The sequence below is a fragment of the Alteribacter populi genome (assembly GCF_002352765.1).
GTDB lineage: Bacteria > Bacillota > Bacilli > Bacillales > Salisediminibacteriaceae > Alteribacter > Alteribacter populi.
Genome location: NZ_KZ293963.1, coordinates 1,766,492 through 1,824,162 on the forward strand (window position 1 = coordinate 1,766,492; position 57,671 = coordinate 1,824,162).

The 57,671-nt window shown below is 40.2% G+C and carries 50 protein-coding genes (2 of these 50 running past the window's edge); 19 read left to right on the top strand and 31 right to left on the bottom strand.

The features are described from left to right. The 5 genes from CDZ94_RS08595 to CDZ94_RS21285 all read left to right on the top strand — a co-directional run. Window positions 1–1,490: the 3' portion of a transglycosylase domain-containing protein gene (locus CDZ94_RS08595; RefSeq protein WP_096436154.1), read on the top strand. 1,483 nt of this gene lie to the left of the window's left edge; the window shows 1,490 of its 2,973 coding nt (coding positions 1,484–2,973); its start codon lies off the left edge, out of view; the stop codon is at window positions 1,488–1,490. Between the two features lie 210 nt (window positions 1,491–1,700). Further along, complete coding sequence (locus CDZ94_RS08600; protein ID WP_096436156.1) at window positions 1,701–2,333, top strand: GNAT family N-acetyltransferase; 633 nt, start codon at window positions 1,701–1,703, stop codon at window positions 2,331–2,333. A 31-nt stretch (window positions 2,334–2,364) separates the two neighbouring features. Then, window positions 2,365–3,006, top strand: coding sequence for an acetoin utilization AcuB family protein (locus tag CDZ94_RS08605; RefSeq protein ID WP_096436158.1), 642 nt, complete (start codon window positions 2,365–2,367; stop codon window positions 3,004–3,006). Next, complete coding sequence (locus tag CDZ94_RS08610; protein ID WP_096436160.1) at window positions 3,003–4,184, top strand: acetoin utilization protein AcuC; 1,182 nt, start codon at window positions 3,003–3,005, stop codon at window positions 4,182–4,184. The genes CDZ94_RS08605 and CDZ94_RS08610 overlap by 4 nt, the downstream gene beginning before the upstream one ends. A 316-nt stretch (window positions 4,185–4,500) precedes the next feature. Then, complete coding sequence (locus tag CDZ94_RS21285) at window positions 4,501–4,668, top strand: hypothetical protein (protein ID WP_157812130.1); 168 nt, start codon at window positions 4,501–4,503, stop codon at window positions 4,666–4,668. A 91-nt stretch (window positions 4,669–4,759) separates the two neighbouring features. On the opposite strand, the gene CDZ94_RS08615 is transcribed toward CDZ94_RS21285, so the two are convergent. From CDZ94_RS08615 to CDZ94_RS08655, 8 genes are all read right to left on the bottom strand, one after another. Continuing rightward, entirely contained in the window at window positions 4,760–5,458 is a 699-nt protein-coding gene (locus CDZ94_RS08615) for a 5'-methylthioadenosine/adenosylhomocysteine nucleosidase (protein ID WP_096436162.1), read from the bottom strand. A 139-nt stretch (window positions 5,459–5,597) separates the two neighbouring features. Beyond that, complete coding sequence (motS, locus tag CDZ94_RS08620) at window positions 5,598–6,368, bottom strand: flagellar motor protein MotS (protein ID WP_096436164.1); 771 nt, start codon at window positions 6,366–6,368, stop codon at window positions 5,598–5,600. Further along, window positions 6,355–7,170 carry a flagellar motor protein MotP gene (gene motP / locus CDZ94_RS08625; RefSeq protein ID WP_096436166.1) on the bottom strand — a complete coding sequence of 272 codons (816 nt, stop codon included), beginning with the start codon at window positions 7,168–7,170 and terminating at the stop codon, window positions 6,355–6,357. The genes motS and motP overlap by 14 nt, the downstream gene beginning before the upstream one ends. 48 nt (window positions 7,171–7,218) lie before the next feature. Further along, on the bottom strand, window positions 7,219–8,226 hold the full coding sequence (gene ccpA, locus CDZ94_RS08630) for a catabolite control protein A (RefSeq protein ID WP_096436168.1): 1,008 nt from the start codon (window positions 8,224–8,226) through the stop codon (window positions 7,219–7,221). Window positions 8,227–9,244: 1,018 nt separating this feature from the next. Then, a complete protein-coding gene (locus tag CDZ94_RS08640) occupies window positions 9,245–10,342 on the bottom strand; it encodes a bifunctional 3-deoxy-7-phosphoheptulonate synthase/chorismate mutase (protein ID WP_096436173.1) in 1,098 nt (365 codons plus the stop codon). Between the two features lie 327 nt (window positions 10,343–10,669). Further along, on the bottom strand, window positions 10,670–11,002 hold the full coding sequence (gene ytxJ, locus CDZ94_RS08645; protein WP_096436175.1) for a bacillithiol system redox-active protein YtxJ: 333 nt from the start codon (window positions 11,000–11,002) through the stop codon (window positions 10,670–10,672). 41 nt (window positions 11,003–11,043) lie between these two features. Beyond that, a complete protein-coding gene (locus tag CDZ94_RS08650; protein ID WP_096436177.1) occupies window positions 11,044–11,490 on the bottom strand; it encodes a YtxH domain-containing protein in 447 nt (148 codons plus the stop codon). A 3-nt stretch (window positions 11,491–11,493) separates the two neighbouring features. Further along, window positions 11,494–11,961, bottom strand: coding sequence for a DUF948 domain-containing protein (locus CDZ94_RS08655; RefSeq protein ID WP_096436179.1), 468 nt, complete (start codon window positions 11,959–11,961; stop codon window positions 11,494–11,496). Window positions 11,962–12,197: 236 nt separating this feature from the next. Between CDZ94_RS08655 and CDZ94_RS08660 the strand changes: the two genes are divergently transcribed. Then, window positions 12,198–13,310 carry an aminopeptidase gene (locus tag CDZ94_RS08660; RefSeq protein WP_096436181.1) on the top strand — a complete coding sequence of 371 codons (1,113 nt, stop codon included), beginning with the start codon at window positions 12,198–12,200 and terminating at the stop codon, window positions 13,308–13,310. 217 nt (window positions 13,311–13,527) lie between these two features. Here the strand turns inward: CDZ94_RS08660 and murC are convergent, their stop codons facing one another. The 10 genes from murC to CDZ94_RS08710 form a co-directional block, all read right to left on the bottom strand. Further along, window positions 13,528–14,826 (bottom strand): UDP-N-acetylmuramate--L-alanine ligase, encoded by a 1,299-nt coding sequence (murC, locus tag CDZ94_RS08665; RefSeq protein WP_096436183.1) that lies wholly within the window; start codon window positions 14,824–14,826, stop codon window positions 13,528–13,530. A gap of 242 nt (window positions 14,827–15,068) precedes the next feature. Further along, the gene (locus tag CDZ94_RS08670; RefSeq protein ID WP_096436185.1) at window positions 15,069–15,743 is read right to left on the bottom strand and encodes a hypothetical protein; all 675 of its coding nucleotides are present in this window, start codon (window positions 15,741–15,743) and stop codon (window positions 15,069–15,071) included. A gap of 310 nt (window positions 15,744–16,053) precedes the next feature. After that, entirely contained in the window at window positions 16,054–17,160 is a 1,107-nt protein-coding gene (locus CDZ94_RS08675) for a nicotinate phosphoribosyltransferase (RefSeq protein WP_096436187.1), read from the bottom strand. A gap of 54 nt (window positions 17,161–17,214) precedes the next feature. Continuing rightward, window positions 17,215–17,403: a hypothetical protein gene (locus tag CDZ94_RS08680; RefSeq protein WP_096436189.1), complete on the bottom strand. Its 189-nt coding sequence runs from the start codon at window positions 17,401–17,403 to the stop codon at window positions 17,215–17,217. A 275-nt stretch (window positions 17,404–17,678) separates the two neighbouring features. After that, on the bottom strand, window positions 17,679–20,228 hold the full coding sequence (locus CDZ94_RS08690) for a DNA translocase FtsK (protein WP_245415716.1): 2,550 nt from the start codon (window positions 20,226–20,228) through the stop codon (window positions 17,679–17,681). Between the two features lie 501 nt (window positions 20,229–20,729). After that, on the bottom strand, window positions 20,730–21,527 hold the full coding sequence (locus CDZ94_RS08695) for a DUF1444 family protein (protein WP_096436193.1): 798 nt from the start codon (window positions 21,525–21,527) through the stop codon (window positions 20,730–20,732). A 221-nt stretch (window positions 21,528–21,748) separates the two neighbouring features. Further along, window positions 21,749–21,916 (bottom strand): hypothetical protein, encoded by a 168-nt coding sequence (locus CDZ94_RS21290; protein WP_157911725.1) that lies wholly within the window; start codon window positions 21,914–21,916, stop codon window positions 21,749–21,751. A 140-nt stretch (window positions 21,917–22,056) separates the two neighbouring features. Next, window positions 22,057–22,377 carry a thioredoxin family protein gene (locus CDZ94_RS08700; RefSeq protein ID WP_096436195.1) on the bottom strand — a complete coding sequence of 107 codons (321 nt, stop codon included), beginning with the start codon at window positions 22,375–22,377 and terminating at the stop codon, window positions 22,057–22,059. Between the two features lie 12 nt (window positions 22,378–22,389). Next, entirely contained in the window at window positions 22,390–23,400 is a 1,011-nt protein-coding gene (locus CDZ94_RS08705) for a PTS sugar transporter subunit IIC (RefSeq protein ID WP_096440685.1), read from the bottom strand. A 198-nt stretch (window positions 23,401–23,598) separates the two neighbouring features. Beyond that, window positions 23,599–24,108 (bottom strand): hypothetical protein, encoded by a 510-nt coding sequence (locus CDZ94_RS08710; RefSeq protein WP_096436197.1) that lies wholly within the window; start codon window positions 24,106–24,108, stop codon window positions 23,599–23,601. 190 nt (window positions 24,109–24,298) lie between these two features. On the opposite strand from CDZ94_RS08710, the gene CDZ94_RS08715 reads away from it, so the two are divergent. Then, a complete protein-coding gene (locus tag CDZ94_RS08715) occupies window positions 24,299–24,745 on the top strand; it encodes a YtoQ family protein (protein ID WP_096436199.1) in 447 nt (148 codons plus the stop codon). A 452-nt stretch (window positions 24,746–25,197) separates the two neighbouring features. On the opposite strand, the gene CDZ94_RS08720 is transcribed toward CDZ94_RS08715, so the two are convergent. Together CDZ94_RS08720 and CDZ94_RS08725 are read right to left on the bottom strand one after the other, a co-directional pair. Continuing rightward, window positions 25,198–25,728 (bottom strand): DUF84 family protein, encoded by a 531-nt coding sequence (locus tag CDZ94_RS08720; RefSeq protein WP_096436201.1) that lies wholly within the window; start codon window positions 25,726–25,728, stop codon window positions 25,198–25,200. Between the two features lie 233 nt (window positions 25,729–25,961). Beyond that, window positions 25,962–27,035 (bottom strand): M42 family metallopeptidase, encoded by a 1,074-nt coding sequence (locus CDZ94_RS08725; protein ID WP_096436203.1) that lies wholly within the window; start codon window positions 27,033–27,035, stop codon window positions 25,962–25,964. Window positions 27,036–27,244: 209 nt separating this feature from the next. On the opposite strand from CDZ94_RS08725, the gene CDZ94_RS08730 reads away from it, so the two are divergent. The 3 genes from CDZ94_RS08730 (at window position 27,245) to CDZ94_RS08745 (ending at window position 33,358) form a co-directional block, all read left to right on the top strand. Beyond that, entirely contained in the window at window positions 27,245–27,565 is a 321-nt protein-coding gene (locus CDZ94_RS08730) for a PepSY domain-containing protein (protein ID WP_096436205.1), read from the top strand. 370 nt (window positions 27,566–27,935) lie between these two features. Continuing rightward, the gene (locus CDZ94_RS08735) at window positions 27,936–30,338 is read left to right on the top strand and encodes a S8 family serine peptidase (protein ID WP_096440687.1); all 2,403 of its coding nucleotides are present in this window, start codon (window positions 27,936–27,938) and stop codon (window positions 30,336–30,338) included. A gap of 617 nt (window positions 30,339–30,955) precedes the next feature. After that, entirely contained in the window at window positions 30,956–33,358 is a 2,403-nt protein-coding gene (locus CDZ94_RS08745; RefSeq protein ID WP_157911794.1) for a S8 family peptidase, read from the top strand. A 141-nt stretch (window positions 33,359–33,499) separates the two neighbouring features. On the opposite strand, the gene CDZ94_RS08750 is transcribed toward CDZ94_RS08745, so the two are convergent. Together CDZ94_RS08750 and trmB are read right to left on the bottom strand one after the other, a co-directional pair. Further along, window positions 33,500–34,351 (bottom strand): YtnP family quorum-quenching lactonase, encoded by an 852-nt coding sequence (locus CDZ94_RS08750; protein ID WP_096440689.1) that lies wholly within the window; start codon window positions 34,349–34,351, stop codon window positions 33,500–33,502. A 33-nt stretch (window positions 34,352–34,384) separates the two neighbouring features. Next, window positions 34,385–35,026 carry a tRNA (guanosine(46)-N7)-methyltransferase TrmB gene (trmB, locus tag CDZ94_RS08755; RefSeq protein WP_096436211.1) on the bottom strand — a complete coding sequence of 214 codons (642 nt, stop codon included), beginning with the start codon at window positions 35,024–35,026 and terminating at the stop codon, window positions 34,385–34,387. A gap of 138 nt (window positions 35,027–35,164) precedes the next feature. Here trmB and CDZ94_RS08760 point away from each other — a divergent pair, with 138 nt between their 5' ends. Continuing rightward, a complete protein-coding gene (locus CDZ94_RS08760) occupies window positions 35,165–35,464 on the top strand; it encodes a YtzH-like family protein (protein ID WP_096436213.1) in 300 nt (99 codons plus the stop codon). A gap of 302 nt (window positions 35,465–35,766) precedes the next feature. On the opposite strand, the gene CDZ94_RS08765 is transcribed toward CDZ94_RS08760, so the two are convergent. Next, entirely contained in the window at window positions 35,767–36,573 is an 807-nt protein-coding gene (locus CDZ94_RS08765; RefSeq protein WP_096436215.1) for a phosphotransferase, read from the bottom strand. Between the two features lie 302 nt (window positions 36,574–36,875). Beyond that, complete coding sequence (gene pulA, locus CDZ94_RS08770; protein WP_096436217.1) at window positions 36,876–38,978, bottom strand: type I pullulanase; 2,103 nt, start codon at window positions 38,976–38,978, stop codon at window positions 36,876–36,878. A gap of 430 nt (window positions 38,979–39,408) precedes the next feature. On the opposite strand from pulA, the gene glgB reads away from it, so the two are divergent. From glgB to CDZ94_RS08795, 5 genes are all read left to right on the top strand, one after another. Next, a complete protein-coding gene (gene glgB / locus CDZ94_RS08775; RefSeq protein ID WP_096436219.1) occupies window positions 39,409–41,322 on the top strand; it encodes a 1,4-alpha-glucan branching protein GlgB in 1,914 nt (637 codons plus the stop codon). A 3-nt stretch (window positions 41,323–41,325) separates the two neighbouring features. Then, window positions 41,326–42,474 (top strand): glucose-1-phosphate adenylyltransferase, encoded by a 1,149-nt coding sequence (locus CDZ94_RS08780; protein ID WP_096436221.1) that lies wholly within the window; start codon window positions 41,326–41,328, stop codon window positions 42,472–42,474. A 48-nt stretch (window positions 42,475–42,522) separates the two neighbouring features. Beyond that, a complete protein-coding gene (glgD, locus tag CDZ94_RS08785) occupies window positions 42,523–43,629 on the top strand; it encodes a glucose-1-phosphate adenylyltransferase subunit GlgD (protein ID WP_096436223.1) in 1,107 nt (368 codons plus the stop codon). 86 nt (window positions 43,630–43,715) lie between these two features. Further along, complete coding sequence (glgA, locus tag CDZ94_RS08790; protein WP_096436225.1) at window positions 43,716–45,146, top strand: glycogen synthase GlgA; 1,431 nt, start codon at window positions 43,716–43,718, stop codon at window positions 45,144–45,146. Window positions 45,147–45,159: 13 nt separating this feature from the next. Then, entirely contained in the window at window positions 45,160–47,595 is a 2,436-nt protein-coding gene (locus CDZ94_RS08795) for a glycogen/starch/alpha-glucan phosphorylase (protein ID WP_096436227.1), read from the top strand. 313 nt (window positions 47,596–47,908) lie between these two features. On the opposite strand, the gene CDZ94_RS08800 is transcribed toward CDZ94_RS08795, so the two are convergent. Beyond that, window positions 47,909–48,871, bottom strand: a complete 963-nt coding sequence (locus CDZ94_RS08800) for a hypothetical protein (protein WP_096436229.1) — start codon at window positions 48,869–48,871, stop codon at window positions 47,909–47,911. Window positions 48,872–49,001: 130 nt separating this feature from the next. After that, entirely contained in the window at window positions 49,002–49,550 is a 549-nt protein-coding gene (gene thpR, locus CDZ94_RS08805; RefSeq protein WP_096436231.1) for an RNA 2',3'-cyclic phosphodiesterase, read from the bottom strand. A 440-nt stretch (window positions 49,551–49,990) separates the two neighbouring features. Between thpR and cysK the strand changes: the two genes are divergently transcribed. Beyond that, window positions 49,991–50,929, top strand: a complete 939-nt coding sequence (cysK, locus tag CDZ94_RS08810) for a cysteine synthase A (protein WP_096436233.1) — start codon at window positions 49,991–49,993, stop codon at window positions 50,927–50,929. Between the two features lie 215 nt (window positions 50,930–51,144). On the opposite strand, the gene CDZ94_RS08815 is transcribed toward cysK, so the two are convergent. Together CDZ94_RS08815 and pepV are read right to left on the bottom strand one after the other, a co-directional pair. After that, window positions 51,145–52,326 carry an MFS transporter gene (locus CDZ94_RS08815; protein ID WP_280951843.1) on the bottom strand — a complete coding sequence of 394 codons (1,182 nt, stop codon included), beginning with the start codon at window positions 52,324–52,326 and terminating at the stop codon, window positions 51,145–51,147. A gap of 21 nt (window positions 52,327–52,347) precedes the next feature. After that, the gene (gene pepV / locus CDZ94_RS08820; RefSeq protein WP_096436235.1) at window positions 52,348–53,754 is read right to left on the bottom strand and encodes a dipeptidase PepV; all 1,407 of its coding nucleotides are present in this window, start codon (window positions 53,752–53,754) and stop codon (window positions 52,348–52,350) included. A 379-nt stretch (window positions 53,755–54,133) separates the two neighbouring features. Between pepV and CDZ94_RS08825 the strand changes: the two genes are divergently transcribed. Both CDZ94_RS08825 and CDZ94_RS08830 read left to right on the top strand, forming a co-directional pair. Beyond that, complete coding sequence (locus CDZ94_RS08825) at window positions 54,134–54,349, top strand: polyribonucleotide nucleotidyltransferase (protein ID WP_096436237.1); 216 nt, start codon at window positions 54,134–54,136, stop codon at window positions 54,347–54,349. 111 nt (window positions 54,350–54,460) lie between these two features. Continuing rightward, a complete protein-coding gene (locus CDZ94_RS08830; protein WP_232735711.1) occupies window positions 54,461–54,679 on the top strand; it encodes a DeoR family transcriptional regulator in 219 nt (72 codons plus the stop codon). Between the two features lie 387 nt (window positions 54,680–55,066). Here CDZ94_RS08830 and CDZ94_RS08835 read toward each other — a convergent pair whose 3' ends face one another. The 3 genes from CDZ94_RS08835 to rodA all read right to left on the bottom strand — a co-directional run. After that, the gene (locus CDZ94_RS08835; RefSeq protein WP_096436241.1) at window positions 55,067–55,777 is read right to left on the bottom strand and encodes a pseudouridine synthase; all 711 of its coding nucleotides are present in this window, start codon (window positions 55,775–55,777) and stop codon (window positions 55,067–55,069) included. After that, a complete protein-coding gene (locus tag CDZ94_RS08840; RefSeq protein WP_096436243.1) occupies window positions 55,767–56,441 on the bottom strand; it encodes a hypothetical protein in 675 nt (224 codons plus the stop codon). The genes CDZ94_RS08835 and CDZ94_RS08840 overlap by 11 nt, the downstream gene beginning before the upstream one ends. Before the next feature lie 531 nt (window positions 56,442–56,972). Next, on the bottom strand, window positions 56,973–57,671 hold the 3' portion of the coding sequence (gene rodA, locus CDZ94_RS08845; RefSeq protein WP_096436245.1) for a rod shape-determining protein RodA. The gene runs 477 nt beyond the window's last position; only the last 699 of its 1,176 coding nucleotides appear in the window; its start codon lies off the right edge, out of view; it ends in the stop codon at window positions 56,973–56,975.

Genomic DNA, 57,671 nt, shown 5'->3' on the forward strand with positions numbered 1-57,671 from the left:
TCGACCGCGGATACCGTGGTTTAATGACCGTCAGAGATGCATTAAAGCTTTCTCGAAACGTTCCTGCCGTTCGAGAATACAACCTTGGATCTAATGAGGCAGTACAAGAGGCTTTAAGAAATAATAATCTTATTACACCTAATGAACCTGTCTATGAAATTACTCCGCTAGGTGTACACGATATTTCTTTGGAAGATAATACGAATGCCTTTGCGACATTTTCTCGTGATGGACAATATAAAGACTCCTATATGATTGAGCGCATTGAAATGCCAGATGGAGAAGTAATTTATGAACATGAATCAGAAGAAAGAGATGTTTACTCTCCACAAACAGCGTATTTAATGATCGACGTTATGCGTGATGTTTTAGGCTCCGGTACAGCTACAGCAGTGCCAGGAATGCTGAATTTCTCTACAGATTGGGCTGGTAAAACAGGAACAACTCAAGACACTCGTGATGCTTGGTTTGTAGCATCGAACCCAAACATATCGATGAGTACTTGGTTTGGGTATCGAAATAATGATGAACTTCCGACACATGAAGCTGGTCCAGGTTATTCGCGACGAGTACAAAACTTATGGGCAGAACTCGTGAATGCAGCTTATGAGATTGATCCGGATTTGATGGCACCGTCTAATCGATTTGAACAACCAAGTGGCATTGTCAGACAAGAAATTTGTGGAATTTCTGGACTTCTACCTTCTGACCTGTGTCGTGAAGCCGGCCTTGTGACGTCTGACTTGTTTAATGCTGATTACGTCCCTTCTGATCGTGACGATAGTCTTGAAAATGTTCGTTACGTGAAAGTCGGAAATAATAACTATAAAGCATTAGACTCTACTCCAGAAGAATTCACGAAAACGGGTGTCTCAGTCAAAGACGAATATTTTGACTTTGATGGTGATATTTCTGAGTACATTCCAGATAATTGGGACACGTTAGTTCCTGATGAAAGTGCTCCTGATAATGGACGCACACCAGACACATTAACAAGCGCATCAATATCTGGCGAAACGCTCACGTGGGAAGCACACCCTGATAATGATGTCATCGGTTACCGCATTTACCGTGCTTCATCACCTGATGGCGACTTTAGTCAGATAGATAGCGTAATATGGGACGGATCATTCTCCCAATCCGTATCATCTGGAGCATATGTTGTCACTGCTGTAGATGTCGCCGGTCGTGAATCATCACAAGGAGACCCTGTCATCTCCGGCTCTTTACCTGATGAAGATGAGAGTGAGGATGAAGACAACGACAATGGTTCTGATGAAAGCAGTGGCGGAAATGATAATGGAAATAATGACAGTGACGCCACCCGTGATGATGAGGATGACGAGACAGACGAAGGTAACAACGATGAGTCAGACTCAGATGACGGGAATGAAGATGACGACAATGATGACGATGAAGAAAATAACGATGATGAAGACGGTAACGGTGACGAAGATAATAATGATAATGATAATGATGAAGAGGACTAAGCTCTTTGTAGAGACTGCTGAACGAGATCAGCAGTCTCTTTTTTGTACTATAAAAAAAGTATCGAGAGACATATACAGCCTAAAGAAGAACCCAAGGTTATCTTTACATCCAACATTTTTTTAGAATATGATATAGTGAAGAAAAGAGGATATACATCATGCCACTCGTTTAAATCGTGATGTACTATGAGAATAAAAGGTGGGATGCTAGTGGAGCACCGAAAAACGTTTCATTCCTACGAATTAAAAGACCATGATAAAAACATCATTATTGAAGGACCTATTACAAAAGAAGCATTGGAAACCTGCGAAATGGACGAAGGGTTAGTTGCATTCCGGCCTTCAGACAAACAAAAAGAAGCTTTACTTAAAATCATTGACCTCCCAGAAAGCAGAATTGTTGTAGCAAGAGAAAATAACAAAATTGTCGGCTACGCTACGTTCCTTTACCCGGACCCATTAGAACGGTGGTCAGAAGTAAAGATTGATAATTTACTTGAACTAGGAGCGATCGAAGTTTCATCACAATACCGAGGCTACCAGTTAGCCAAACACATCCTTAAAATTTCAATGATGGATAACGCTATGGAAGATTATATTGTGATTACGACCGAATACTACTGGCACTGGGATTTACGTGGTACAGGACTTTCCATCTGGAAATACCGGGATGTAATGGAAAAAGTGATGAATGCCGGAGGGTTGGAGTGGTATGCAACGGATGATCCTGAAATCTGTTCACACCCAGCCAACTGTTTGATGGCTAAAATAGGTAACCGTGTTGGATCTGATGCCATTCATGAGTTTAATCGTATACGATTTAAACATAAGTATATGTTTTGATTTTAACTACATACAAGGGGGGTTTACACCTATGATGTTGGAACAAATCATGCAATCAAATGTAATCTATGGGACAGCTTCTTTTACTATTGCAGACGCATGTTCTCTTATGGATAACAAAAGAATACGACACTTGCCAATTATTAATGAAAGTGGTGCTATCGAGGGAATTCTTTCAGATCGGGATGTACGAGACGCCAGTCCGTCAATTTTTCACACTACAGAAATGTCCTTTTTAGACCAGTCTGTTACAACGATTATGAAAACAGATGTCATCACATCCATGCCTACCGATTTTGTAGAAGATGCTGCAACTGTGATGGTCGAACAAAATATCAGTTGCTTACCGATCGAAAGAGAAAATCGCCTCGTGGGGATTATTACTGAAACGGATTTATTGAAGACTCTTGTACGTTTAACAGGAGCAGATTTACCAACATCGAGGTTGGAAGTAGAAGTCCCTAATGTTTCCGGTATGCTTTCGGAAGTCGCAAGCTTAATTAAAGAGGTGGGTGTAAACGTTCAGAGTGTTCTCGTGTACCCAAGCCAAAATCCAGTAAAGAAAATTCTTGTTTTTCGAGTTCAAACAATGGATACTCGTCGCCTTGTTCAATCTATTAATGAACATGATTTTACGGTCCTATGGCCTAATTTTCTTTCGGAGCCGATATGATGAAGGATGCTGTATTCATTTACTCGCCTGAACAACTTTCCTATCGTTTTAATGAAGGCCACCCTTTTAATCAGAAAAGGTTGGAAGTAACTAACGATCTGCTGCATAAAATTGGCGCATTAGACAAAGAAGATATACGGATACCAAGAATGGCGAAAATTGAAGAACTCCTTCTTATACACGATAACGAATATGTTGAAGCCGTCAAACAGGCGAGCATCGGTAAGTCTCAGCCCTCTTTTACTTCTACTTATGGCATCGGATCAGACGATACCCCTTCCTTCACAGGCATGCATGAAGCCGCTTCGTGGTTGGTAGGCGGTACCCTCACTGCTGTAGATTGTATTTTTGAGGAAGGCTATCAACATGCCCTTAACCTAGGAGGCGGTTTGCATCATGGCTTCCGTGGTAAAGCCTCTGGATTTTGCATCTATAACGATAGTTCCATTGCCATTGAATATATAAGAAAAAAATACGATGCCAAAGTTTTATATATTGACACGGATGCTCATCATGGTGATGGTGTCCAATGGGCCTTTTATGATGATCCTAACGTATGTACATTATCTCTTCATGAAACGGGACGATACCTATTCCCAGGGACTGGAAATGTTAATGAACGTGGCCATGGAAAGGGACTTGGCTATTCATTTAACGTGCCACTTGAGGCTTTCACTGAAGACGATTCATGGCTAAATGCGTATGAAACGGCACTTACCGAGGTTGCTGGTTACTTCCAGCCAGATATCATAGTTACCCAAAACGGTGCAGATGCTCATCATTACGACCCTTTAACTCATCTGTGCTCAACGATGCGAACTTTTCATGAAATCCCTAAACTCGCTCACAAGGTTGCTCATCAATACTGTAATGGACGCTGGCTGGCTGTTGGCGGAGGTGGATACGATATTTGGCGTGTTGTCCCACGTGCGTGGGCACTCATATGGTTAGTAATGAGTGATCGAGCTACTTCTGATATTATTTCTAATCGTTTGCCTAAGTCGTGGATAGATCATTGGCAAGACGAATCACCCGTTACGTTGCCAACACAATGGTACGATAAACAAGAAATTTACCCGACGATCCCTCGCAAACAAGAGATTGTCGAAAAGAATATACGGACCGTACAAAAAGCGCTCGAACCTATACGCAAACAATATAAACATGTACAAACCTAAAAAGCAGCCCAATGGGGCTGCTTTTTCAAGGGTAAGAAAGTATAAAAATCTACGTTTCGGTGTCTTGCGTAAGGCGCCATCGGCTCGTTTCAAATAACCTGCCCGATCAAAAGTAAAAAGCACTTTTTATCGGATCGGGTAAAAGCGCCTTGCGCTTTTCTAAATTAGAGGCTGCTGAATAAGTAGCTTACGCCTACATGGCAAAGGGCTATGCTCTTTCTCATGGAGAGAATCTGCAAGGAAATAACTCTTCTTTTGCTAAAAGCCTTGCACTTGATTTTGAGATACACATGTGGGAGCCAAGGGTGCTGCTGCAATGGCGGAGACTCCCTCAGGAAAAGCAACAATGGTCTTCTTGCGACGAGGAACCGCAGGAACAGCAGAAGACCCTGCAGTGAGCACGCCTTTTGCGAATGAGGAGGCTGAAGCGTTGCCTGCGGAAAGCGAAGCCATGGAAGCGGCACCCTTTGTATTTGAGTTCTAGAGTTATTCAGCAATCCCTAATTAGGATCTTTTCTTAAGACTGCTATCGTATACTTTTCGAATAAAAAAGCAATAAAGTTACTAAACAACAACTATGAAATCCTTTGTAACATTTTTTCCACTAAAGTAGCTGATCGAACCGCTGTCTTCTCAACGAAGATCGTAAAGCTATCTGCTGCTTCTCCATTCGCCTTATCAGAAATAGAGCGAATAATAACAAAGGGAACTTCATTTACCATTGCAGTATAAGCAACTGCAGCACCTTCCATTTCGACACAGTGGCCATTAAATGTAGTGTATAGTTCATCAACACTCTCACTGTCAGCGATGAACTGATCTCCGCTTAAAACCCTGCCTTTTTTTACATTTCCATCCTTTAACGATACGGCCTCTTCAAAAGCAATGTTTACGAGAAGCTCATCCGCTTTAAACTGTGATCGACCTGAGAACATGGGAACTTCTCCTCTTTTAAAGCCCAATGGACTCCCATCTAGATCGTGTTGAATACAGTCTTCCGAAATGACGAGGTCTCCAATTTCTAACTCAGGATCTAACGCTCCAGCCACTCCAGTAAATAAAGCGGCTTCTATACTGTAATGATCAATAAGGATTTGCGTCGTGACGGCGCCATTAACTTTGCCGACGCCACATTGAGTCATAACAACGTGATGTCCGTGCCATTTTCCTTCGTAAATTGTTAAATGGGCTTTTTGACTTTTTTCAAAAGATGTTCCTTGACGAAGAAAATAGTCAATTTCTTCTTTCATTGCACCAATAATTCCTATTTTCATATCCTTTTCACATCCTAGCTTTTTACTTTCACTATCTACTTATTTTAATGAGTATACGTTAGTCATTCCAGGTAAAGAACGTTCGAAAGAAAGCAATAAAAAGTCCGGTTGTTGAATTTCCCGAAAATAGTAAATATATTTAGTACGCATCGCCAGACTCGTAGGATGGGTCTGAAATGACGATGACAACACGTCGATTTTGCTTAAGGTTCTCTTCTGTTGTATTGGCTGCAACAGGTCGCGTATCTCCGTACCCCACTGACATGAATCGCTGTGAGGTCAATTGCTTTTCATCAATTAAATAACGAATCACACTCGATGCTCTAGCACCAGACAACTCCCAGTTTGACGGAAATTCTCTCGTATTAATCGGACGACTATCAGTATGACCTTCTACTTTAACTATATTTGGAATCGCTTCTAAAAGGGTTGCTACCCTATCTAAAAAGGGTTCAGCACCTTCAAGCAATTCTGCTTGTCCTGTCTCAAACAGCATTTGTTCTTGAAGAACGAGAACGACACCACGGTCATCACGTGATGCTGCAATTTCTTCTTGGAGCTCATGTTTCTCTAAGTATTCATTCACTTCTTCTAAAAGCTGGTCCAAGTTCTCTTCACTTTGCTCATGCATTTCCAAGTAATCTTCAAATGGATCAACTTCCTCCTCAAACGGGTCGTCTTTTACATCGCGATCTTCCGCTGGGTGTTCAGCGGGAATGATGGATGGAAAATTATCAAAAACTGCCCGGTCCTGAAATGATTCTGCGATCGCTCTGAATTTTTCCGAATCTACAACACTCATGGAAAATAGTAAAACGAAAAAAACAAGGATTAATGTCATAAGGTCTGAGAAGGTTACCATCCATTTAGGCGCCCCCTTGTCAGAGGTCTGCTTCCTACGCCTGATCATAGATAGCTTCCCCTTCTTCGACTTCCTCTTCTTTACCCTTAATATGGTTAGGGATGAAAGCACTTAATTTCTCTTCCAGTACTTTCGGATTTTGGCCTGATTGAACACCAATGACCCCTTCAATAACAATTTGTTTGATAAACACTTCATCTTCAGTTTTTAAAGCCAATTTGTTAGCCATTGGTGTAAATACAAGGTTGGCTAACAGGGTTCCGTACAGTGTCGTCAGGAGGGCAATTGCCATATTAGGCCCCAAGCTGGTAGGATCATTTAAGTTTTGCAGCATTAAAACGAGACCGACAAGAGTTCCAATCATTCCCCAAGCAGGTGCATACTCTCCCGCTTTTTCAATGATAAGTCGCCCTTTACGATGTCGTTCCTCCATAGCAACGACTTCTGCCATCATGATATCTTTAATAGTATCTTGTTCAATGCCATCAACGGCAAGAAGTACTCCCTTCTCAATAAATGGATCTTTCACTTCATCCATTCCCATTTCCAAAGCAAGTAATCCTTCTCTTCGTGCTTTTGTAGATAAGTCAACAAAAGTAGATATTAGCTGTTTAAGATCATGATTTTGCGATTGGAAGGTCTCTTTAAAGACTTTCGGCAATAACTTTAAATCATTTAATGAAAAGTTAATCAAGATCGCAGCAGCCAATCCGCCTAAAACAATGACGATCGATGTCCATTGAAGAAAGTAATGCATATTTCCGGGTCCCGCATTAGACAATACAGCGAACAAAATCATTGTTAGACCTACAAATAAACCAATCGGTGTTAAAAAATCGAGTTTTTTCATAATCCTCTCCCTAACTTCTCCCCATCACCCGATTGGTTTTTTGTTTATCTAATCGGGTGATTTTGTAGATTGACGGTATTCGATACGATGTGGTAATAACACGACATCGTCATTTACTTCTTCTTTATTCATATACTTTGTGAGCAGACGCATGGAGACAGCTCCAATATCATACATTGGCTGAACAACAGACGTAAGTGTTGGTCGCACCATTGACACTAATCGAGTATTATCAAAACCAATGACTTCAAAATCTTCGGGCACATTAAACCCTTTGTCTTGTGCGCCGTGGATAACTCCTAATGCCATCTCATCTGTTGAAGCAAAAATAGCCGTTGGTTTATCCTCTAATGAAGTCAAACTCTCCATAGCTTCCAAACCTGAATCGTAAGTATAATCCCCGATGACAACATAATCATCATTCAGTGTTAGTCCAGCGTCTTCAAGTGCTCGCTTGTATCCTGCAAATTTCTGATAGCCGTTAATCGGATCTTCTAACGTTCCTGACAACATTGCAATTCGTTGATGTCCTTGGTTTATAAAGGATGTTACAGCATCATAGACACCCTGCTCGTAATCGATGTTGACACTTGGAAATGCTTTTTCATCGTCCACAGTTGCGGATAGGACAACAGGTACAGGAGATTGCTTAAATTGCTGGGCGTGATCCTCAGTAATCTCACCACCCATGAAAACTAATCCATCTACTTGTTTTTCAAGTAACGTGTTAATTAAATGAATTTCTTTTTCTTTGTTTTGATCAGAGTTACATAAAATGATATTGTACTTGTACATTGTCGCAATATCTTCGATTCCACGTGCAAGCTCTGCAAAGAAAATGCTCGAAATATCAGGAATGATCACTCCTACTGTTGTCGTTTTTTTGCTTGCTAACCCTCTAGCTACTGCATTCGGGCGATACCCCAGCCTTTCGATTGCTTCAAGTACTCGTTTTCTAGTAGTCGGCTTCACATTTGGGTTTCCATTAACGACACGGGAAACTGTAGCCATTGAAACGCCTGCTTCCCTCGCGACATCATAAATTGTTATATTCATTTATATCCTCCTTACAGTCATTTCCATTTTATGGCTTTCATGTTTTCATAACGTAATGCTATGATACGACACTTTAAGGAGGGGCGCAAATTCTTTATTTATATCGACAAAAAACGCCACTACCTTCACATTAAACAATAATTTTTTTATATTTTTCTTCTATGGACACCCTAGTCTCATTGTACTTTTTTTACAAATATCATATTTCTTTGGAAAGCTTACACCTTGTTTTTTTATTAGGTTGTCATTTTTTTCATTCACTATACGATAAAAGTGACTTTGCGGTACGTTTTACCTATATTACACATAAGAAAAACTGTATAGTGGTCTTTTGTTAAGGCTCTTTTCTAAAAGATTGTTGCTATTTGTTTTTAGAGCGTTAGGCAAGCGAATGCTTGCTCAAAAAGCAACAAACTTTACAATAACAGTCTTTGTTAAAGCAGTTTCCTAAAAAATTATTGCTTTTTAATAAGATAAGATCTTCGCTCGAATTCCGTACAGGCGGACGCTTTTACCCCAGTGCACAAGTGCGACATCCGTTCTTCCTTCACTTCGTTCGGATTCACGGTGTCCTTTGCCGCGGGCAACGCTTAAGTCGCTTAAGCCTCCCTCGGGGAAACATCCTACGGTTCCTCGTCGCAAGAAAACTATTGTTGCTTTTTCCGCTGAAGTCACCGCCTTTCGCTCTTTCGTATTATAAAATCTAAATGATTATCCCCTTTGTATCTTTGTAACCTACCGCTTCGGAAATACACTACGCTTTCCGCGGGCTCGCGCTGAGCCTCCTCGTTCGCAAAGTGCGCTCACTGTGGGGTCTCAACGTCTTCGCTTTCCCGCTGGAGTCTACGTGTATTTCCTTCGCTGGTATAGTGCTTTGTAAATTCATCACATTTATATATTGCTTGATGAAGTCAAACAATGGCTATTCATTTTTATAATGGATAAAAAAACAACGTTAGTTTCCACCGTAAAAAAGCTGTCTCAGCATTCATTGCTTGAGACAGCTTCTTTTTAAAGATTATCCTTTAACGACAGTCTTTGGTGATTTATATAGTCCTGATTGCTCTAATTGAGTCATAAACTCGTCAAATTCATCAATGTCCATTTGTTGTGCAGAATCTGATAAGGCTACAGCCGGGTCCGGATGTACCTCAGCCATGACTCCATCTGCACCAATAGCCAATGCTGCCTTTGCAGTAGGAAGTAATAGATCTCTCCGACCAGTAGAATGTGTTACATCAACCCATACAGGAAGGTGTGTTTCTTGCTTAAGAATAGGAACTGCCGATATATCGAGTGTATTCCTTGTCGCTTTCTCATACGTACGAATACCTCGCTCGCAAAGCATGACATTTTTATTTCCTTTAGATAGAATGTACTCAGCAGCATTCATGAACTCTTCAATGGTAGCAGATAATCCACGTTTTAAAAGGACTGGCTTATCTACTGAACCAGCTGCTTTTAACAGCTCAAAGTTTTGCATGTTACGCGCTCCAATTTGAATCACATCAACATATTTGAGTGCCATTTCAATATCATTTGGGTTCACAATTTCACTAATAACTGCTAAATCATGCTTTTTCGCTACGTCATGTAGGATCTGAAGGCCTTCTTCTCCTAAGCCTTGGAAGTCATAAGGTGAAGTTCTAGGCTTAAATGCGCCACCTCGCAAAAATTTAATCCCTTGCTTTTTCAAAGCTTGAGCTACTGTATCCACTTGTTCGTAGCTTTCTACCGAGCAAGGACCAGCGATCATGCGTTGCTGTCCATCTCCTATTGGTTCACCCTTAACATCAACTACAGTATTGTCAGCCTGCTTTTTACGCGATACAAGTAAAGCCTTTCGATGGTCGTCTTCTTGTATTTCGAGACTAGCTTTAAAAATTTGCTTGAAAATATGTTGAAGGGTCGATGTTTCAAATGGCCCTTTGTTATGTTCAGTAATTAGATCAAGCATTTTTCGCTCCCTTACAGGGTCAAAGCGATTAAGTCCTTGAGCACTCTTCACTCGCCCGATCTCCTTAGCTAACTTTGCTCTTTCATTAATCAACTCCATTAATTGTAAGTTGACCTCGTCTAATTCTTTTCTCAACTCTTCTAATTGCTCGTTACCCATAAGTGATAGCTCCTCTCCATTACTTCTGATTTACTTTATTCTAATCGATTAGGGACTATTATAAACGATTGACTTCTTTCTGTCACCCATTTTTTCTTTATAACTTAAACGCTTTTAAGTGTTAAAGTAAGAAGTGGTTTGTAAAATCCTCAAAAAACACGATTACAATCTTAATTTGATTAGCTTATGTTTCATAAACGAAGGTGTGTCTCCTTCATCTATTTTTTGCTGTTAACGTAAATATAAAACCTAATGTATGTACAACATTATTAAAAAACGCCCTGCCTGTTTTATTTTCAGGAGGGCGTTTCGAACTTCTACTTTGCTTTATTTCTCTTCCCATACACTTGAAAGTTTTTTATTCGTTACATTCCAATGAGAGTCGTGCCATTTAACCTCACCGTTAACAAATAACAATGCTTGAGGTGATTCATGCTTTACACTAAATCGATTTGCAATTTCATCTGAAAGCGGTCGTGCCTCTTGCACATTTAAATAAAATACAGGTACATTTTCCTGTGATTGACTGAATTTTTCTGTTTCTTCGTAGGCTTCAGTGCTAATTGGACATGTGGTACTATTTTTTAATAGATAAAATTCGTCTGTATTTTTCACTAAATTTTCCCATTGTTCTACTGTTTCAATTTTAGTTAGACTCATGAGTATTCTCCTTTTAGAGGCTGGTTTTTGAAAACGCACTTTTAATTTTCTTCAGATTCGTTTTGTTTTTTTTCTCTTTCTTTCTCCTCAACTTCCTGTACAAGCTGCTCTACAGAACGTTGGAGTTCTTCTACTTCTTTCTTTACAGACGCTGCAATTTCCTCACCGGCCCCTTGAAGGTCAGTTGTTAAACTTTCAGCTGACTCTGTTAACTCTTCAACGTCCTTTCTAACGGCTCTTGTTAACTCTTTGACACGGTCAACTAAACTTGTTGACTGTTCCGAAACGGTTTGTGCAAAGTTTGATGTGCTTTCCTTCGCTGTTGTTGCTGCAATTTTTGCGCCTTCGTTAAGGTCCTCGCGTAATTCCTTTCCTGACTTAGGCGCCAAAAGTAAAGCAGTTGAAGCTCCGACAATTCCACCTAACAACGTACCAATAAAAAAATCCTTTGTGTTCATGTTGTTACTTTGATTTTTGTTTTCAGTCATCGTTTATTCCTCCTCTTGTTTTCTTTTCGTTGTTTCTGCTGTATAAGCCTTTTCCTCACTATTACGTTTTGCTTTCCATTTTGACCACATTTCCATCGCTACATTGCCCCATTTCACAGCCTGGGCAACTTGCTCTGTATTCGCATTAGCTTGTTGGGAGACCATGTGTGACACGCTTCTCACAGATTGATTAACTGTCTTTAAAGAGTCACCCAATTCTTTTGCTGATTCAAATACGCCGTTTAATGATTCTGACTTTCCTTGAATATCATCTGCGAGACGGTTCGTTTTATGTAAAAGAGCAGTAGATTCCTGTGAGATCCCATCAATCTGCTTTTCCATACCTTCTACTGTGTTTGATACCCTGTCTAACGTTTTCGTCACTGCTTTTAATGTTAAAATGAGGTACATAACGAGAATAGCAAAAGCTACTGCTATGATCGCTGCACTGACATATAATAACCATTCCATACCTACACACCTCCTGTACTCTATGAGTAATTGACGCAACGGTGCCTCGATCTGTCAGGCTCGTTTCATCCCCATAAAGCCAATACTCCATATAGAAATATTCTACACATTTTCTGTCTAATCCTCTAGAAAAATGAAAGATTTTCTGTCCGTACGTTTCACTACATGAAAAGTTAAGGTAAAATAAAATAGATTGACTATTGTTAAAATAACATCCAGCTTAAAGGAGGAAGAAGATGAGAGATTCCCGTATTCAAACTTTAGCCAAAAATTTGGTCCAATACTCAGTTCACTTACAAAAAGGTGAGCATATTTTAATCGAGAACTTCGGAGTCCAAAAAGAACTCGTTAAAGCCTTAGTTGAAGAAGCCTATGCTGCAGGTGGCCATCCTCATGTTTTATTAAAGGACCATGAAATAAACCGTACCCTTTTAATGGGCGCTTCAAACGAACAACAGGAATTATCCGCAGATATTGAAGCATTTGCAATGGAAAAGATGAATGCGTACATAGGTTTAAGAGCTGGCGATAATATTACTGAATTATCGGATGTTCCTTCCGATAAAATGAGTTTACATCAGCAAACTGTAGGTACTAAAGTACACCGTCACATTCGTGTACCGAAAACGAAGTGGTGTGTACTTCGGTACCCAAGTTCTTCAATGGCACAATTAGCGAAAATGAGTACAGAGGCTTTCGAAGATTTTTATTTTAATGTATGTAATTTAGATTATAGCAAAATGAACGAAGCTATGGATGCTTTGGTCACTCGTATGAATAATACTGACGAAGTCCGCATTACTGGTGAAGGCACTGATCTTACTTTCTCTATAAAAGAGATCCCAGCTATAAAATGCGCAGGTAATATGAACATTCCTGACGGCGAAGTATACACAGCTCCAGTACGTGATTCTGTAAATGGTACAATTCGATATAATACGGCTTCACCATATCAAGGGTTTACCTATGAAAATATTGCCTTGACGTTTGAAGACGGTAAAATTGTAAAAGCAGAATCGAACGACACTGAAAGAATTAATCAAATCTTTGACACTGACGAAGGTGCTCGATTTATTGGTGAATTTGCCATTGGAGTCAACCCACACATCCAGCATCCAATGCAGGACATCCTATTTGATGAAAAGATTGATGGTAGCTTCCACTTTACGCCTGGTCAAGCCTATGAGGATGCATATAACGGAAACGACTCTGCGATCCATTGGGATATCGTGTTCATCCAACGCCCCGAGTACGGAGGTGGAAACATCTACTTCGATGGTGAATTAATCCGAAAAAACGGTCGCTTCGTAGTCGATGATCTCCAACCGTTAAATCCAGAAAACTTATAAGAAAAACCGCATGCGGGGCTTTTATTAAGGCTTATTCTGTAAAGTATCCTGCTATTTGAGCGTTTTTAAACAACAGTTCCCCTAAAAAATAAGCAATGGCTTCGCTCACTGCTCGCCCGTTATGAAAAATCGTAACGGGCTTTTAAGTAATGCAGAGGCTGCGCTCATTGCTTTAGGGTTAATTCAAAAGGGCTTAACCAACCTTCTGAGATTCCTTCTATTCTGCAAGTCGTTCATAAGCATTTTGGAATTTCTGAACATCACCAGCACCCATAAATAATAAAATCCCTTGGTCATGTTGCAGCAATTGATTGACTGTTTCTTCGTTTACAAGAATTGAACCAGGAATACGTTCCTGGAGGTCATCAATGGACAAAAATTGTTCATTTTCTCGTGCCGAAGCAAAAATATCACACAAATAAACCGTATCCGCTTCTTTTAAACTTTCCGCAAAATCATCTAAAAAGGTTTGGGTTCGAGTAAAAGTGTGTGGTTGAAAAATAGCAACCACTTCACGCTCTGGATATTTTTGTTTTGTTGCTTCGATTGTCGCTGCAATTTCCGTTGGATGATGCGCATAGTCGTCAATAAGAACCTGTTTTCCAAATGATTTTTCACTAAAACGTCTTTTTACTCCTGAGAAAGTTTTCAAATGATTCTTAACGATGTTGACGTCAATATTCTCATATTCACATAAAGCGATAACACTCAATGCATTTAATATATTGTGATTGCCGAATCCAGGAATCGTGAATGAACCATATGCCGTATTTCGTACATAAACATCAAAGTGAGTTCCGTTTGAATCCACATTTACATTTTTCGCTTGAAAATCATTTTGTGCACCAAAACCATAGTAAACAACAGGAACTTGAGCATTAATTTGCTGCAGGTATTCATCATCACCACAGGCAATGATCGCCTTCTTCACTTGTTTAGCCATATCCTGGAACGCTGAAAATACATCTTCCACATCTCTAAAATAGTCGGGGTGGTCAAAGTCCACGTTCGTCATAACACAGTAGTCTGGGTGGTAGTGTAAAAAGTGCCTGCGATACTCACACGCTTCAAACACAAAGTATTCACTTTCCTCTTCCCCTTTTCCCGTACCGTCACCTATTAAAAATGAGGTCGGTTTCGCTTGCTGTAAGACGTGTGACATTAATCCGGTTGTTGACGTTTTTCCGTGGGAACCAGTAATCGCAATACTCGTAAATTGCTGAATAAATTCACCAAGAAAGGTCGGATACGGGTGTACCATAATCTCTTTTTCTGCTGCTGCTTTCACTTCTTCATGGTCTTCACCGTATGCAGCTGAAGCGATGATCGTCTGTCCCTCTTGAACGTTGTCTTTGTTAAAAGGCAATAACGGGATCCCTTTTTCTTCTAAAGGTTTTTGAGTAAAAAAGACCTTATCTACATCTGATCCTTGTACATCATATTTCATGTCACTGAGAATTTGTGCTAATGCACTCATCCCAGATCCTTTTATTCCGATAAAATGAAACATTGTCATATTTGGACCTCCAAGATTGAGTTGTCACTTAAATGGCGCCCGAATAGAGAATAAACATCTACTTATAGTATATGTCTACAGCCTCATTTCGGGAATCGCGAATAAAACACCTATCCATTATAGCAGATCAAAAACGCATCAACCATCGCTCTACATTCATACATCTAAAGTTTTAAAGGTTTACCTTTTTTTCTCACAACGATACCACTTATATATAGTTTATCCTTTTCCATTTTTATTCATTACATTTTTGCATAACGCAAATAATCAATTCCGTATTCTTTCATAAATCGTTTTAACCTTACCTGTTGATTAGGATCATCGGTCTTTCGGATTGCATCAGCTATTTGCGTATTTACTCTATTTTCTTCTTTTCCATAAACGGTAAAGACCGGGCCGATCACCTTCTGTTTAAATCCAACGGGAGCAATCCTCATAAAAGCGATATTCCCCGTTTCTACTACTGGCGAAAATAGAAATGGATATACGTAATCTATTTCTCCCGTCATCAACCGTTTGACTTCGATTTTCGTATGATCATACTTCATTATTTTTACCGGTTCTAACGTCATTAGCATTAAATGGCCGCATAAATCCAGCATCGGCTTCGTGAATGCTTCTTTTTGGTCGCGGATAAATAAATCAAACATTCTTGAACCGATAACAGTGACATAATCAAATGCAAACCAATGTTCAAAATGCAGATTCATTAGCTTATCAAACGCTTGTTCCTTAGGTTGTTGAGTTTTATGTTTGAATAAGTGCTTCGCACGAACTTTCTCTCTCAGGTTTGCATTGTTTTCAATGTATGTAAAAAAGAGATCATACACATCCATTAATGCTTGCTCGCTTTTACTTTGCTTCTCACTTCGAAGTTTATTAAAGTCAACAACGAAAGATGTCCGTCTTTTTGCCATACTACGTTCTTCCTTTCACCAAACAATGAATCAGGGCTAATCTTAACAATTTATTTTTTAAAGGAAAGGAAAAGGCTGCGCCGAGCATGCCTGACGCAACCTTTGCATTATTTGCTTGGTACTTTTCTGAAGGCTCTATTATTAAAGATTGTTGCTATTTGTTTATGAGCGTTAGGTAAGCGAATGCTTGCCCTGTCACACGTAGCGTGACAGTATTTAACATAGATGATCATGAAGGGCAAATTCATTTGTCCGTAACACCCTTTGTGCCCGAAAAAACTTCAAAAAGCAGCAAACCTTTCGAAAACAGCTACTCTTTTAAATCAATTCTTTCCAACCGAGAATTCGGCCGATATTTTCGCCCCTGCTTTGCTTCATGCTCTCCATTTAAAAGCACATTATCACCTGTAAAAGAAACGTTTAACTTAAGTAAACTGCTACCTACACCATAAATATCTACAGGTGCTTTCATTTCTTCATAGCAGGCAATTCGCTTTGCATCAAACCCACCGGACGCGACAATTTTAACATGATTAAATCCTTCCTTGTCTAATGCTTCTCGTAAAGCAAATACAAGTTTTGGATTAACACCTCTAGGATCGAATGTCCCAAGAAGTTCTGGGTTTCGAGTAAAATACTTATCAACCAGAGTATTTGACGTATCAACTCTGACGCCTTTTAATGTGTCACCAAATTCTCGTGCTACTTTTAGAGAGTCTGTGACCACATCATTGTTGTAATCGACAAGAGCCATTAACTCATCTTGTGGATACGTCTCATGATAGGCATGACTAGCCGCTACAATATCCCCTTTAAATAGCTGAATAAGAGCATGCGGCATCGTCCCCATTCCCTTTTTTCCCCACCATTCATTCATAGCATGGGTAGCCTGGGCTTTAGAACCGCCAATATATGCCGCGTAACCGTCACCCGATTGTTGGGTATAGTGATCATCTCTGTCACCCATGAAAATTACCGGTTTATCAATGCCACCCGATTGGGCAGCTTTGACAACTTCATAAACATTAGTAGACACCGAGGTTCTCCGGGCTAAAATACCGTCAATAACCCCTTCTAAATAACCGAAATTCTCATACGCCCCTTTGATGGTTAAAACCGTTTCAAAGGGAGCGATTTTATCACCGTCTTCAAGTGAATGAATTTCAAGCTGTTCCGGATTCTTCGCAAATGTTTTTAATAAAGCAATCACTTCATCTGTGCCACATAAAACGGCATGCTTTTTTTGAAAAAATTGCATGAGTATTTCATTATTGGGCTTGTGTTTTTCAGCAATTTCTCTCGTTTTCAGAAAATAAACCGCAGAAAACCAGCCCTCTCCAATACGTTCATCAAACTTAAAAGTCCGATTTGTTAACCGCTTAATTTTACCTTCTAGCTTTAAGTGAATTTCTTTCATATGACTTCTCCTCAATAAAATCGTCACATTGCCTGCATGATTTATTTTGATCGATTAGTGATAAATTTCGTGCTGCCTTTTTTCTATAATAACAGCTTCTACAATTTCAATTAAATCCTCTTCACTTACATAGTGTATCCCGTCTCGAATGACGACTAATTGTAATTGCTCTTCTTCCTTCAACATTCGAAGCCAACCCGGTGAAACAAATTGAACTAGATTTACTAATGGAAGGTGCTCCATGTCGATCCCTCCTGAGACTAGTTTTTTTGTTACCTTTTTTGATCTTCGTGTTTCGGAACTTATTAGTGTATGTTCAATTAGAGGGACAATAAAGCTGAAGATCGGATTCAACAGCTATAATGCCGGTCTTTTTGAACACGATCTATTAAGGATCTTTACTCATAAACAAAACCTAATTCGAGATTGAGAGGAAATGAATATATACTTTTACCTTCTATATTATGATTCACTTACTCATATTGTAAAGAAAAAGAGTAAAAGTGTGTAGTCTTATTTTACCCTTTTCCAACAATTATTTCTTCCAATTCTTCATTTGTTAAATAGACATCACGTGGTTTACTCCCTTTCGAAGGAGAAATAATTCCTCGTTCTTCCATAATATCAATTAATCGCGCTGCTCGGTTAAAGCCCATTCGGAAGCGTCGTTGTAAAAGAGAAGACGATGCTGCTTGCTGCTCGATAACAAATCGGCATACCTCTTCAAACATCGGGTCTTCCTCTCCTCCGGTATCCTGAGACTTTAATTCCTCCTTTTCAAAAAGAAAAGACGGTGGTCCGTTCCTTTTTACATGTTCGGTCACTCGTTCAATTTCATCATCAGAGACAAACGCCCCTTGCAATCGGACAGGTTTTGACTCTCCGTTCCCTAAGAATAGCATATCTCCTCGACCGAGTAATCTCTCCGCACCTGAAGCATCCAAAATTGTACGTGAATCCGTTTGTGCTGAGACAGAGAAAGCAACTCTTGTAGGGATATTCGCTTTAATCAATCCTGTAATGACATCGACTGAAGGACGTTGCGTCGCTACAAGTAAATGAATCCCACACGCTCTTGCTTTTTGAGCAATCCGGCAAATTGCATCTTCTACATCTTGAGGAGAGACCATCATTAGGTCGGCCAGCTCATCAACTACAACGACAAGATAAGGAAAAGTTTGATCTTCTTTCCCTTGCTCCTTCATTTTTTGATTATAACGATTCAAATCTCTGGAGCCAGTCTCGGCAAAACGTTCATAACGTCTTTCCATTTCCTCAACTGCCCATTTCAGTGCTTGTGTCGCTTCTTTAGCATCAGTAATCACAGGTGCAGCTAAATGCGGGATTCCGTTATAAGGAGCCAATTCCACCATCTTTGGATCAATGAGTAAGAACCGCACATTCTTTGGTGAAGCCTTATAAAGAAGACTTAACAAAATAGCATTTACACATACACTTTTACCAGATCCGGTCGCACCAGCAATTAAACCATGGGGCATCTTTTGTAAGTCTGTCACAATCGGCTGCCCACCGATATCGACACCAAGCGCTGCCATAAGAGGGGACTCACTTTGAATATACGATTTACTTTTTAAAATATCACGTAAAAATACAGGAGATGATTTTCGGTTAGGTACTTCAATGCCAATCGTGTTCTTTCCTGGAATAGGAGCTTCAATTCTTATATCCTTTGCAGCCAGGCTCAATTTAATGTCATCTTGTAAATTGGTTATTTTACTAACCTTCACTCCGGGCTCCGGTTGAACTTCAAACCGTGTTACCGATGGACCTCTCGTCACATTAACGACTTTTGCCCGTACATTGAAGTATTCCAGCGTCTGATTGAGAAGTTGTGACTGCTCTGTTAACTCTTGATCATCTTCTTCTCTCCTGCTCGGTGGTACTTCTAGTAAATGAAGCTCTGGTAACGCCCCTTTACCACGATTCATTTTTTCTCTACGCTCCTGTTTGACACGGTCTCGCTGAAACATTAATACATTGAAAGGCACACCTGAAGAGGCAGTTTTTTTCTTGTTTTTTTGCTGAACGGTTCGGTTCTGAGCGTCAGTAGATTCCCTTGATTCCTGAACTCTTTCCGTCACTACCTCCACTTCGTCTTGTGCGGGTAATGACTTTACAGACATCTCTACTTCTTCGATAGTTTTTGGGTAGTTTTGTGAATTTTCTTCAATAAATTCATGCTCTGAAGTTGAAGAATCGTGCGCTTCTAAATTTACCTGTTCATCGTCAAGTTCAATTTCATTCCTGACAGGTTCGGTTAATTCAAGGGTAGCGGAAACCTCTTTTTCCTTAGAGAATTCATTTGATTCGTGCAGAACTGGCTCTTTTTCATCATCATCCTTTGATTCAAAACGAACCTTAGGAGCCTCTTCTTCCGATAGGGACTGATTGTCTTCAGTGCTCATTTCCGGTTCCAATGGTGAGTCCGCAATTGGATTTTCTTCAATAGTTGAATCAGCCTCTGACAAGTTTCCTGTAATTGAAGGCTTTGTTACTAACCCTTCAAGGTGTAAAAATTCGTTCAAAACGTCTTCTTGGTATTGTTGTAAGGTCTCTTCTTCACGTTCCCCAAATCCAAATACCGGAGACGGAATTTGTCGGACAGCAAAGCCTTTCCCACCAAATTTTGTTTTATTAATCTTCTCATCTAACTTTTGGTGTGAAACTAAGTCCGCCGCAGATGCTGACTTTTCTTCAGGCTTATTTGGTTTTCGTGAATCAAGAGTTTTTGGCCTCGGACTTTCTTTATTTTCGAAAGAACGTTCCTTCACGTTTTCTGGATTCGGCTTCGGTTCTGCATTATGTACATGTTGACCGATCGGCTCGTTGTCTGGTACAACAGGAAATCGAAACGGACCGCTTTTCGGATATTGATGAATGAGTTTAGCATTTTCTTCTTTTTTTAAAGGGAGCGATCTTGTATTTTTTTTAAATACAGGTTGTTTTACTTGCTCTTGTTTCTCGTAAGAAGGAGTTTGATACTCATCTTGATCATTTACAAACATTTCTTTTAATTGATTTATCATGCGTTGAACGTTAAATCTCATAAAAATCACACCTTTTTCTACGATGTCTCGATTAAAGGGTACAAGGAAGCATTGAGATAGCTAACCTTAAACCGCTTATCGGTCACGAAAAATAATCCTTTTTTTAAGATGAAAGTAAAGGTATCCCCATTTTAACAGAAAATTTCTCGGACCGGAGACCTAATCCTCGCTTCATTCTTTTAAATCTAGACAGGCAAGCATACGTTTGCCTAAACAATCTTTTATTGAAATAAAGTCCCTCATTAAGAAACTTCGATTGCCGCAAAGCTTTAATGACGGAAGCCGTTAGTAGCCCTTTATTCCTTTAAAGAGAATGTTCAAAAAGTCCGCTAAAAATAGCTGTCGTATCTCTTCGTTTGCTCTTTTTATGCACCTATTAAACACGCTACTTTAAAGAAGTTAACCTTTCTTAAAGTACGAAAAAACTGACACCGTATAGATGTCAGTCATATTTTTTAAGATGAGTCTATAAATTATTTGCCATTGAGCCTTGAATATTCTTTAGTCTTTTGGCTTACGCTGAGCCATAATGAAGACGGGCTCTAGTTCACCATTATCATACATGAATGGCAGAGCGGTAATCGGTGATGTCCCTTTCGCGTAAAACTGAAAAGCCATCTGTGCTAACACATCGTATCCTCGTTCGTTTTGCATATCTCCGAAGATTAAAACATCCTGATGAGGTATGGAGATTGTAAGTTGTCCTTCGGTTCGTTCATCCATCTCTTTAAGAAAAGCATCATTTAGGATTCTGCTTGCGTCATAGCCGTCGTTCGTGTTAACAAAATAAAACGTGTTTCCGGCAACAGTATCAGTTTTTATGTCTTGATTTAATGAACGAAGATTAAACAGAGCAGACTCTTCAACTTCTTGTTTACTTACACCTTCAGAAACGATATGCTCCTTGGTTAATAGGACGTACGTTTTTCCAATATCAATAGCATAATAAATTCGTGTCTCTGCAGTATGTTCTGTGGAAATAAGCAGATCACCCTCAGACGTTTCAGTAGGAAAAGACGTCGAACGAATGACAGGGAAAATTCGCTGCTCATTCCCTTTAATTTGCACACTTGATGCCATTGCCTTGACACTTTCACGAATATAGTGGAGAACTTCTACCAGCGCTTTTTCTTCATCTTTCTTGAATTTATCGGATAAAGGATTTAACGAAACAGTTAAGCCTTTTTTTGTATTTTTTTCTACAACTCTATAGGTTTCATTTTCACGGTCAAAAGATGTGATAAAGGGCTCATTTTTAAGGTTTTCATCGAGCAAACGTTTGATTTCGATCGGTTTCATCGTTTATTGCCTCCTAAGTCTAGCGGACTCCCTGTATTTTAACATGCGACCACAAAGATACAAAGAGAAGCGCAATATGAGCGTTAGCAAGTATCCTCCTGCCTAACACTCAGTATATAAATAGCAACAATTTTCTATTATAAGAATCGACATAAAAAAGAAGACTCTCGACTTTTTATGCCGAGAGCCTGCCTTTATTATTTAGGGATTGCCGAATAACTCTAGAACTCAAATACAAAGGGTGCCGCTTCCATGGCTTCGCTTTCCGCAGAAAACGCTTCAGCCTCCTCATTCGCGAAAGGCGTGCTCACTGCGGGGTCTTCTGCTTCTCCTGCGGTTCCTCGTCGCAAAAAGACCATTGTTGCTTTTCCTGAGGGAGTCTCCGCCATTGCAGCAGCACCCTTGGCTCCCTCAAAATCAAGTGCAAGGCTTTTAGCAAAAGAAGAGTATTTCCTTGCAGATTCTCTCCATGAGAAAGAGCATATCCCCTTGCCATGTAGTCGTATGCTACTTATTCAGCAGCCTCTATTTAATTCGCTAAACCTTCATCTAAAAACTGCTCAATTTGCTCTTTCGTCTTACGGTCTTTAGTCACAAAACGATGAACTTCTGTGCCGTTCCTAAAGAATAAAAAGCTGGGAATCCCAAAAATGTCATGCTCCTGACAAATTTCAATAAACTGATCTCGATTCACTTTATAAAATTGAAGAGAAGAATACTTTTCTTCGATAGCAGGAAGCTCCGGTTCAATGACGACACAGTCTGGGCACCAGCCTGCCGTAAACATAAATACCGTTCCGTCTTCATTCTTCACTTTGTCAAATTGCTCTACTGATTGAATTGATTTCATTTCTCTTCCCTCCTAGGAATGATGGATTTTCATATCGCCGAATCTAATTCGCCCTTGTTTACGTAACAATTCTGATAATAAAAGACTCAGCACTGCGGGTCCAATAAAATGCATCAAAAGCACGATTAAAAACACCTCTGCTGTAAATCCCATTGCTGTAAAAGCCATAATTTGTCCCACAAAACCACTTGTCCCCATGCCAGCACCTGCAGAAAGGTTTTCCATTTCAAAGACAACAGTGGAAAGAGGACCTAAAGCCGCACCTGCTAATGTTGGAGGCAAGAGAATCCAAGGGTTTTTCACGACATTTGAAATTTGCAGCATCGATGTGCCAATTCCGAGTGCGACTAACCCTGACCAACGATTTTCCCGATAACTACTTACAGCAAACCCAATCATTTGAGCAGCACAGCCAACTGCGGCTGCACCAGCAGCAATCCCTTCAAGACCTAACATAATGGCAATCGCCGCACTTGAAATAGGCGCTGTTAGAGCAACTCCCATTAGAACAGCGACTAAAATCCCCATAATAAAAGGTTGTTGTTCAGTTGCCCACATAATCAATTCACCAAACTGTTCTATTCCCGTTTGAATTCCGGGTCCAATCAAAGTCGCCGTGCCAACACCAGTTAATATCGTTACAAACGGTGTTACGATAATATCAATTTTTGTCTCTTGTGATACTAGCTTCCCTACTTCAGTAGAAAGTAAAGAAGCTATAAATGCTCCGGCTGGTCCCCCTAATTCCGCACCAGCAGCCCCACTAATGACAGCCGCAAATAAAACAAGCCTCGGTGCTTTTAACCCGTAGGCTATTGCTACACCAATAGCAGGCCCCATAAGACTCATCGCCTTATCACCAACTGACGTGAGCCAACCGATATTTAGTTGATCACCAGCCGTTTGAATAATAAGACCAATGATAAGGGAAGAAAACAAGCCTAACGCCATATAGCTTAACGCATCAATAACATACGTTTGAAAAGAGGGTCTGATCCCTTTTCGACTAAAAAAATCCTTCACTGCTTCGACACCTTTCAATTGTTCTTTATGTACGACCCCTACTTCCCTAATCATATCATAACGGAGAAGGCAAAAAAAAATGAACAAGGTTTCCCCCTATTCATTAAGCAAAACCGCATAGCGGTCTTTTATTAAAAGGCTCTTTTCTAAAAGATTGTTGCTTTTTATTTTATAAAAAAATAGCCATTTAAAAAACTCCTACTTAAGTTGTACAGATTGTACCATTTCAAAAAGCAACTCCGCATCATTCACAACGTCAGATAAAGAGCTTATTGTTGACCCTTTGACGCTATTGAAGCCAGCAATTACTTTATATGAATCATCGTCCATTTCCTCAATTATAAGGTACCCATTAACGTCATCATCTGTAACCATGTCAACGTAACGAGGATCTTCAGTCATTCGCTGAGCCTCTAATAATTCTTCTTTTGTTTCATAAGTTTCATTGTCACCAACAAACAAAAGATACATTTGGTCGTTATCATTTAATACAATGTTATATGAGTCCTCTTCCTCTACTTGTAAATGACCAGGTTTGTATATCTTTATACTATCATTTTCATATGTTGGTTCTTTTGGGTCTGCCTTCATTTTTTCCTCAAATGACTCTTCTGCGTGTTCAATCATTTGTTCTTCTGACACTGCACAAGCTGCTACGAAAGTTAAACCGACAGCCAAGAAAGCAGTTATTGCCTTTTTTACTACCACAACATTTTACCTCCCACTTTTGTATCAAAAAATTCTCTCCCAAACATGATATACATAAAGGAAAAGACTTGACAACCCTTTTCAAAACATTTCAATTTGTAAGGTTTTTCTTTTTCTTTGGATTTACTACCCAAACCCGGTTAAAATGGAAGTGGAATAATCTAAAAACTCTTAGAGGAGTGACTTTAGTATGGAACTTACTATTTATTTAGCTGGACAAATCCATGATAACTGGCGTGAAGATGTTAAAAGAAAGGCAAAAGAGCGAGACTTACCTTTGAATTTCGTTGGCCCGATGGAAAACCACGATCGCTCCGACGATATCGGGGAAGAAATTTTAGGGGAACAGCCCAATTCAATCGCTAAAGACGATACGGCGTCTGATTTTAACAATTTGCGCACTCACGTACTTTTGGGTAAATCTGACATTGTCATTGCCTTATTTGGAGAAAAGTACAAGCAGTGGAACAGTGCAATGGATGCTTCGACTGCAATCGCTATGAACAAGCCATTAATTATCATACGCCCACAAATTTTACACCATCCGCTAAAAGAACTTTCTAACAAAGCGAATGTAACAGTAGAAAACGTTGACCAGGCACTTCGAGCGATTCAATACATTTATGATAGTGAATAATAAGAAGAGAAAAGCGCAAGGCGCCCGCTTATCGTCGACATGCAAATGTTCTGTCCGATAAAAAGTGCTTTTTACTTTTAATCGGGCAGGTTATTTGACACGAGACGATGGTGCCTGGAGCTAGACACCGAAGCGTAGATTGTTTTACTTTCTTAACTCTGAAGAAAAGCGCAAGGCGCCCGCCTATCGTCGACATGCAAATGTTCTGTCCGATAAAAAGTGCTTTTTACTATTAATCGGGCAGGTTATTTGACACGAGACGATGGCGCCTTGCACTAGATCTCACTCTAACTTGTCCTCTTACACATATTAAGAAAAACCGCTTATGGTCTTTTATTAAAAACAGCGTCAACTTCCGCCGCCATGTTTTAAAGTCTCAAGGATGCTTTCCCCTTGAGACGAGCGGTGCGAAAATAACTACCCTCTTAATACTTATCTTATAAAAAAATCGGTCATTGCCGTTTTTTATTTTTTTGAAACTGCCACTGACCATAGAGGAGTTGGGCAACATGGGAAAACATTTTGCTCCTCGTTACTATTCCTGCAGTCAAAACCCCAACAGTTCCTTCATTTTTTCTAATATCTCGTTTGTTTGCCCATTGATCAATAACTTCACCGAGTTCCTTACCATTACGAATTTCATTAGCGATTGAATCTGGTAACGGGAACCGGGCACCTCCGGCTACAAACAGATTTCCGTCTTTTGTCGCTAGTGCTCCCCAGTTGCAAATCATCATTGTGTCACCTTCATCAACGACGCCTCCTTCAAGACCAATGCCAATCGAAGCGTCACACTCAGTAACAAGATATTTCGCTCGGTTCATGGCTCCTTGTTTCGTTTCTTCATCGCTTATTGGCTGTGGTGAGACATTTGAAGGAATGTCCATATCGTGAACAACAAAGCCTTGTTCTTTTGAAAACACAGATTCCACTGCACTTACTTTTGCAGGGTTACGAGATCCGATATGTACATTAATTTCCATTGACTACTTTCTCCTAATCATTAGTTATATTGGATAACTCGAAAGTGAATAACTGGCCTTTTGTAGCCTAACCAAAAAGGTTAAAGACCTCTTTTTTTAGTTGCAATGGCTTCGTTCGCTGCTCGCCAGCTATGAGGAAACCGCTCATTGCTGGCTTTAGGAAATGCAGCGACTTCGCCCATTGCTTCGAGCCTAACCAAAAAGGTTAAAGACCAACCTTTTTGGTTAGGCTCTTATGCGTTCGAACGAATGGTTTCTACGGTTGTACGATCTGTTTTTCTTGCTAATGTGGTGATTAGTTCTTTTGCTGCTGCGTAATCGTCAACGTGAACGATGGACGCTGCTGTGTGGATATAGCGAGAACAAATGCCGATTACCGCTGAAGGTACACCACTGCCTGACGTATGTACTCGTCCTGCATCTGTTCCACCTTGGGAGATAAAGAACTGATATGGAATGTTATTGCTTTCTGCTGTATCAAGGATAAACTCTTTCATTCCACGGTGCGTCACCATCGTACGGTCATAAATACGCAGTAACGCTCCTTTGCCTAGGTGGCCGAATGCATCTTTTTCCCCAGAAGCATCATTTGCAGGGCTCGCATCCATCGCATAGAAAATGTCGGGCTCAATCATATTCGCAGCTACCTGAGCTCCTCTTAAGCCCACTTCTTCTTGGACTGTAGCGCCTGAATAAAGGATATTTGGTGTTTGTTCGTCTTTTAGCTCTTTTAATAATTCGATGGACAAACCGCAACCGTATCGGTTATCCCACGCTTTTGCGAGGAGCTTTTTCTCATTTCCCATCTTCTCAATCGGACAAACAGGAACGATTTGTTGCCCTGGCTTAATCCCGATTTTTTCAGCGTCCGCTTTATCATCTGCTCCTATATCAATGTACATGTTTTTAATTTCCATCGGCTTTTTCCGCTTCGCTTCGTCTAGCAAATGTGGTGGAATAGAGCCAACAACACCCGTTACAGGACCATTGTCAGTGATAATATGTAGGCGTTGTGCAAGAAGGACTTGACTCCACCATCCACCTAGCGTTTGAAAACGAACTAACCCCTTGTCCGTAACTTGAGTCACCATAAAGCCAACTTCATCCATATGTCCAGCTACCATCACCTTTGGACCGTTTTCGTCTCCTTTTTTTACGCCAAATACACCGCCCAAACGATCTTGAATGACTTCATCACTATACTTTTCTAGCTCACCTTTCATATACTTTCGTACTTGATGCTCAAACCCAGGTGCTCCAGGAAGTTGCGTTAACGTTTCAAACATTTGATATGTTTCTTGTTTCATAATGTGCTCCTTTCAAAAGCGGAATCTTATGTACCTATTTTACATTTTAACGAAATGTTTAAAACCTTTCCACTTTTTTCGATGAGCGAAATATTATACCTCCGTTTTCTTAGACAAATACGGTTGAAAATTTGGCATTGATTTTATTATTCGCTATACTAAAATCAAGAACATGTTGAATATCATTTCCTTTTAGGATGGTGAGTATAATGAGTTGGAAACGTTTTATTGTCGGCGTTGGTATAGGTGTAGCTGCTGCTTGGTTTACAAAAGACCAAATGGATAAGACCGAGTGCAACATTTCTCCTGAACGAGCACTAAAAATGGTCAAGCGAAAAATGAAAGATTTTGGCTCCATTGATGGCTCCTGGATTCACATGATCGCTGAAGATTTTCGTCAAGACGGGCTTACATACCAAGTTTATCGAGGAGGCGTATCGTGTACGATCGACGGACAACTCCACGCATTTGAATTTCTCGTCGATGCAACTTCAGGTTCAGTATTAAAGCTAAAAAAACAAGATGATTAATATTGCATGCCGAAAGATCGAGTCAAAATTTAATAGTGTGCTGGAGGGTGCTCCCAAACTACCATTGGAGACACCCTCTTTTTACTGCTTTTATTACCACATCCAAAATGTATTTTCTGATTTTTCAAAATATTAGTTCTTTAGTACCAAGGAAGAAAAACTTTTAAAACGAAAGTATATAATGCGAGACTTTCGCGCCTATCTTGTTCTATAAGGAAGTTTAATTTCTTTAAAGAATTAAAGTATAAGCGCAACTAAGGTTGCTGCCATTAAGGGCTGGCAATCCAAGTTTTCTTTACAGGAAGGGGGCCTAATCTAGGTTTTTCTAAACAAATATATCTAGGGGGAATTTAATGTGAGTGGAACGTTCATGCGGGTTGTTTTTTCATTCTTAGCTTTATTGCTTGTTACTTCTACTTTTGCTCCATTCGGTTCTGCGAATAATCAAAGGCCATTAGAATTAGCTGAACTTTTTGGAAACTATGATTTATCTTCTTCAAATGATACAACAGTCATTGTTGAACTTGATGAACCTTCTATTGTCGAAGCAAAACATCGAGGTAAAGGACAAACGAAAGGAAACTTAAAGCGTATTCGCGATAACGTCAAATCAGACGTACATAACGCAGCACCTAATAGCAGTGTTGATCGTGAATACGATTATGTTTTCTCTGGATTTTCAGTGACACTCCCACAATCTGAACTGCCTTCTATTTTAGGAGTCGAAGGGGTAAAGGCTGTGTATCCTGATGTGGAATATCAAGTAGATGCACACGACTTTGAAGAAGTAGATTCAGAATCGTTTTCACCAGCGATGTTTGATAGCGCACCATTTATCGGAGCGGACAAAGCTTGGGAAGACCTTGGAATAACCGGTAAAGGGGTTACGGTAGCAATCATTGATACCGGTACAGATTACACACACCCTGATCTTACTCATGCCTTTGGCGATTACAAAGGATGGGACTTTGTAGATAACAATGAAGATCCACAAGAAACACCTCCAGGAGACCCGCGTGGTAGTTCTACCAACCATGGAACACACGTAGCCGGTACGGTTGCAGCAAATGGACAGATTAAAGGGGTTGCACCAGACGCTGACCTACTCGCTTACCGTGTACTAGGTCCTGGTGGTAGCGGTACAACAGAGAACGTCGTTGCTGGGATTGAGCGCGCTGTTCAAGACGGTGCTGATGTAATGAACCTTTCCCTAGGAAATACTTTAAACAGCCCTGACTGGGCAACTTCCATTGCATTGGACTGGGCAATGGCTGAAGGTGTTGTAGCTGTTTCGTCGAATGGAAACAGTGGCCCTGAAAATTGGACAGTCGGCTCTCCTGGTACATCTCGCGAGGCCATTTCGGTAGGAGCGACTCAACTTCCATATAATGTGTTCAATGCTGAGATCACTACACCAGGTGAAGTTGATTATCCATCAGCAAAAGTCATGGGCCACCCTAGTGAAGAGGAACTTCTGGCCCTAAATGATGGAGAATATGAGTTTGTACATGTTGGCTTAGGCGCGGAAGCTGACTTTGAAGGTAAAGACGTGGATGGTAAAATTGCGCTTATCTCACGAGGTGACTTTGCTTTTGTTGAAAAAGCTACAAATGCTAAAAACGCCGGAGCAGTTGGTGCGATCATTTATAATAACGTTGCTGGCGAACAACCAAATGTCCCAGGAATGGCAGTACCAACAATTATGACAACGTTAGCTGATGGACAAGCTCTTTTGGCTGAATTAGAAGAAGGAAATAACACGGTTACATTCGATATTGAATTTGCATCAGCAGTTGGCGAAACTATGGCGGCCTTCTCATCTCGCGGGCCGGTAATGGATACGTGGATGATTAAACCTGATGTTTCTGCACCAGGAGTAAATATTACAAGCACCATTCCTACTCACAATCCTGATGAGCCATATGGATATGGAGCCTTTCAAGGAACGAGCATGTCGGCTCCACACGTTGCAGGCGCTGCAGCATTACTTCTAGAAGCACATTCTGACTGGAGTGTTGATAATGTAAAAGCAGCATTAATGAATACTGCCGAACTTATGCACGACCCAGATGGAAATGCTTATCCACACAACACTCAAGGTGCAGGAAGCATTCGAGTAGTAGACGCATTAAATTCAGAAACGCTAGTAACACCTGGTTCTCACTCGTTTGGTGTCTTTTATAAAGACCAAGGAAAACAAGTAGAACGCCAACACTTTGAAATTACGAATCTATCAGATGAGCGAAAACGTTATTCTGTAGATATCGAGCTCCATGATGGAAATGACGATATCCGCGTGAATACAAGCAACAACCTGCAAGTACAGCCGGGAAAAACACAAAAAGTGAACATGAATGTGCAAGTAGACGCAGGTAAACTAGATCCTGGATACTATGAAGCTACGATTACTCTCACACATTCTGATGAAGTACTTCGAGTACCAAGTATTTTATTTGTTAAAGAACCTGATTACCCTAGACTAACAGGAGCATTCATGGGTCAAGAAGGTGACGGCTATTACGTCGGATCCTATTTGCCCGGTGGAGCTGATGTTATCGAATATGACATGTATCATTTCAACGCCTCAGACGGAACCATTGGACAATTTTTAGGTACCATTCATGAAGACACTAATATTTCGGCTCCGACGCATGAATTTTCATGGGATGGAAAAATAAATGGTGCTGATCTCCCTAACGGTGAATATGTACTAGCTGTTTATGTGGAGCAGGCTGGCGTGACTGAATACAAAGCCTACCTAGTTGAAAAATAGTAATCTTATCTTATCAAAAAGGCTGCCTCGTGCAGTCTTTTTTTTAGAGAAAGACCGTTTTAGGAAAGTTTGATGTTGATGCGCGATATTTGTCTAATATGCTAATTTCCGCCGATATAAGATCAATTATCGCTAATATTTTGCCTATTTGCTCCGATATAATGCTAGAACAGATGATAAAAAGGCTGTTTTCTGAATGATTTTGCATTTTGATAATATAAGGTTTTCATTCAAATCCGTTACAGGCGTATGTTTTCCACTGACAACTCTTCAGCTTCCTCGTTCGCAAATGCAAACCAAGTTCCCTTTATTCTTGCCCAAAGTGTTTCATTCCCAAAACTAAGGTACTTAGACCCACTATCTTTCTGACGAATTCTGTCGCAAGTATAATCATATTTTCCTAAACCTTTATTACTCCAACCCTCTTGCATATGTCGTTTTTTTCAGATTTTTCACACATTCATTACTTTAGTCTCGCGATTTATCTAAATTTAACCGCTAAACTATTATATGCACGAAAGTTTTCGTATTTTCGGGGTGAGGAAAGTAGGATAAACGTTAACTTTCCTCCATAACCCACTAATCAACTATGCATAGGGGGAATTAATTTGAAAACGATGTTTACTCGTGTCATTCTTTCGGTCCTAGCTATTTTACTCGTAGCTGGTAGCTTTGCACCTCCAGGATCCGCGGGAAATAACAAAAGCGGGAAAAATGCCGAACTACTCGGGAGCTATGATTTAAGCTCCTCTGATAGTGTAACTGTCATTGTAGAACTTGATGAGCCTTCCTTGTCAGAAGCAAAACACAAAGGTAAGCCTCAATCAAAAGGAAACTTAAAGCAAAAGCGTACTCAAGTAAAGAACGATATTGCGAATGCGGCACCTAATAGTGAAATCAATCGTGAATACGACACTGTATTCTCCGGTTTCTCTTTAGAAGTGCCACAAGATGAACTTTCCGCACTATTAAAGACGGATGGTGTACAAGCAGTCTACCCAAATATTACTTATGAAGCTAATGAGTTTGAACCTGAACTAGTTGACGAAGAGTCTTTCTCTCCAGCAATGATGGACAGTGCGCCCTTTATAGGCGCTAATGAAGTTTGGGAAAATCTTGGTGTTACTGGTGAGGGCGTAACGGTAGCCATTATTGACACTGGAGTTGACTACACACACCCTGACCTTAAACATGCTTTTGGTGACTACTTAGGTTATGATTTCGTAGATGACAATGATGATCCGCAAGAAGGTCCGGGACAGTACCACGGTACTCACGTGGCTGGTACTGTGGCGGCTAACGGAGCCCTTCAGGGAGTAGCACCTGATGCTAGCCTAATCGGATACCGCGTTCTAGGTCCAAACGGTGGAACAACTCAAGACGTTGTAGCCGCTATTGAGCTCGCTGTTCAAGATGAAGTGGATATTATGAATCTATCATTAGGAAATTCTTTAAATGATGCAGACTTCGCGACCTCGATTGCACTTGATTGGGCAATGTCTGAAAATGTAGTTGCAGTAGTGGCAAATGGAAACAGCGGTCCAAATAACTGGACAGTAGGCTCTCCTGGGACATCCCGTGATGCGATTTCTGTAGGTGCAACACAAATTCCATACAATGCGTACAATGCAGATATCTTTACTTCAAATGGAGTAGAATATCCATCTGCACAAGTAATGGGACACCCTGGTGAAGATGAACTTTTAGACCTAAATGGTGAAGAGCTTGAATTTGTCGATGTCGGATTGGCAGGATCTGTGGACTTTGACGATGTTGATGTCGATGGTAAAATCGCCCTCATTCAGCGTGGAGAGTACCCGTTCGTTGAAAAGGCAGAAAATGCTAAAGCTGCAGGTGCTGTTGGGGCCATCCTCTACAATAACGTCGAAGGACAACAGCCAGAAATACCTGGAATGGATGTACCAACGATTATGACTTCACAGGAAGATGGACAAAAGCTCCTTTCTGAACTTGAGGCTGGTAACAATACAGTCGCTTTTGACATTGGATTCGATCAGGAAGTTCCTGAGTCCATGGCAGACTTTTCGTCTCGCGGACCGGTAGCACCAACATGGATGATTAAACCTGATGTATCTGCGCCTGGTGTTGATATCGTCAGCACAATGCCTGCAGACTTTGGATATTATGCATCTTTACAAGGAACAAGCATGGCAGCGCCACATGTAGCTGGAGTAGCCGCACTTGCCCTTGAAGCTAACCCTGATTGGGAAGTCCAGCACGTTAAATCTGCGATCATGAATACTGCAGAACCAGTTATAGATCGTGATGGTAATCCTTATCCATTTAACACACAAGGTGCCGGAAGTGTTCGTCCTTTCGATGCTATTACAACTGAAACACTCGTTACGCCTGGTTCACATACATTCGGCGTATTCGATAAAGAAAATGGGCGACAAACTGAGCGTGAGCACTTTGAAGTTACGAACCTTTCTGATGAGCGTAAACGTTATGATATCGATGTAACTTTCCACGATGGTGACGAGCACATTAAGGTCAATACAAGTAATAACTTAAACGTTCAACCGGGAAAAACACAAAAAGTAAACACGGTTGTTCAAGTCAATGCCAGTGAGCTAGAAGCTGGATACTATGAAGCAACAATTTCTCTAACTCACGGAGACGAGGTTATTGAAGTTCCTAGTATCGTCTTCGTTATGGAACCTGACTATCCACGAGTCGCTAACTTATTCTTAGGAATGACAGGAGATGGCAACGTGTCAGCTGAAGCCTATCTACCAGGCGGTGCTGATTACTTTGAATTCTGGGTATACAGAGATGGTTCTGACGCCTACGAGCTAGTCGATATCCCTGTTACTGCTGAAAACCTTTCTGCTGGCTACTTCCAATTTGAATGGGATGTAACAGATGCAGATGGTAAGGAGCTCGCTCCTGGTGAATATGACCTTTACGCATATGCTGAAAAATCAGGGCAAGAAGACCTCGTTCTTGGTGGAACATTATCTGTAACGGAAGATCACATTGAATTCCTAGAAGATTAATCATTATAAAAGCGCAATGCATCTCGAGTTTGATGTCAATCTAACTTTAAAGAGTTATCCACGACCTTAACAAAATATAATTTCTTAAACAACAAAAAAGCTGCACTCTAAAGCATTCATAGCTCTGAGTGCAGCTTTTTATTATTCATTTTCACGGTTTCTTAATACTGCCTCGACAACTTGGTGATTCTCATCCCACTGCAGAGCACGATATTTATGGTCATGATAAAAAATAAACCATGCTCCCTCTTTTACAGCTGGTACTAGGTACCTCTCTTTTGCACGAATCGAATCCATCGGATAATCGTCATAAGCTAATACCCATAACGGGTTATGATGAGCATGTGTCGGCATTAAATCGGCCATATGGACGATCTTTTCTCCTCCACGTTCAATTATGATTATACTGTGTCCGTTGCTATGTCCGCTAGTATGGATTAAACGAACGCCTGCTAATACTTCAATTTCTTCCGTGTACGTTTGAACTTGTGATTCGATTGCTTGCCAATTTTCTTTATAGTAGGTGTTTTTAGAGCGAATATTTGGCTCCTTTAGTTCTTGCCATTCAGTTTCATTTACATAGTAAGTCGCATTCGGAAAAACAGAAACAAGCTTGTCTCCTTGCCAAACCGAACTTCCGCTCGCGTGATCAAAATGCATATGGGTCATCAAAATGATGTCAATGTCTCCAGATGTAAGTTCTAATTCTGCTAAACTTTCTAAAACTTTTGATTCTTCAAGAATCCCGTAGTTTCGCTTCTGCTTTTCGGAAAATTTACCATTTCCGATTCCGGTTTCAATTAAAATATTTTTCCCTTCAACTTGTAGCAGGATTGGGTCTGTTCGAAGCTCGATTTGGTTATTTTCATTATGTGGATATTTTTTCTCCCACAACGGTTTAGGAACGACTCCAAACATCGCCCCTCCGTCCATATGCGTTACTCCGCCATTTAACCACGTTAATTTAAGATCTCCAACTTCTAATTGCTCCATTGCCATTCGATCATCCCCTGACTATTAATAAATTCAGCGATTCCAAACAGCCTCTACCCGGTAGATCGGTTGTCCTTTTGCAGAGAATTTTTCTTCGTATTCAGTCATCACGTTACCTTCGAGGCCGTCTTCATGAAGGTTCAGGCTAATGTTTTTCAACGTAAACCCAAACTGGGAAAAGCTTTGTAATGAATATTCAAACAAGTGGCGGTTGTCCGTTTTAAGATGGATTTCGCCTTCTTCTTTTAATATTTCTACATATTTCTTCAAAAATCCTTCATGGGTCAGCCGATGTTTGGCGTGACGGATTTTTGGCCAAGGGTCAGTAAAGTTAATAAATAAACGATCCACTTCGTTTTTGCCGAAAAAGTCCATAATTCCTCTGACATCGTCCTTTATCAGCTTCACATTTGGAAGGTCCAATCCCTTTAATCGCTCCATAGCACTTATAATCACACTGTCATATTTCTCAATTCCAATCACATTGATAGATGAGTTTTGCTCACCCATTCCAGTTATAAATTTACCCTTTCCAGTTCCTACCTCTACGTAAAGAGGGTTGTCATTATCGAATAATTCGTGCCAGTGCATTTTGTATTCTTTTGGGTTGGGAATAATTAAATTTGGGTGTTTAGCAATTTCTTCTGGTGCCCAAGGCTTATTTCGAAGACGCATTGTCTACCGTCACTCCATTTCAGCAAATATTATTTCAAGATATAAGAATATCATAAATTCTAGGAGGTAAAACGTATAGTTTTTTTAAAACAAACACATCCTTATTAACAGAAATGGAGACAAAAGGATGTGCCAAGAATGTCAATGAACTATCATCACCAGCTTCAACTTCTTGTGGATATTTTAAAGAATCAAGATACCGAACATTTCGGATCTAAAGATGAATATGCACAGCTTGAACGATTAGCAAGATCATTATTAAAAAATACGGAAGTACAAGAAGAAGTAAAAACATTACTCACAACCATTGAACAATACAGTCATGAACATCAGGCGGATGGCACCTTCAACGCATTGAACAGTGAAGAAATTCAGCAGTGGGTTCAAGGGATCGAACGGTCTGAACACAATTATCTTCACCCGAATAGACTGATGTAGTCATGCTCTAAGAAAAACGCAAAGCGTAACAGGGCAAGCATGCGCTTGCCTAACGCTCAAAAAACAAATAGCAACAATCTTTTAGAAAAGAGCCATTATTAAAAACAGCGTCTGCTCGCATATTTTAGAGTCTCAAGGATGCTCTTACCTTGAGACGAGCGGCGTGAAGGTAACTGTCCTCTTATAAATCCTTTTAAAGAAAAGCGCAAGGCATCTGAGCTAGACATCGAAAGATTTTTCATACTTCCTTAACTAATAAACACAAACAAAACCTTGTCTCTCTCATATAGGAGACAAGGTTTTTAGTCTATTTTTGACGAATGAATACTGACTTCGTGTAGGAGATCAGTCAATAGAGCTTTCCATTTTTTAAATTCAGGCAGCTGATGACGTTCCTGGTGCCAGACGATACTATCGATGCTTTGTGCAATCATATACCATTGCATTCGTTTACTAAGAGCTGGTGTTAAAGTTACACCGTAAGATTTAAGCCAACTATGCCAGCCTTCTTGAGGCACATAAAGATATAATAATGCGGATAAGTCCAATGCGGGATCAGCAACGTTAGCTCCGTCCCAATCAATTAAATACAAAGAATCATCTCCGCTTACAATCCAATTGTTATGATTTACATCAGAATGACAAACAACGTAATGATCAGTATAGACATCTGAAATATTATTGTCCAACCATTTTATAGCATCCATTATAGCTGAATCTTCAATGTCGCTGCGGTTGACTTTTTCTTCCACATCGGACATGAGACGATCCGGTGATAATGGCAGATTTCCTAGCCGCTTAAACATATCTAACAACTCATTGGATCTGTGAATTTTCCCTAAAAGCTTTGCTACCCTAGTAGCTTTCATATCATAGGATTTCAATTCTCGTCCATTGACCCACCGTTGAGCTGTTATGACATCCCCACTTTCAAGCCGCTTCGTCCAAAGCAGCTTCGGAACAATTCCTTCTGCAGAAAGAACCGCCAGAAACGGTGAAGAATTCCTTTTTATAAAGATTTTTTGGTCTCCCTGTTCGGCAATATACGCTTCGCCTGTAGCACCACCGGCAGGACGTAAATGCCATCCTTCACCCATCAAGTGTTTCAATCGTTTCACCCTCAATTTCATCGAATCCTGAATCATAGAAGCATTCTTCATCATACCATTATTTCGTTAAGATAAAAAGACGAAAAAGTCTTTTTCATTGTAAAGAAGTTTTGATGTTTCTTCAACTAAAAGTGCATATTCAAATAGGAGGATACGACGAGCTTCAAGCGGCGATGGTAGATCCACTTTTGCAGGAAGAGGCACATGGCTTCAATACGTAGAACTAGAGTGACAACGTAACTACCTTCCTCAGGAGTCCTATTCTAGGATGGTTATCGTTCCCGCACTATTTGAACATCCCTTCAAACTCGCGATTTTTTTAAAACAACCAACTCATAGGCCTCAATATCAGAACGATCTCCTATGATAAACGCAGTCGATGAAACAGTGACTTTCCGATTACTTATCAGTTTATCCCATTTACCTGGCGAGGGTAAATAGAGCGGGTATCTTTTTTTTGTTGGATTCACAAAAACAGCTAGGTCTTCATCATCTCCTAAGAGTAGGTATCCAAATACTGGGGCTGGCGTTGGGAGTATATGGAGTCTTCTTTGGATTTCCATTTTACTTTTCATGCGGAAGACTTTATATTGCTTGCGAATAGCTATGAGCGATTTAATAAAAAAAGTGTTATCTTTTTCTTTTACTCTTCTTTCCCAGTCTAGTTGATTGATTTCATCGCTTGAAAAGTAACTATTTTCATCTCCTTCTTTTGTTCTGAACCATTCCTGCCCTGCATGAATAAAGGGAATCCCCTGACTTAATAGGGTGATGCCAGTTGCAATTTGGTGGATATGTTTTTTCTCTTCCTTTGACTCTGTTTCATTTGTTATTTGTAAACGATCCCAAAGTGTATGGTTATCGTGACATTCCACGTAATTAATGGACTGCACCGGGGCTTCCACTCTTCGGTCTCCATAGTCATCTCGGCATGAGCCTGAAACGAGTTGAGGAAGGCGTTCAATAAAACGACCATGACCGTTTGAGAAGCCTTGGTCATGTTTAAAAAATAACTGTCCTTTCATGCTATCTCGAAAAAAATCGTTAAAAAAGCTAACTCCTGGTAAGAGGTGAGACTTTTCTGTTGTAGCTTTAAGATCTTGGAACAGAGGGGTATCAAGATCCCAACCTTCTCCTAATAAAAGAATCGGCCTGTCTTCTTCATCACATATTTTCCGGATTTGCTGAATGGTCTGAATGTCCATTGCTCCCATTAAATCAAACCGAAAACCGTCAACACGGTACTCTCTCAGCCAAAATAGTACAGTTTCAACAATGAATTTCCGAACCATTTTCCGTTCAGTTGCTAAATCATTACCGACCCCAGTCCCATTCCCTGGTGAACCATCCCCGTGGTAGCGAAAATAATATCCGGGAACTAGCTGATGAAACGGAGATTTTTCTTTTACAAAGACATGATTATAGACAACATCTAAAATCACACTTAAACCATTTTTATGGAATGCATCGACCATTTCCTTACATTCGATTATCCTTGTACTCGGATCGGTTACATCCGTTGCGTAGCTTCCTTCTGGTGTCTGAAAAAAGAGAGGGTCGTATCCCCAATTATAATTTTTTTCGGGTTCATAGTCATCCACACGGGCAAAGTCGTTAAGTGGAAGAAGCTGTATGTGTGTGCACCCTAACTCTTTTATATAAGACAACCCTGTTAAATGGTGAGACTTGGTGGTTGTGACTTCTTCAGTCAGTCCTTTAAACTTTCCTCTTGCTTTCACGCCGCTGTTTGTTGAAATTGTAGCATCTCTAACGTGGAGTTCATAAATAATCGCATCTTCTGTCTCAGTCTTTGGAATAGACGTCGCACGAAATCCAAGGGGGTCTGTTCTCTCCAAGTCAACAACGACACTTTCATTACTGTTCGCCGTCACCCCTTTTGCATATGGGTCATTTACTCGCACAACTTTCCCATTAATCGTTACTTCAAATTGATAGAGGAAATTGTGAAAATCTCCTTCAACACTCTTGGACCACACACCTTTTTTATTTTTTTTCATATCAAAATAATCATTATTTAAAAATAACTTTACATTCTTAGCTGTGGGTGCCCAAACAGTGAAATCAGTATGATCACGATAATAAGCTGCACCTAAAGGTTCATCAACTGTTCCATAGTTTTCTTCAAACCAATTTGTTCTAACAATAGAACCTGCATAAACTGGAAAGGTTTCTCTCCCCCACTTTAATGTAACATCCTTACCGATGGGAAGAGGAATATCAAATATAATCGAAGCTGTATGAGACAAATGTGTGTCATCAACATAGCCTTCGTGTGTATCATTGTCGACGGATAATAAAGGAATAGCCTCCATTAACGAATGAACATGGTCAGTATTAACCGTTAACCTTCTTACATCATCGATCCAAGCAACGGACTTTTTCAATGTGAATTCCTCTTTTCACCTTTGGTTTCTTCATTACTATATGCGTTGAACGTCGACCTCAGTGACATCCAAGCTAAAGGAGCTCAAATTATTTCGTCAGTAAAATGAGTTTCATAATATTACCATAGCCCTCGATTCTCAACTTCAAACCCTTGTAACCGCTTACACCAAAAGTGCATATATAATCAATATTATGTGTAAATAACATATTCGACATCATTCTATAAAAACCACCAAAACCCTCAGATAAAGTGTGGAAAATTTTCTTATTTTTTTGAAAGGAAGTCTGTTAAATTAAGAGAATAATATATTTATCCACTTTTAAAATTGATTTATGAAAACTTGTTCACTTCTATACATACGACACAAGCTCTTTCATAAAAATGAATGATTATTCACCACGAAAGAAATAGGAAGGAGTTTGCCAAAGGTGTATAACATCTCAGAAGAAGATGTCTACTTGTTTCATCAAGGGACTCATTATCAATGTTACAAATTTATGGGCTGCCATGAAATCGAGTGGCAGAAAAAGAAAGGATTCCGATTCGTTGTTTGGGCTCCGAACGCCCAGACCGTAAGACTTGCTGGGGATTTTAATGACTGGAACGGCGCCTCCTACTCCCTTGAACGCTTAAATGAAGAGGGATTATGGATCGGTTTTTTTACTACTATTCCTCATGGGTGCGCGTATAAGTATGAATTGATTTTAGGAAATGGGCATTCTATTTTGAAAAGTGACCCTTATGCTTTTCAATCGGAAGTTCGTCCAAACACGGCTTCGTTAACGCCTGAAAAAGTTTCATATTCTTGGCAAGATAATCAATGGCTAAAGCAACAGAAAGCGTTTATCCCTCATGAATCCCCTCTAAATGTTTACGAAGTACATGCAGGCTCATGGAAGACGAAAGGGGATGGGACGCTTTATACATACCGAGAGCTTGCGGATGAATTCATTCCATATGTGAAATCCCTTGGATATACCCACATTGAGTTACTTCCACTAGCAGAGCACCCACTCGACCTTTCGTGGGGATATCAAATTACTGGATACTATTCAGTTACAAGCCGTTATGGAAGTCCTAATGACTTTAAATACTTCGTTGATCAATGCCATAATCACCAGCTCGGTGTCATTATGGACTGGGTCCCTGGTCATTTTTGTAAAGATGATCACGGGCTGCGCTTATTTGACGGATCTTCACTATATGAATATAAGGATCCGCGAAAAGCAGAAAAAACCTCCTGGGGAACACTTACATTTGATTTCGGAAAACCTGAAGTACAAAGCTTCTTAATTTCAAATGCTATTTTTTGGATGAAAGAATTTCATATTGATGGTATTCGAGTAGATGCTGTAGCCAGTATGCTTTACCTCAACTTTGACAGAGATGACCATGAAGAAAAGATTTACAATTCATATCAAGGTGAAGAAAACCTGGAAGCGGTCGCCTTTATTAAGAAATTGAATGAAACTGTATTCCATTATTTCCCTAATAGCTTAATGATGGCAGAAGATAGCTCAGACCTTCCATTAGTAAGTGCCCCTACATACCTCGGAGGATTAGGCTTTAATTTTAAATGGAACATGGGCTGGATGAATGACATGCTTGAATATATGGAGCACGATCCCGTTTATCGCAAATGGCACCATCAGTTGATAACCTTCTCCTTCATGTATACGTATACTGAGAATTTCATCTTGCCGCTTTCTCATGATGAAGTCGTTCATGGGAAAAGGTCACTGCTCGATAAAATGCCTGGTGATCAATGGCAGCAATTTGCGAGTCTCCGCCTTTTATACGGTTATATGATGGCCCACCCCGGGAAAAAACTTCTTTTTATGGGTGGTGAATTTGGACAATATGCGGAGTGGAAAGATCAGGAGCAGTTAGATTGGCTATTATTAGACTACCCTTTACATCGCTCCATGCACACTTACGTCTCGAAACTGAACCATTTTTATTTAGAAGAAAAAGCACTTTATGAAAGAGATCATGATCCACAAGGCTTTGAATGGATCGACCCTCATAACATAGACCAGAGCATTGTCTCCTTTATTAGGAGAGGAAAAGAACGTCGCGAAGAGTTAATTATTATTTGTAATTTCACCCCAAATGTAGCGTATAACTATAAAGTTGGTGTTTCCCAACCAGGGACATATCTTGAAGTCTTTAATTCAGATTCCGCCGATTTCGGGGGATCCGATCAAGTAAACAACGAGAAACATTTCAGTTTTCCGGAAAAATGGCATGGGCATGCTCATCATATAAAGGTAAAAATCCCACCATTAGCTATTTCGATTTTCAAGTTAGTAGCTGAAAGTACATCAGTAGAGGAGGAATAGAAATTGGGAAAACAAGAATGCGTAGGAATGCTTCTCGCAGGAGGAGAAGGAAAACGTCTAGGGTTACTTACGAAAGATCTGGCTAAGCCAGCCGTTCACTTTGGCGGAAAGTATCGCATTATCGATTTCACTTTGAGTAACTGTACAAACTCTGGCATTCATACAGTCGGTGTCCTAACTCAATACTCCCCCCTTCTTTTAAATAAACATATCGGAATTGGGAAGCCGTGGGCATTAGACCGCCAGCAAGACGGTGTTTCCGTTTTATCTCCATATACAGCCAAACAAGGTGGCGGCTGTTGGTTTTCCGGAACAGCGAACGCCATTTATCAAAACATTCATTTTATCGAACAATATGATCCAGAATATGTGCTCGTCATTTCAGGGGATCACATTTACCAAATGAATTATCAGAAACTTCTAAAATACCACAAAGATCAACAAGCAGATGCGACAATTTCTGTTATCGAAGTTCCATGGGAAGAGGCTTCCCGGTTTGGAATTTTAAACACGACAGATGACCTCCGCATCTATGAATTTGATGAAAAACCAGCGTATCCGAAAAATAATCTCGCTTCAATGGGGATTTATATTTTTAACTGGAAAAAGTTAAAACAGTACTTACTTGAGGATGCAAAATCACCCTCTTCCAGTCATGACTTCGGAAAAGACATTATTCCTGCTATGGTCGCTGATAACAGGAGATTATTTGCTTATCAATTTGAAGGATACTGGAAAGATGTCGGAACGGTGCAAAGTTATTGGGAAGCGAATATGGATTTACTGGAGATGGACGAACCGGTTTCACTAAACAATAAAGAATGGCGGACGTATTCTCACGATTCAAATTACCCTCCGCAATATATTAACGGAAATACACATGTTACAAATTCTTTTATTAATTCTGGTTGTTGGATTTGCGGGACGGTCGATCGTTCGATTTTATTTGAAAAGGTTGAAGTGGATACCAAAAGTTTAATTCGACAATCCATTTTACACCCCCGTGTAAAGGTGGGGGCCAATTCTGTAGTAGAGAGAGCGATAATAAAGGAGGATACGGTCATTCCACCTAACTCCTATATTAGCTCTCCTAAAGGTGAGGAACCTTTTGTGATTGATAATGAAAACATCGAGCTTGTCTCTTCCAGATAACAAAAGGCTATTATCGTAGACTAGACGATTTAAAGGAGGAAAACACTGTTGGAATCAATGATGGGACTCATTAATCTAGAACATGAACGCGATTATTTAAACGAACTCACTTACTTTCGCTGTGGAGCAGCTGTTCCATTTGCGGGGAGATATCGGTTAATTGATTTCACTCTCTCAAATATGGTCCGAACGAACGTACAAGATGTAGCGATCTTTACTCGCAACAAATACAGGTCACTCATGGACCATTTAGGCACCGGATCTGCCTGGGAACTCGACAAAAGACATGGAGGGCTGTTCATTCTTCCACCTGATTGGAATGACCCTACGGATATTTCTAAAGGCGATTTAAGCCACTTCCATAACAATCGTGACTATTTTAATCGTGGAAAATCAAACTACGTCATTGTAAGTGGCAGCCAGTTTCTTTCTAATGCCAGCTATAATGAAGCCTTCGAATATCACCTGGAGCGTAAAGCCGATATTACACTCGTTTCCACAAAGGTAGAGGAAGTAAAAACAGAACATGATCCATGTATGCGAATTGAAATTGATGAAGGTGGCTGGGTAACAGCATTAACCAATGAACATATCAATCCTCACTTATTCACAGGCGTCTACATTATTAACAAATCGTTATTGCTCGATCTGGTTGATCATTGTATCGCTCATCATAAAGAACACTTTTTCAATGATGGTATTAAAGAGCAATTACACCGTTTAAACGTTCAAACGTTTGAACATACCGGTTATAGTGCTTTCATTAACTCTGTGGAAAGCTTTTACCGTCATAATATGAACTTGTTAAATCCAACGAACTACAAAGATCTTTTTTACAGAAATGCATTTATAAAAACAAAGATTAGTAATGAACCTCCTACGAAATATCTTGATAGAGCAGAAGTAAAAGATTCGTTACTTGCAAATGGGTGTGAGATCAACGGTGACGTGGAAAACAGCGTATTATTTCGAGGTGTAAAAGTAAAAGAAGGTGCTAAAATTGTGAACTCCGTTATCATGCAGCGTTGTACGATTGAAGAAGGCGTTCACTTAGAAAATGTTATTTTAGACAAAGATGTCACGGTTACATCGGGCCAACTTTTTGTCGGAGCAAAAGAACAGCCCTACGTGGTGGCAAAACGAAAGGTAATGTAAAGAAAAGCGCAAGGCGCTGTCAACTAGTTAGGCAAGTGATTGCTTGCCTTTAGAAATGGGTCAATCTAAAAGAGAGGAGTTCGATGATGAAAAACATATTATTTACTGCCTCGGAATGCACGCCATTTGTTAAAACAGGAGGACTAGCCGATGTCATCGGATCACTCCCCCAATCTTTAAACAAAACTCAGAATACTAAGGTGAAGGTTATTTTGCCATTTTATGATGAAATCCCTTCGCACTGGCAATCTCAGATGGAGCAAGTCGCTTCGATTAATGTACCGATCGGTTGGCGTAACCAGGAAGCTTCGATATCTATGTTAGAACATAACGGAGTAGATTATTATTTCATTGCTAATGACTATTATTTTACTAGAAAAGGGGTATACGGGTATTACGATGATGGAGAACGTTTTGTTTTCTTTAGTCGTGCTGTTATTGAGGCTCTCCCCCATCTAAATTTCACACCTGATGTGATCCATGCTCATGATTGGCAAACAGGACTAGTTGTTGCTTTTGCGAAAATACTGCAGCCCATCCCAGATATTAAAACAGTCTTCACGATTCATAACATTAAATATCAAGGCATTATGCCTCATGATATGTTCGATGATTTTTTCAATTTATCAATGTCCCATTTCGGAGGCCTCGAATGGAACGGCGTGTTGAACTGCATGAAAAGCGGTATTTTTCACGCAGATAAAGTAACTACGGTAAGTCCAAGCTATGCAGAAGAGATCAAAGATCCCTTTTACAGTGAAGGGCTGCACCCATTGCTACTCGAGCGCGAAGACGACGTTTCCGGCATTATTAACGGAATCGATACTGGTGATTACCATCCATTGAAAGATCCATATATTCATGTAAACTACCGGCATTCAAGAGCGAAGAAGAAGATAAACAAAGAACATTTACAGAAAACGTTAAACCTAGCTGTTGACCCTGATAAACCATTATATGTCATGATAACAAGACTTGTTGAACAAAAAGGGATCCACCTAATGCAACGAATTCTCGATGAATTTTTAGAAGAAGAGGTTCAAATTGCCGTTCTCGGCACGGGTGATTTTGAATTTGAAGACTTTTTCTACCATGCCGGCCAACGTTACCCTGACTCCCTTTCTGTCCAACTAACGTTTGATGAAAAGCTAGCTAGACAAATGTACGCTTCTGCTGACTTCTTTATTATGCCATCACAATTTGAACCTTGCGGACTATCACAGCTTATTGCACTGCAATATAAAGCTGTACCTATTGTACGTGAGACCGGTGGTTTAAAAGATACGGTCACACCTTTCAATGAAATTACAGGTGAAGGTAATGGCTTTAGTTTCAACAACTATAATGCCCATGATTTATTGGAAACTCTTCGATATTCTTTAAAGGTGTTTCATGATCCGGTCCAATGGATTCAGTTACTTAAAAATGTAAATAAAAGTCAGTATAGCTGGAAAGATTCAGCTAATGAGTACGCACAATTATATGAAGAACTTGAACATGTGAACATATATTCATAGGGAGTGAACGTCAGTGCCTCACTTAACCATTGATGAGTGGATCAAAGCGATTGAACATAAAGCGGAAAGTGTAAGAGGAGTGGCCATTAACGAGGCAACAGATAAAGACATTTATTATGCAGTTAGTGCACTTGTCACTGAGGAAATGAACAAAAACTGGCTACAGACACAGGAAAGATACAAAGAAAAACAGTGTAAACAAGTCTACTATTTATCAATGGAATTTTTGGTCGGGCGCTTATTAGAAAGTAACTTATTAAATAGCGGGTTATTAAATGAGTGTAATGAAGCGTTAAAAAAATTGGGGTTCAATCCGGAAAGGGTTTATGCTCAAGAGCCGGATGCAGGTCTCGGTAATGGAGGGTTAGGCCGTTTAGCAGCTTGCTTTTTAGAGTCCATCGCTTCGTTACGTTACGCTGGACATGGATGCGGTATTCGTTATCGCTATGGATTATTCGAACAACGAATCATTCATGGGCACCAGGTTGAACTTCCAGATTACTGGCTTAAAGAAGAGTACCCATGGGAAACCCGAAAAGCGGAAGAATCTGTTGACATTCATTTTGGTGGAGACATTCATATGTTTAAAAAGAACGACGGCTCTCTGGAATTTAAATACGAGAATACGGATAAAGTCACAGCCGTTCCTTACGACGTTCCAATCGCAGGTTACCAAAATAAGGTCGTTAACAGTCTGCGTTTATGGAGTGCTGAATCAAACGCCTCTGATTCAGAAATGTTAACGAGTCAGTGTTCTCAATACTATCATCATCTCGACCATAAACACTCGATTGAACAAATTTCTGGTTTTTTGTACCCTGATGATTCCATGTATGAAGGAAAAGTCTTGAGGTTAAAACAGCAATACTTCCTTGTTTCAGCCAGTTTAAAAAGTATTTTCCGGCAGTATAAAAAGACCGTCCGTCGTTCATTGATCCACCTGCCTGACAAAATAGTAATTCAGATTAACGACACTCATCCTAGTTTAGCTGTACCTGAACTTATGAGGATTTTAATGGATGAAGAACGATTTGGCTGGGAAGATGCATGGCAAATTACAACGAAGGTCATTGCTTACACAAACCATACTACATTAAGTGAAGCACTTGAGAAGTGGCCTGAGGACATGGTCAAATCGCTCCTTCCACGTTTATACATGATCATTCAGGAGATAAATGAACGCTTTTGTAAGAAGGTTTGGAATGATCATCCTTTATTACGTGAGAAGATTCCAGAGCTTGCGATTATTGCTGATGGACAAGTTCATATGGCCCGCCTTGCGATTGTCGGAAGCTTTAGCGTGAACGGTGTTGCCCGTCTTCATACAGACATATTAAAGAAGAAAGAAATGAAAAGCTTCTATACACTCTTCCCTGAACGGTTTAATAATAAGACTAATGGGATTACGCACAGACGCTGGCTCCTACAAGTAAACCCTGAACTTTCCTCGCTTATTACAGACGTTATTGGACCTCAGTGGATCCAACGGCCAAATCAGTTGATTAGTTTATTGAGATATTCAAAAGATTCTCCTTTTTTAGATAAAGTCTCGGCCGTAAAGGTCCATAACAAGGTAAAGCTTGCTCACTTTATCCATGAAAAAACAGGTATCATGGTCGATGAACATTCGATTTTTGACGTGCAGATCAAACGATTGCATGAATATAAACGCCAGTTATTAAACATTTTTCATGTGATCCACCTTTATAATGAACTTAAGGACAATCCGAAGCTTGATATTACCCCACGAACCTTTTTATTTGGAGCAAAAGCAGCGCCAAGCTATCACTTTGCTAAAGAAGTGATTAAGTTGATAAATCGTATGGCGTCACTTATTAATAATGACCCAGCCATTCACGACAAGATAAAGGTTGTTTTTTTAGAAAATTATAATGTGAGCCTGGCAGAGAAAATCATTCCAGCAACTGATATTAGTGAACAAATTTCAACTGCCAGTAAAGAAGCTTCTGGTACCGGCAACATGAAAATGATGATGAACGGGGCCTTAACTTTAGGAACTCTTGACGGGGCAAATATCGAAATTAAAGATTTGGTCGGCGATAAAAATATTTTTATCTTTGGTTTAACTGCTGATGAAGTTCTTCATTACTACAACCACGGCGGATATGTAGCGAGAGATATTTATCATACTGACGAACGAGTTAGAAGAATCCTTGACCAGCTCAAAGATGGCGCATTCGGTTCACAGGAAATCGAATTTAAAGATATTTATTACCACACCCTTTACCACAATGACCCTTATTTTGTTCTTAGAGATTTTGATGCTTATATTGAAGCTCATGAACTCGTTGAACAATCTTACCGGGATCAAGCCACTTGGATGAACATGAGCGTGACGAACATTGCGTATTCAGGTAAATTTTCCAGTGACCGGACGATCCAAGAATATGCCTCTGAAATTTGGAAATTGAAAAGGATGGAAAAGTAACACAAGAAAAACCAGTATAGCGGTCTTTTATTAAATACAGCGTCAGCTCGCATTTTTTAAAGTCTCAAGGTTGCTTTTCCCTTGAGACGAGCGGCGTGAAGGTAGCTGTCCTCTTAAATTCTTATTTTTTAAAAAGTCTCTTTTCTAAAAGATTGTTGCTATTTGTTTTTAGAGCGTAAGGCAAGCGCATGCTTGCCCTGTCACGCATAGCGTGACAGCTTTGAAAAAACCTGAAAAAGCGCTCAAAAAGCAACAAACTTTACGAAACAGCCTAAAAAAACCGCTAGTTCAAATGCACTAGGCGGGCTCATAACTAAGAATCTTTCTTCTTTTCCCAATCATTGATAAACTCAGACCGCAATTCGGAATTAGTCTCGCATTGACTTAAAATCGCACCTGTTACTTTTAACTGATCGTGCTTAACAGGGGTGCGATTCTTTTTTTGTGGCTCAAACCACTCTAAAAATGTTCGTTTATCATAGATGGCTAGCCGATGATCCTTACGAGGCAAATCAATAAAACTTTCTTTTGCAATAATAGCGGTTTTAATAGAGTACGTTAGATTTTTTTCACGCAGTACATCTGAAACAACTGATTTCATCCGATTAACCGCTATGGTAGGATTCAAAATTTTCTCTTCTTCTGGCTTCTGGTTCTTAACCCAAAACCGGTCATTATAAGGTTGATAAATGGTTTGATTATTTCCAGGTAATGCGTGAAGAAGCCAAATGTCTGTTGGTGTAACGATTATAATATCTAATTCAATCTGTGCTTTTCGAACGTTAAACACTGGATAATAGAATAAGAAATACGTATCAGGTAATTTTTTTACAAGAAAAGCCAAAAAGGGATCATACACATAAGATTTTTTAACATAAGACTTTTCTGTGACCGTCGAACTTGCCCAGTTAAGCTGAAAGCTATAAAGCTCTTCATGGAATGTCTTTTTTAATGCTTCAATAGATGAAATAGGGCGTTCAAATGTCTCTGAGAACGAAAGTCGATCTTCTTCCCTTATCGCTTTTTTGTCATTATTCCCCTTCCCAAAAGGAAGCCATCTTTTCCAGCCTATCGTACGCTTTTCAGTTTCAATGCCATAGCTAGATGTCACGATCTCATCATAAGCATAAGATTTATAGCGTTCTTTTCGTTTATTCCAGTCATTCTTCAGTCGATCCCATCGCTCAGCCTTCAGTCGGTTATAGCGACTTGAGTATCGGTAAACATCAAGTTGATAGCGTGAAATATAATCATCTAGTTTTACGAGTTGTGCCATGGCGGTCTCCTCTCCACCGTCGTCATATGATATGTTTAAGTTTACCACATACACTTAAGTTAAAGCTCTGCTCTTTATTTTTTGAGCGTCACAGTAAAAAACTAAAAACATTAGAAGACATGACGATAGCCTATGATAGTGTTACTGCTCCAACCTTTCGATACATTGGCTTTTCTTGTGGATGTATCTTGTATAAAACCACTTCATCTACTTTCCATGCGACTTTTGGGATGCGAATGGATGATTCTCGCATTTTCATGGGTTTTTCCGACCTATACCCTTTTCCTAAAGTAATATGCGGAGTAAACGGACGTGATTCCACAGGAAACTCATGAGTTTCTGCAATTTTTTTAATGTTATTATGAAGAGCAATTAGCTCCTCTGAATATTCCACCCCGGCCCAGAGTACCCGGGGTTCTGAAGGTCTGCCAAAAAAACCTACTTCATTTAACTTAAGAAAGAAAGGTGCCTTAGAACTTACTTCTTCTTTTATACGAGTCCAGAGATTAATTCTTTTTTGATCTTCCCATCCCCCCATAAATAATAAGGTGATATGAAAGTCAGTGGATGCAGTCCAACGTTTAAAACGACTTTTCACTTCAAATGTTTCTTGCGTTTCTATAAGGTAAGGTTGTATTTCAGCTGGTACAGGTAAGGCAATAAAGTAATGGCCTGCCATTAATAAGCCTCCTTTTGTTTAACCTAAAGTGATATGATAAAATATAGATGCTTATATCCGAGATCATTCATACGGAAAGACGGAAAAAAGAAGAATTATTCTAAATGATTATCCCCTTTGCTCAGAATTATGAAGGCATCAGATATGTTTAATATTTTTCTTTTAATTATGGCTCTTTTCGTATGTATTGTTGCTTTTAATCTTCGCAGCTGAAATAAACTGCGACATAACCTACCGCTTCGGAAATACACTTCGCTTTCTGCGGAAGTATAATATGCTTCTCATATGAATGATTTCTGAGCTAATGACATACTCATATTATTCTATAGTTTTTCATCATATAGCCTCCACCATGCAAATACAAATGCGGACAGCTATAACGTTAGAATTAAAATGTCTGATCAAAAGTAGGAACACCTCTAATAGGAAGGATGAACGTTGTGAAAGTAGTCGATAACATGGCCGAATTAATTGGAGATACCCCGCTCGTAAAGTTGCAGAAATTAAGCCCAAAAAATGGGGCAGATGTCTATTTGAAACTTGAATTCATGAACCCTAGTGGCAGTGTCAAGGATCGGGCAGCCTACAACATGATCGTGCAAGCCGAAAAAGATGGGCTTATTAATGACAACTCCGTCATCATTGAACCGACCTCTGGAAATACTGGGATTGGCATTGCGATGAATACAGCTGCTCGAGGATACCGAACGATTTTAACGATGCCAGACACGATGAGCCAAGAGCGAATTAACCTCTTGAAAGCATATGGAGCTGAAGTCGTTCTAACTCCAGGAGATAAGAAAATGCCTGGGGCAATCGAAAAAGCTCACGAGCTCGTAAAAGAAATTCCGAACAGCTTTATGCCAATGCAGTTTGAAAATGAAGCCAACCCTGACGCTCACCGTAAAGCTACTGCCCTTGAAATTAAAGAGGCTATGGAGCAAATCGGCAAGCCGCTTAGTGCATTTGTCGCTGCTTCTGGTACTGGTGGAACGATTACAGGAACAGGTGAAGAACTAAAAAAACAATATCCTGAATTAAGTATTCATGTCGTCGAACCAAAAGGCTCCCCTGTTCTCTCAGGTGGAAAGCCTGGTCCTCATAAACTCGTCGGAACAAGCCCAGGATTTATTCCTCCAATTTTAAATGAAGAAGTATACGGTGAAATTTTCACAGTGACAGACGAAGATGCTTATGACATCACACGCCGTTTATCTCGTGAAGAAGGTATATTGGTTGGCCCTTCATCAGGAGCAGCATGCTACGCTGCCCTTGAAGTAGCCAAACGACTAGCAAACGACGATGTTGTCGTGGCAATTGCCTGTGATACAGGAGAACGCTACCTTTCAACAGACCTGTTTATTTTTGATCAAAAATAGCGGCTCTTTTATAAAGAATTGTTGCTATTGCTTTTGAACGTTAGGCGAGCGGCGTGAAGGTAGCGCTGTCCACTTATAAATTATCTTTCAAGAAAACCGCAAGGCACCCGCTAATCCGCTCGTGGAGCTAGACACCGAAATTTTATACTCCCTTAACTCTTAAAAAGGGGATTCAAACCCTGAGTGTGCTTGCTCAAGGTCTGAATCCCCTATTTTTATACCGTTGCTCCCCGTTTCTCGAGCCTCATAATGACTAAAATTAATGCAGCCCCAATTAACGTAAGTACCCCGTAAAACAAATACACATATAAGACATTTTGCCAATCCATAATTAGCCCTGCAAAAAAGGTGAAAAACCAGGCACCAAGTCCATTGCCCACTGCCGAATATAAACTTATAGCCGTCGCTTTCACCTCACTAGGCGCAAGATTACGTACATACTGCAATGCTGCTGGAATAAATAAACCAATGGATAACCCTTGAATCACTGTTGTAACGTAGATAAAGGTTGGAGAAGGCTCCATGAAATAAAAGAGCCAGCGCAAACCTGAAACTAATGCAGCTAAAAAGAGAATCACAATGATCCCCTGTTTATTAATCAATGAGCCCGCCCAACGCATAAACGGAATTTCACTTCCGGCTGCCAATAGAAAAGCGAAACCGACCCCTGCAAGTGAACCACCTACAAACTGGATCAATAAGCCGAAATAGAAGTTATTAGCCATAATCGGACCAAATACAAGAAATGTAACGACTAGAAACAATACAAACCGAGGAACCTTGACTAATTTACGTAATCCAGAGACAAGTTCAACTCGGACAACAGACGAATCTTTGGGCATGCGAAGAGCGTAAAATGCACTTGCCCATAATATAATAGCAAAAACGTAAAAGATGATGGACTGCCCGAACCAATCGGACAAATTCCCCATAAGCCATACGGCAACAGCGAACCCTGCTGCCCCCCACAACCGAATCCGACCATAATCGCCACCATTTTCGTGGACGTAATTCATCGACATGCTGTCAGATAGAGGAATAATCGCACTTTGAAATATTGCTAAGAAAGCCGCAATAAAGACCAGTGCAGGATACAAATCTGTTGTGATATACATAAGGCCAATCGCACCGGTACCTATTACAGCAATCGTTAATAATATACGCGGCTTCCTTGTATAATCGCTAAGCATTCCCCAAACCGGTTGAGCTACTAGCATTGTAATCGGTCCAATGGACATGATCGTTCCAATTTGAGCTCCGTTTAATCCGACTTCATTTTGCAAATAAACACTTAGTAACGGGAATAGTGCGCCAATCGCAAAAAAGGATAGAAAGTAGAATGCTCGCATATTAAACATTAGCCGTTTATGTGATGGATGTCCTGATACCTGTACCAACTGTGATCGCAACCTTTGTTATTATTTTGCTAATTCATAAATCGCCTGAGCGTAGATTGAAGTAGCTTTAAGCAAATCTTCAATATGAATCGCTTCATCAGGCTGATGTGCAACGTCTTCACGGTGTGGAAATAACGGTCCGAATGCCACACCTTCATTTAACGACCTTGCATACGTCCCCCCACCAATCGCCAACAGCTTAGAGGAGAGACCTGTTTGTTCCTCATAAACCGACGATAACGTTTGGATAAGAGGGGAATCTTCGTTTACCATGTGAGGCTCTTCATGAGTAAGGATGCTCCCGTCAAATCGGTACGCTTTTAGTATTTTATCTAAAGTCTTTTTGACATCAGTAAAGATAACGCCTTTTGGGTAGCGAAGGTTCACGCCAATTTTGCCACCATTATTTTGATCATAGTTCAGAACCCCTAAGTTGAGGGTTAAATCTCCCAACTCTTCGTTTATGTGATGAATTCCTAAGCTTTTTCCTCTTGAATCCCTCGCAAATTTTTCCGCAAGTAACTCTAAGAAATAACCTCCCTGCTCATCCCAATGATACCGATTTAAAAATCGAGCTAATTCAAGACCACCATTGATACCTTTATTAGGTTCCATGCCATGAACGGACTTTCCTTGAACAGTTAATACAAGCTGATGTTCTTTGTTAAGAGAAGTCTTGCCCTGTAACTGTTCCTGAACCAGATATTCTTCAAATACCGTCTTCATCGTCTCAGGTGATCCCGATTTGACGACAGCCTCCCCTTTTTCCGGCACCATATTTAAGCGATGACCTGAAGAAAAACGGACGAGAGTGTTTTCTACGTCTTTTGGTTGCTCTTTTAGGACAGACTGGCTGTACTGTATATCACAAATCCCCTTCTCAGAATAAATGATCGGGAAATCCGCATCAGGAGCAAAGCCTGTGACTGGCATCTCTTCTTCTTTAAAGTATTTGTCCACGCAACGCCATTGGCTTTCTTCATCTGTCCCGATAATGAGTCGTACGCGTTTAGATAAAGGAAGGTTCAAATCTTTAACGAGCTTTAAAGCATGGTATGCCGCCATTGTAGGACCTTTATCGTCAATTGCACCTCTAGCGATAATTTTTCCATCGGCGATTTCAGCACCGTACGGATCCTTGGACCAGCCATCACCTTCTGGGACGACATCAATATGACAAAGAATCCCTACTAACTCGTCACCTTCACCGTATTCAATATGTCCTGCATAACCGCCTATGTCTTTTGTAGTAAAACCATCAGCCTTAGCCTTATCTAGTAACCAGCGGTATGTACGGTCAATCCCTTCGCCAAAAGGCCTTGTTTCTGTTGCCGTCGATTCATCGAGAACACTTTTATGACGCAAAAGCGCCTGCGTATCTTTAATTACGTCTGATTTTCTCTCTTGAATATGTTCAATCCAATCCATCTGTTTCCCCTTTCCAACACTTGTAATTGAGTTTAGTATACGTTCTTCTTGGTAAAATGAAAAGTCTGCTGTATTACAGCTTTTCAACTCACATAATAGTAGAGGACAAATTCGTTTTACCCTAAGATCATTAGAGTTAAAAAGACGCTTAAAAAGTTATTTGACGCGAGCCGATAGAGCCCTGAAGGTAGACACCGCAACGTAGATTTTTATGCTTTCTTTACTCTTTGACTCACTTTCATCATTCATTTGTCATGTCTTAGAACCCTTGAGCCGCCTGGGCTCAGAATTATGAAATTCATTCTTTAAAAAAACGTTGCAAAAAACTTTACCTTTTTACTTCCTTTCGCTAAAATATAGGTCAAAGGAGGGAGACGCGGTGAAGCTGAGTTCTATGATGGAAGCTCAAACACAACAAACACAGCATACTCTAAATATCTCTCTTATAAACAGCTCCTTAAATACTCAAGCAGCCCAGGCAACCGACATGCTTGATATATTGAAAGATGGAACACCCCAGAAAACCACAGCTGAGACATCTTCTGCTTCCGAACCGCATCCCACTTTAGGCAAACTCACCGATACTCAAGTTTAGTTTGTTCTTTCCTTTGTTCCATCACCCTAGTGTCATGTTTGGCTGGTTCATGCATACATATGAAACCAACCAGAGCAGGCTATGGGGAAGAATTCGATAAGGAGTGGTTTTTTGAAACCTTCAACTGACCGAATGCTGACTAGGATTAAGTCCATGTACCTTTACATTAAACGAAGGGGGAACGTCACCACACAGGAATTGGTTGAAGAATTCGGAACAACTCAGCGTACCATTCAACGAGATTTGAACGTCTTAGAGTATAACAACTTAGTAAAAAGCCCCACCCGTGGTAAATGGGTCGTTACAAAGAGGAAAACTATCGTTTCGTGAATACATTAAGAAAAACCGCATAGCGGTCTTTTATTAAAAACAGCGTTAGCTCGCATGTTTTAAAGGCTCAAGGATGCTTTTCCCTTGAGACGAGCGGCGTGAAGGTAACTGTTAGCTCTATACTTTCTAATCGTTCTAAGAAAAGCGCAAGGCGCCCGACTATCGGCGAAATGCAAATGTTCTGTCCAATAAAAAGTGCTTTCTACTTATAATCGGTCAGGTTATTTGGCAAAAGCCGACGACGCCTAGAGCTAGCCATTGAAACGTAGATTTTCATATTTTCTGAACTCTTAAAAACGACTCCCCCAACTTTTCGCGTTGGGGGAATTTTTTTCCTGTCCTTATACTGTATTAACTAGCCGTATTTGCGCTCATGATCAAATTGAGTTATTCCCCTCTCAACATCATAAGCTCTTCGTCCGTGAGCTCTCTGTATGTGCCAGGTTCCAACTCCTCGTCTAAACGTAACTCCCCAATCGTTTCACGCTTTAAAAACTTTACTTTTCTTCCGACAGCCTCAAACATCCGTTTCACTTGATGAAACTTTCCTTCGGTTATGCCTAACCTGATTTTAACACCGTCTCCTCCATCTATCACTTCTACAGTTGCCGGTTTAGTTTCATATCCGTCATCGAGAGTGACTCCAGATTCAAGTTGACTAATTTTTTCATCAGTTAAAGGTTGATCGATCGTAGCTACATACAATTTGGTAACCTTTTTCTTAGGAGAGGTAAGTTGGTGCGCCAATTTACCATCATTCGTTAGGAGCATTAATCCGATCGTATCTTTGTCAAGTCTCCCGACTGGAAATGGGTCATAAATCATGTCCTCTGGTTCTAGTAAGTCTATAACTGTTTGGTCCGTTGCATCTTCTGTGGCCGAGAGTACACCTTGTGGCTTATTCATCATTATGTAGATGAACTCCTTGTATTCAATTTGTTCCCCATATACAGTGACCTCTTCATTTTCAGGATCAACATGGCTCTTACCATCGGAAACTGTTTCCCCATTGACAGCTACTCCGCCTTTTTTCAAAAGTTTTTTGACATCTTTTCTTGAACCAAGTCCCATATTCGCTAGTAATTTATCAAGTCTCATCTGTTATCTCCTTTACAGCCTTTTGTCCAAAACCGCCTAGATTATCGTTTAGGTACGAATGAATCACACCAGGGATGATTTGCTTTGCAGCATTGGTGATAAGAACATCATCTATCTGTTTTTTCTTGAGTTCTCGCTTTAGTTTGATGACCGCCTCAATCCCCTGTTTTGTAGCTGTCTTGTTAACAGCCAACACATCCTGTTCGGGAGCGAGAACGATCGTAAAATTGGATCCTAAGAAACGAGTAACTTCATCTGTATACTTTTGTGCTGAAGGGTCAACAGCCGCTAGGCCAAAGCCGTCTTTTCTTAATTGATCTGCTTGCGTTACAAACTTACACGGAACAGCTTCTACTTCATCAGGGAGCCACTGCTGAATATCTGCTCTTGTCAGAGATGTTGCTGTATAGTGTAAAATTGTTTTTGAAGAAAAGAAGTGACGATGGTTTACCAAAAAGTGCTCAATTTCGCCTTGAGGTAAAAAGAGCCAGATGTTCCTAGCATTATGTACATCTTCTAGGTCAATCCAATTAATTTTTGGATTTTCTTTACTTGCAGCGATCACTTTCTCTTTCGTTCGAGAATAGACATGAATCGGTTGATCTATTGGCAAGAGCGAAACGACCGATTGTGCTAGTTTGCCAAAACCTATGATTATCGTCATTTTCACACCCCTTCAATCGTTATATAAGAAAAACCGCATAGCGGTATTTTGTTAAAGCCGTTTCCTAAAAGATTATTGCTTTTTGATAAGATAAGATCTTCGTTCGAATTCCACTACAGGCGGACGCTTTCACCCAAGGGCACAAGTGCGACATCCATTCTTCCTTCACTCGTTCGTATCACGGTGTCTTCTATGCCGCGGGCAACGCTTCAGCCTACTCAGGGAAACCACCCTGCGGGGTCTTCAGCCGTTGCTTTTCCCGCTGGAGTCACCGCCTTTCGCTCTTTCGTTTTAATAACGACAATCTATGCGAAAAATCGTTAGGTTCCGCCGTATGTTTTAGAGTCTCAGGAATGCTTTTCCCTCGAGACGAGCGGCTATAAGGTAGCTGTCGTTCTAAACTTTCTTATCTCGGAACAAAAGCGCAGCGCCTGGATCTAGACACCGAAACGTAGATTTTTTTAATATTTTTATGATTTATTAACTCTTAAAAAAGAGAGTTGCATAACACAACCCTCTTAAGTATCACTTTTAATAATCTTCACCAAACATGTAATGCTTTGTCCGGATGTTGACGTTAAGTACAATCCCAACTGCGATCATGTTGGTCAGCAATGCACTCCCCCCATAACTGACAAAAGGTAATGCTAGACCTGTAATTGGCATCAAACCGATCGTCATTCCGATGTTTTGGAAGATTTGAAATACCAACAAACCGACTACGCCCGAAACTAGAAAAGTCCCAAATGTGTTATTACAGCTAAAAGCAATAATCACCATTCGATATAAGAGGAGGAAATAAACAACGATGAGTACGGTTGCTCCAACAAAACCGAATTCTTCTCCAATCACCGTAAAAATAAAATCTGTGTGGAGCTCAGGTATGTCTCCGCCTTGTGTCTTTGCTCCACGAGTGAAGCCCATCCCATACAATTGTCCCGCTCCTATTCCTTGGAGAGCATGAAAAAGCTGATAACCAAGACCACTCGTATCACTCATTGGGTCGAGCCATGCATAGATCCGATCCAATTGGTGAGCAGCGATGATTTTAGTAAAAATATCAAAGAAATAGTTGTGCAAAATAACGAGTGAGCTGATGCCAGCGATAACACAAGAGACTAGAAGTCCAATCATTCTCCATGTCACACCTGACATTAAAATCATCGTCATCATAACTGCACTAATAACCAGGGCTGTTCCAAGGTCAGGTTGAACAAGGATCAGTAAAAA

Bases quoted from the DNA above. Each gene is read 5' to 3' on its own strand.
- CDZ94_RS08605 (WP_096436158.1), top strand. From the start codon at position 2,365: ATGATGTTGGAACAAATCATGCAATCAAATGTAATCTATGGGACAGCT.
- CDZ94_RS08610 (WP_096436160.1), top strand. From the start codon at position 3,003: ATGATGAAGGATGCTGTATTCATTTACTCGCCTGAACAACTTTCCTAT.
- CDZ94_RS21285 (WP_157812130.1), top strand. From the start codon at position 4,501: ATGGCGGAGACTCCCTCAGGAAAAGCAACAATGGTCTTCTTGCGACGA.
- CDZ94_RS08615 (WP_096436162.1), bottom strand. From the start codon at position 5,458: ATGAAAATAGGAATTATTGGTGCAATGAAAGAAGAAATTGACTATTTT.
- motS (WP_096436164.1), bottom strand. From the start codon at position 6,368: ATGATCAGGCGTAGGAAGCAGACCTCTGACAAGGGGGCGCCTAAATGG.
- motP (WP_096436166.1), bottom strand. From the start codon at position 7,170: ATGAAAAAACTCGATTTTTTAACACCGATTGGTTTATTTGTAGGTCTA.
- ccpA (WP_096436168.1), bottom strand. From the start codon at position 8,226: ATGAATATAACAATTTATGATGTCGCGAGGGAAGCAGGCGTTTCAATG.
- CDZ94_RS08640 (WP_096436173.1), bottom strand. From the start codon at position 10,342: ATGGGTAACGAGCAATTAGAAGAGTTGAGAAAAGAATTAGACGAGGTC.
- ytxJ (WP_096436175.1), bottom strand. From the start codon at position 11,002: ATGAGTCTAACTAAAATTGAAACAGTAGAACAATGGGAAAATTTAGTG.
- CDZ94_RS08650 (WP_096436177.1), bottom strand. From the start codon at position 11,490: ATGACTGAAAACAAAAATCAAAGTAACAACATGAACACAAAGGATTTT.
- CDZ94_RS08655 (WP_096436179.1), bottom strand. From the start codon at position 11,961: ATGGAATGGTTATTATATGTCAGTGCAGCGATCATAGCAGTAGCTTTT.
- CDZ94_RS08660 (WP_096436181.1), top strand. From the start codon at position 12,198: ATGAGAGATTCCCGTATTCAAACTTTAGCCAAAAATTTGGTCCAATAC.
- murC (WP_096436183.1), bottom strand. From the start codon at position 14,826: ATGACAATGTTTCATTTTATCGGAATAAAAGGATCTGGGATGAGTGCA.
- CDZ94_RS08670 (WP_096436185.1), bottom strand. From the start codon at position 15,743: ATGGCAAAAAGACGGACATCTTTCGTTGTTGACTTTAATAAACTTCGA.
- CDZ94_RS08675 (WP_096436187.1), bottom strand. From the start codon at position 17,160: ATGAAAGAAATTCACTTAAAGCTAGAAGGTAAAATTAAGCGGTTAACA.
- CDZ94_RS08680 (WP_096436189.1), bottom strand. From the start codon at position 17,403: ATGGAGCACCTTCCATTAGTAAATCTAGTTCAATTTGTTTCACCGGGT.
- CDZ94_RS08690 (WP_245415716.1), bottom strand. From the start codon at position 20,228: ATGAGATTTAACGTTCAACGCATGATAAATCAATTAAAAGAAATGTTT.
- CDZ94_RS08695 (WP_096436193.1), bottom strand. From the start codon at position 21,527: ATGAAACCGATCGAAATCAAACGTTTGCTCGATGAAAACCTTAAAAAT.
- CDZ94_RS21290 (WP_157911725.1), bottom strand. From the start codon at position 21,916: ATGGCGGAGACTCCCTCAGGAAAAGCAACAATGGTCTTTTTGCGACGA.
- CDZ94_RS08700 (WP_096436195.1), bottom strand. From the start codon at position 22,377: ATGAAATCAATTCAATCAGTAGAGCAATTTGACAAAGTGAAGAATGAA.
- CDZ94_RS08715 (WP_096436199.1), top strand. From the start codon at position 24,299: ATGGAACTTACTATTTATTTAGCTGGACAAATCCATGATAACTGGCGT.
- CDZ94_RS08720 (WP_096436201.1), bottom strand. From the start codon at position 25,728: ATGGAAATTAATGTACATATCGGATCTCGTAACCCTGCAAAAGTAAGT.
- CDZ94_RS08725 (WP_096436203.1), bottom strand. From the start codon at position 27,035: ATGAAACAAGAAACATATCAAATGTTTGAAACGTTAACGCAACTTCCT.
- CDZ94_RS08730 (WP_096436205.1), top strand. From the start codon at position 27,245: ATGAGTTGGAAACGTTTTATTGTCGGCGTTGGTATAGGTGTAGCTGCT.
- CDZ94_RS08735 (WP_096440687.1), top strand. From the start codon at position 27,936: ATGCGGGTTGTTTTTTCATTCTTAGCTTTATTGCTTGTTACTTCTACT.
- CDZ94_RS08745 (WP_157911794.1), top strand. From the start codon at position 30,956: ATGTTTACTCGTGTCATTCTTTCGGTCCTAGCTATTTTACTCGTAGCT.
- CDZ94_RS08750 (WP_096440689.1), bottom strand. From the start codon at position 34,351: ATGGAGCAATTAGAAGTTGGAGATCTTAAATTAACGTGGTTAAATGGC.
- trmB (WP_096436211.1), bottom strand. From the start codon at position 35,026: ATGCGTCTTCGAAATAAGCCTTGGGCACCAGAAGAAATTGCTAAACAC.
- CDZ94_RS08760 (WP_096436213.1), top strand. From the start codon at position 35,165: ATGTCAATGAACTATCATCACCAGCTTCAACTTCTTGTGGATATTTTA.
- glgA (WP_096436225.1), top strand. From the start codon at position 43,716: ATGAAAAACATATTATTTACTGCCTCGGAATGCACGCCATTTGTTAAA.
- CDZ94_RS08800 (WP_096436229.1), bottom strand. From the start codon at position 48,871: ATGGCACAACTCGTAAAACTAGATGATTATATTTCACGCTATCAACTT.
- thpR (WP_096436231.1), bottom strand. From the start codon at position 49,550: ATGGCAGGCCATTACTTTATTGCCTTACCTGTACCAGCTGAAATACAA.
- pepV (WP_096436235.1), bottom strand. From the start codon at position 53,754: ATGGATTGGATTGAACATATTCAAGAGAGAAAATCAGACGTAATTAAA.
- CDZ94_RS08835 (WP_096436241.1), bottom strand. From the start codon at position 55,777: ATGAGACTTGATAAATTACTAGCGAATATGGGACTTGGTTCAAGAAAA.
- CDZ94_RS08840 (WP_096436243.1), bottom strand. From the start codon at position 56,441: ATGACGATAATCATAGGTTTTGGCAAACTAGCACAATCGGTCGTTTCG.